Source organism: Margalitia sp. FSL K6-0131 (assembly GCF_038008735.1).
GTDB classification, from domain to species: domain Bacteria; phylum Bacillota; class Bacilli; order Bacillales; family Bacillaceae_C; genus Margalitia; species Margalitia shackletonii.
Genome location: NZ_JBBOZS010000001.1, coordinates 575784 through 633454, shown reverse-complemented (window position 1 = coordinate 633454; position 57671 = coordinate 575784). Strand labels below are relative to the sequence as shown.

Sequence of the window (57671 nt, the reverse complement as noted above, 5' to 3'; positions counted from 1 at the left end):
TCAATAGCTCTTCTAGCCTCCAGTACTTTCAGAGTACCGTCTAGGCCCTTATATCCCCGTTCTTTCCCATAGCCTTGATTTGTGTAGTAGTCAATGAATCCAGATGACCATTCTTGTGGTCTTTCCTCGATTGCTTTCTTAAATGAAAACTGTAGGTCATCTTGTTCTACATAAATTAATAGCGGATCTAAACGGTCTATTATTTTTGCTAATTTCATCACATAATCCATAACTTTTTCTTTCTGCTCACCGTATTTTACCATAGCAACGGTTATGGGGTTTTGTATGAAGCAGCATTCGAAAATATATGTATTATTATCCGACATGGCTTTTTCCGTGAATTCGGCCCATTTTTGCGTAATTAATTCCATATTACGTTCTAGTGGTAATTCATATATATCAAAGGTAAAAATAATATTTAATAATTCATCAGAAAACATGGAACCATATTCGTTTTGTATTTTTCTATATGGTAAAAAATAATTGTTTCCCTTTTTCTTCACTCCATTTATAAACACTTCTTTTAAATCTCCACAATTCGCTAACAATCCATCGAATTCTTTTTCATCGAAACAGGAAACTCCATCATAATCAGCCGGATGATCCAGATTCCCTTCTAAAAATAACTCAGCTGGGATGTTTCTTTCCGTAAGAATCTCATGAATTAATTTAGCGGTAGTTGATTTCCCGAATCCGGGCAGTCCTTCTACCAATATAAGTTTTGTATTCATACGGTTTCCCCCTTCCATAACTTTCAAGAATGAGTAAAATCCTTCATTAACTTAAAGAAATCAGCATAGTTCGATAAATAATAATCTGCGTTAACATGTTGATTTTGAAAAATGCATGTGGCTATTCCTAATTCTTTTGCGGGAATAAGGTCAATTTCTCTGTCTCCAATAGCCAAATCAATATGGTGTTTTTCGTGCAAATATTTGTAGGCCGCTGAATTTGGTTTCCGAGGAAAACCATCATCAATCGTGACGATATCTGCAAAATATTTATCCCATCCATAGTACTCTAATATAGATAAAACACCTTTTCTATCCTTGTGAGTCATAATGACATTTTTGTTTGCAAACTTTAAGATTTCTTCTGCGTTTTCAAAAGGCTTTATGTCTTTGGGAGCTAATTGACTTTCCAAGGTATCTATTTCTTTTATTTGATTTTCTGTAATTCCATAATAATGAACAGCGTGAGAAAAGGAAATTTTTAATGTTTCATAGATCTCCTTTTTATCCACTGCTTCTCCTAAAACCTGAGAAAAAACGTTGGAATATGCAGGATATGTGTCGAATAAGGTTCCATCAAAGTCCCATAATATGTTCAATTGTAAACACCCTAACTAATTTTTGATTTTTGTTACGGTTGTTGATTTTTACTTTTTACTTTTTACTTCCCATTTTTCATAGACCTCTACATGTAATCCTAAATTACTTTCTCTAATCCATTCAAACGCTTTAAGAACTAACGGCGAAGAATTATCTATTGAGACATCTGGTTCCGAAATCCACAATGCCCCAAGGGAATCCTGCCCATCAAATGGAATAGGCTTCGTTAACTCCCCGCCTATAATCTTAACTGAATAAAAAACAGCTATGTGATGTACATCCGTATACTCCTTCCAATCCCAGGGGAGCATAAAGTCTATTACACCTATGTTTTGCTTGATTTCGATTTCGAATCCCGTTTCTTCTAGGAACTCTCTTTTCATTGCAGATGTTAAGCTTTCTGCCTCTTCTAAGCCCCCACCGGGAAGATCATAACGATTTTTATAGGGACCGCCATTCTTGTTAATTACGAATAGCTTCCCATTTTCATAGCATATTCCATATACACCGAATGCACGGTGATATTTTCTTACTTTCTGCATTGCTTATCTCCTTTTGGAAATATGATTTTTAAATCCTATTTCTCACTTAATGCAAAATCAACCGCCGCTGTTGCATGTATTCGGGTTGTATCAAATACAGGAACTTTACAATCCTTTTGAGAGATTAGTAGTGTAATTTCCGTACATCCTAAAATAATGCCTTCAGCACCTTCGGAAATAAGATTATTTATGATGTCTATGTAAGCTAATCGAGAGGAGTCTTCGATCTTCCCAAGACATAACTCATTGTAGATAATGTCATGCACTTTTTCGCGATCGCTCTTTTCAGGAACTAAAATATCCAAACCATATTCTTTTAAACGCCCTTTGTAAAACTCTTCTTCCATCGTAAAGGCGGTCGCAAGTAAACCAACCTTTTTTATACCTTGTTGAACGATTTGTTTGCCGGTTGCATCCGCAATATGTAATAACGGGAATTTCGTAGATTCCTGAACCTTCTCAGCTACTTTATGCATTGTATTGGTACAAATCACAACACAATCAGCACCTCCAAGTTCTAACTTTTTGGCAGCGTCCACTAAAATATTGGTCGCTTCCTCCCATTTCCCCGCATATTGGAATGCTTTTATTTGTTCAAAGTCCACAGAAAACATTAAGCTTTTTGCAGAATGATGACCTCCTAATCTCTCTTTAACTGCTTCATTAATCCATTGGTAGTAAAGAATAGAAGATTCCCAACTCATACCGCCAATCATTCCAATTGTTTTCATACATCGCACTCCTTACAAGTATTTATAAGCCAAATACAAAGTCTAAATATTTCCCAACAACTTTATCCAGAAGAAATGAATTGTTAAGCCTTGTTCTTCTCCATCGCCTGTTGGCTGAAAATCCCATTCATCTGAAACATCTGATACCGCTATTCTATAAAAAGAACGGTTATGTACCGCGCCGTCATCATTCACCCAAAAGTCCTCAGCTATTAAGTCTTGTACACTAAAATCTGTCAGTTCCGTTCCATTTCCCTCATTACCGCGTTATATGTATCTTCATTTTATTTGACAGTACCCTTAGTGCCTCTGTTATATAGGCTTTTTTAATAGGTTCTATTGGTATCTCCATCTTCACTACTCTCGAAATCCTGCACCGAGAACTTTTTGAGATTTTTCATCTACAAGTTTGCTGATATCACCTAATATTTTACTTTTTTTAGAGCGAAACGTTACCACGGTAAGTTCTTTCCCTTCATAGGAGCGGTCATCTAAATAAAACTTTTGTGGGTTTGCAATCACTTTAGTTATGCTGGCTTCTTTCCATGTCCCAATTACTTCTTTTTTCTCTGATGGTGAAAGTGAGCTCCATGCAGTTTCTCGTACATCCTTCATTTGTGTTTCTATTGTTTTACTTTCTGATTGTTTATTTGTCATATCGCAGCCAGTTATTAAGATTGAAAATGAGATACTTGCCAATATAAGCATAGTTTTCATCTGTTTCCACCCCACCATATATATTCTCTATTTGTCTCTTTTTTCCTTTTTCACGCTAACTTTTATGACAATACCACACTACTTTTTGGTAAAATATAGGCAATAACCATTACTGGAGGAGATATGATGGAATTAACTGTTTATCTGGCAGGGCAGATTCACGATAATTGGAGAGAGGAAGTAGAGAAGAAAGCAAAAGAAAGAAATCTTCCATTAGTATTTGTGGGACCCCAAACAGACCACGAACGATCTGATAATATTGGAGAAGACATTCTGGGGAAACAACCCGGAAATGTATACAAAGATGACGCGGCATCGGATATTAACAATTTCAGAACACAGGTGTTAATGCAAAAATCTGATATTGTAATAGCGTTATTCGGCGATAAGTATAAACAATGGAATACTGCGATGGACGCCAGCACAGCTATTGCATTGAACAAGCCTACCATTATTATCAGACATGAATCCTTAATCCATCCCCTAAAAGAGCTTTCCAATAAAGCAAATGTAACAGTTGAGACTATTGATCAAGCGTTGGATGTTGTAGGTTATATTTTTGAATAAGGATTTTGGGGGCGGATGTCCCCTTTCCATTCCTATTTCATTATAGAAAGGATGAACCAAAATAATGCCTTTTAAATCTCGAACGAAATCTACTGAACTATTGGTTTTAGAAATTTTAAACTCGCGTATGAATTTGTCTGAGAAAGATAAAAACCACTATCTCTATTTAAAAAAGGGTTTTGAAGGAGAAGTAATGTTTGATTTGCTGACAGAGAAACTTCAGTGCGATTGCTTAATCATTAATGATTTATTGCTCCAAATGAATAGCACTACTTTCCAGAATGACTCGCTGATTTTAACACCTGAGATGTTGTACCTTTTTGAAATAAAAAACTTTGAAGGGGATTTTTATTACGAAAGAGATAAATTTTTTATGAAAAATAAATCAGAAGTCAATAATCCATTAATCCAATTGAAACGAAATGAATCCTTATTACGCCAGCTCCTTCAAAGCATAGGATTTACCGTTCCCATTGTTGCTTCGGTCGTTTTTATCAACCCCGAGTTTACCTTATACCAAGCACCTCTTAACTTGCCATTTATCTTCCCAACTCAAGTGAATCGCTATTTGAATCAACTAGATAGAAACTCCTCTAAGTTAAATAAAAAACATACTATGCTTGCTGAAAAATTAATTTCACTGCATATTGAAGATTCTCCTTATACACAGCTTCCTTCTTATGATTATGATCAATTGCAAAAAGGAATAACTTGTGAAAAATGCCACTCCTTCGCCTTATCGATAGATAGAGTCTATATTGTATGTGAAAAATGCGGGCATAAAGAAGTATTTTCCGAAGGGGTATTGCGCAGTGTGAATGAATATAAGCTTCTTTTTCCAGATCGAAAAATTACTACAAATGCCATTCATGATTGGTGTCAAATCATTGATTCTAAGAAGAGAGTTAGGAGGGTTTTGGGGGAGAATTATAATATTGTCGGAGTTCATCAATGGTCCTATTACCAATAATATTTTAATAATTTCTTATTAAAGGTGATGACTTTTCTGTATTTCCAAGCATTTTGTCCTTCATACTTCCAATGAAGGACAAGATCCCCTTCGATTTCCTACACTTTGTCCCTCATATCAACGATGAAGGACTTTTTCCTTGATTCTTTCCTTCAACCTGTCCTTCATGCTTCCAATGAAGGACAGATTCCCCTTCGATTTCCTACTCATTGTCCTTCATATCAACGATGAAGGACTTTTTCCTTGATTCTTTCCTTCAACCTGTCCTTCATACTTCCAATGAAGGACAGATCTCCCTTCAATTTCCTACCTATTGTCCTTCATACCAACGATGAAAGACTTGTTCCTTGATTCTTTCCTTTAATCTGTCCTTCATACTTCCAATGAAGGACAAGATCCCCCTTCGATTTCCTACGCATTGTCCTTCATACTAACGATGAAGGACTTTTTCCTTGATTCTTTCCATCAACCTGTCCTTCATACTTCCAATGAAGGACAGATCCCCCTTCGATTTCCTACGCATTGTCCTTCATACTAACGATGAAAGACTTGTTCCTTGATTCTTTCCTTCAATCTGTCCTTCATACTTCCAATGGAGGACAAGATCCCCTTGCTCTTATCTAGGAGTCTGTCCTTTACACACATTCTATTGAACTTTCCGAGCTACCACCAAAATCTAAACCATTCGCAAATCATCCGGACCCCAAAAAGCTTGCATCGTGGATATCTTCCCGTCATTGTTAAAGGTCATTACGTCTGTAACCTCGATACGAGCAGAACGCCCCTCCATTTTGGTGTGAACCGCAAAGGTAATGGAAGCGGCGTTACTGAACGAACCGCGCGGAGGTGCTAATAGTTCAAGTTTACTTTCACCTGACATGCTTTCTCGATAAAACTTCTCAATCTCTTGACGACCTTTCTTGAGAGGTTTTCCGACGGGATCCTCCACGCTCGCATCATCCGCAAAGAGTGATATTAATCGTTCCAGATCTTTTTGATTGAACGCATCTACATATTCTTGCAATGCTTTTTTCATTACTGAGCTTTCCATTTCAACTCTCTCTCCTTCATCCGAAATATTTATAATTCCATTTCTATCGTTGTACCCCGACCAACCTCACTGCTAATCGTAATCGCCCCATCATGGGCCTGAATAATATCCTTCGCTATTGCCATTCCCAATCCAGATCCTTTATGTGCAGCACCAGTATTGGTTCCACGGTAATAACGATCAAATATTCTCTCCAGTTCTTCCTTATTAATTCCTTTCCCATCGTCTTTTATGACTATATGGATGTGTTCATTCCTTTCGATGCTTACGATTATTTTCACATCTTTATTATTATGAACAACCGCATTATAAATCAAATTATTGATAGCTCTCCGAAAAAGAATTTCATCTACTTCCAGCATAATCTTCTCTTCGTTTACAAGAAATTGAATATCCCGATCGGCGTATTTAGGATCGTTTAATATATCAATGACAACGCTGCGTAAAAGCGCCACAATATTCATTTCTGTTTTCTTTAAAGCAAGTTCTTTGTTTTTTAATCTTGTCGTTAAATTTAGATCCTCCATCACTTCTTTTATATAGAGGGACTTTGTTTCAATAATTTCCGCATATTCTCTTATTTCGTCTAAAGTAAAATCATATTCCGGATCCTTTATCATTTCTGCATAGCCTTGAATCGAGGATAAAGGAGTTTTTATATCATGCGAAATATTTGCTATCCACTCTTCCTTCATCAGATCTAATTTCCTTCGTTCCTTTTCCGTTGCTTGTAGTTGATTGGATAAATGATTTAAATTATAAAATACATTTTTATAAATGCCTCTTGCTTCCCAACGATGATAGAACTCGCGATTTGCCAACTTTTTAATGCCCTCGATTAATTTATGCAATGGGATAGTAAGTCTTTTGCTAAAAAAGTAACCGACTAATAAAGCAATAAGAATATCAACCATAAAAATAGCGGTTCCAACCTTTAGTACTCGAATGATGGTGTTATTATCATAAGAGATAAAATATCTATTTAAATTTGGATTTTCAATTCCTATAAAATAACTTAAATTTTTCTTAGCACCAACATAGACAACTGTATGTACAAATTCTTGATATTTGTACATTTGTACAATTTCTGAAGGATTGTATTTTCGCTTGACCTTCGGTGGAACTTTGAATCCAAATACCTCTTTGCCATTTTCATCTAAAATTTGAATCCATGCGTTCCTCTTCGTTAACTCTTTTTTCCCTTTTTCCGTAATGGTCACATGATTATCGGTGATTTTTACTTGGCTAGCGAACTGCCTTGTAAATTGTTCTGGAGAAGTTTCCTTTTCCTGAAAGATTGGTACATTAAAAGCTGACTGTGCTACGAGCAATGCTAAAGCAAGAAAAATATTAATAAAAACAACTAAAATAACAACCAATACAACAGATAATAAATACCTTCCTGTCAACTTCCATTTCATACATTATTCATCCTCAATAGAGAGCTTATATCCTAAGCCTTTTAGTGTAACTAAATGCTGGGGATGGGATGGATTCTCTTCAATTTTTTCACGTAACCTTCTAATATGCACCATCACCGTATTATCATCACCAAAGAATTCGTCACCCCAGACAGTATCATAAAGTTGTTCCTTACTGAGTACCCTATTTTTATTTCGCAGAAAATACTTCATTAATCCAAGTTCCTTCGGATTTAATTGAACTATCTCCCCGTTTTTTGTTAATTGCGCTTTTTCTTCATGTAACTCAAATGGTCCGGCTTTCAGTATGGAATCTTTCTCCTTTTCCGGTTGCATATATTCTGCTCTCCGTAATTGTGCTTTTACACGATAAGCTACCTCTTTCGGGCTAAAAGGCTTTGAAATATAATCATCCCCGCCTATAGCGAAACCTAAAATCTTATCAATTTCCTCCGTTTTTGCCGATAAAAATAAAATAGGTACCATCGACACGCTTCTAATTTGCCGACAAACGTCATAGCCTTCTCCATCCGGCAACATAATATCCAGTAAAACGATATCTGGATTGCTTTTTTGAAATTGATCAAATCCGTCTTTTGCAGTAGTGGCCGTAATGACATTCTCCACTCCTTCTTTTTTTAATACGGTTTTTATTAGTTTTAAAATATCTTCTTCATCGTCTATAATTAACACCTTTTTATTAATGGACATTTTTCTTCCCTCCAAGTTTGTACCCTTATTATAATAAAAAGGAACCCATTTTAATAAGGATTCCTTTACAGTTAAAATTATTTCAACTTTTCCCTTACCTTTTGAGGAAGCTCCTCTTTTTTCACTTCCTGAAAGGATGTGACTCCTTTTTTATCTTTCACGTATAAACGGAGATAGGCATTTTCGCGAAGCTGCTTTTGAGCAGAGAAACTAAATGTTTTTTGTTTCCCGTCTTTATCAAAGGCTAGCAGGGTATACTCATATTGTACATATTTCTCTCCATTATCCGCTTTACTTTCCACCTTTTTTCCTTGATCGTTTATTTGTACATAATATTCGTCCGCACCTAATCTATTGAAATTTACTTTTTGCAGAAAAATAAGTCCGCCAAAGATGATGACGACTATAACAACTAATGATGTGATTATTTTTTTCATTACACTCTACCCTTTCTATTACTATCTATTTGATTTCGTCACGATTTTATAGTACGTATTCACGGTTAAAAAATAATAAGCAATGTATATACAAACGTAAACGGCTATACATATCAACACGGGGATGACCAAATTTGTTTGCATTAATCTTGATAAAGCAGTTAAGGCAACCACACTGTGAGCAATTCCTACAATTAATGGCAATGCAAAAATAAACAAGACTTGTTTCGCAATAGATCTTTTTACTTCCTTTTTCTTCACACCGATTTTGTGTAATATATCATATCTCTCTACATCTAAGTTTGCTTCTGTTAGCTGTTTGAAATAAATAATGCTTCCAGTTGCTGCAAGGAACACTAAACCAAGGAACCCACCGATAAAAATAATTAGCCCTGTTGATTCCATTCCCCGTGCATAATCGTTATAGAAGCTGGAGAAATTTGCATCCTCTGGTAAAATGGACTGAATATCCTTCGTTAATTTATTTGCGTGATCAGCATTAGTCATTCCGTAAGCTTCCATGTTTACTAGATTTGCTTTATTCGCTAATTTAGAAAACAACTCATCACTAACAACAACGGTTGTGTTAGCTGTATGAAGATTGAGGACATTATATTTTTTCAACTTTTTAAAGGTTACGTTTTCACTAAGGTCTTTCACCTTCAATGAAATAGTTGACCCTACATACTTTGGTGATAAACCTTCAAAATAAGATGCATCTAATGCCGCTGCATCCTTTCCTTTCAGTGAAAGAGAATCATTCTTTTTCTGATCTTTTACTAATTTGTTATAAGTCTTATTTGCAATAATAGTATATTCCACCTGATCACCAGAGATTTTACTATGCAAATTCGTAATATCAACATCCAATTGAAGTGTTGGGATTATCTCGTGATATTCAATGCTGTGACTTTTATCGTGAGAAATTAGGTCATGTATTTTATTGGAAATGTTTGTATCTTTGGCGACAAACATCATACTATTTGGATTCGCAGTTTCTGCATTACTTCTATTGTTAAAATAAAAACTATAAGCTGCCCCTACAGCCGTTAGTGTTGTTGCACTTAGGACTGCGATAATGGTCAACGTACGCGCATTTCCTTTTATTCGATAGAGAAGTTGCGAAGTACTGATAATGTTAATCCCATTCCAAAAATGGCCTTTATTTTTTCTTAAAATCTTTAATAGATAAACAGTTAATGTACTCAATAATAAATAAGTACCGAGAATAACCGTTATTAGTATGACTAGAGGGGTGATCATGAAGCCCATTTTTCTCCAAATTTCAGACTCCAATAAATTTTGAAGTGCGAGCCAGTAACCAATTCCAACTAATAGCACGGAAAAAATCGCGATAATAAAAGATGCTTTTGACTGTTTTTCTCCTTCTTTTTCAGCTTTGAATAGTTCAATTAATTTAAATCGGTAGATTAATCGATATCCATGAATCGAAGTAATAGCCGTAATAAGGATAAACACAATAACTGTATTCATCACCGCAGCAAAAGAAATAGCAAAATTACTGATGGCATCATATCCCATAACCTTCATTAAAAGTACTACAAAGAACTTAGATAATATGGAACCTAAAATTATCCCGATGATAAGGGCTAAAATCCCCATGATAAAATTTTCATAAAATAACATCTGGCCAATTTGTTTTTTCCGGACACCTAATAAAGAATATAGACCAATTTCTTTTTTGCGCTTCTTTGTAAAGAATGAATTGGAATACCAAATAAAAATAGCCACAAAAATAATCAAAACAACTGAAGCTGCATTAAAAGCGGAACTTATTTTTGTAGAAGAATCAGTAGTAGCTTGAATCGTTTGATCATATTTTAATGAAACAAATGTAAAATAAATTACAATACTGAATACCATGGAAGCTATATATAGAAAATAATTCTTAAAATTTTTTCTAATATTTTTTTTGGCAATGCTAAATAGTGTCATTTAACGCCCACCCCCAAGAGAGGCGAGGACATCCAATATTTTTTGAAAGAATTCCTGGCGAGATTGCTGCAGTTTATGGATTTCCGCAAAAATCCTGCCATCCTTAATAAATAAAATTCGTTTACAAAAGCTTGCCGCAAACGCATCATGTGTAACCATCATAATGGTTGACTGATTCTGTTCGTTCAGTGCTGTTAAGCTTTCCAGTAAACTTTCGGCGGATTTTGAATCCAAAGCACCTGTTGGCTCGTCCGCTAGAATTAAGCTTGGGTTTGTAACAATTGCGCGAGATGCAGCGGTTCTCTGCTTTTGGCCCCCGGAGATATGATAAGGATATTTATTCAGAATCTCCCGAATACCAAAGGTATCAGCGATTTCCTCGACTCGTTTTTTAATCTCATTTGCAGGTACTTTTGATAATGCCAATGGGAGTAAGATATTTTCCTTAACCGTTAATGTATCGAGCAGATTATAATCTTGAAAAATAAATCCAAGTTTATTCCGGCGAAAATCGGATAATGATTCCTCGTTCATGGTGACGATATTTTGGTCTGCAATGATAATTTCTCCCGATGTAGGAGTATCAATCGTCGATAAAATATTCAGCAAGGTCGATTTTCCTGCTCCCGAAGGACCCATAATTCCAATAAATTCGCCTTCCGTAATTTCCAAATTTATATCTTCCAATGCTTTATATTGATTTCCTTTAGACCCATATATTTTTTGAACATTTTTTGCATGTAAAATTGTTTTCATTGTGTAAGCCTCCTTGATTGACTACAAATACGATTATAGTCACCGGACCTTACATGATTTTAATGTCAACCTTACACGAACCTTAAAAAAGCAGCAAACCCTTTATTTGCAGGATTTGCTGTTTTTGGTGTTGTATAGTATATAAAAGAATATTAAATATCAAGTTTACGATTACCGATTGATTTCACTATTTCTGGGTCGTTATGGGAAAAGAACAAGCTTATATGTAAGCCGGATAGTATAAATGCATGCCCCCACGCTAAGCTCGTGGTTTTCTCATATCACAAAGTATTTTATAATAAAAGATTATAGGTAATATCTGGGTTTGCATATAATTGATGAAGTAATTGAGAAATACCAAATTTAGTGAATAGAGGTAGACTAGTATGAAGTTAGCCTATTTGCAACTCGCTTTATCAATGGCTTTTGTTGGCGCAAATGTTGCTGTAGGAAAATTAATTGTTGAACATGTCCCAATCTTTCTTTTTTCAGAAATGAGATTCTTCATTGCTCTACTATTTTTAATACCAATGTTAGTAATTAGCCGACCAAAGAAGGTACAACAACTTCAAAAACGCCACTGGGGATTTTTATTTTTGCAATCATTTTTTGGCGTTTTTTTGTTTAGTGTATTGATGTTGTATGGGGTTCGCTATACTTCCGCTACTGCAGCGGGAATTATCAAAAGTACCGTCCCTGCCATCATTGCGATTTTATCATTTTTCATTTTAAAGGAAAGGCTATCCATCTCCCAAGCATTCTCTATCTGCCTCTCTATATTTGGAATAGCTGTTATTACTTTTCAAGCACCCTCATTAAATTCAGAAAGCAATTCATTATTACTCGGAAATTTCCTTGTATTTGGAGCTGTTATTTCGGAAGCCTTGTTTACGATTTTTGCAAAAAAACTCTCTGCTATACTCTCACCAATTCAACTGTCTACAGGGGTTAATATCATTGGTTTTTTATTATTTCTGCCTTTTGCAATAAAGGAGGCTGTCACCTTTAACTTTATGAATCTATCATTGTCAGTGTGGTTCCTGATCATATATTACGCATTAACTGCGAGCATCCTATCATTTGTTCTATGGTATCGCGGCGTCGCCAATATAAAGGCAAATATTGCTGGGATTTTTACAGGATTCATCCCAATTACTGCAGCATTGGTAGGAATAGTGTTCCTTAAAGAGCCATTTGGTTGGAATCAATCTATTGGAATTTTGAGCGTTTTAGGTGCTATATACATAGGGACCAGGGAAAAACTTATAGATGGCGGACAAATTGATTCAGCTTAAAAGTTGAATGAAAAGAAATCGACTTGCTGTCGATTTCTTTCACTATTATGTGAACCTTATATTTTTACTCGTCTGGCCAAATTTTTGCGTTTGGCTCAAGCAACCATTTATGATCTTCTTCCATAATTCGATCTGTCCACGGGTTGTTATTAAGATGTCTAATCATCCAACAGAAGTACATCGCGTATCCAGGAGCTGTTGCCTGAGGATGATCGAGTTTACCAGGGATTGTAATAAAGCTATTGTTCTCGATACGATATGCCTCAGGTCCAACCATCGCACATCCAAAGCCTTGTGGTTTATCAAAGCGATAATAATATACTTCTGGCTGATCATGATGATGCGGCGGATAACTGGACCAACGTCCTGGATAGGAGATTACTTCACCTATAACAAGATTGGAATAAGGAGCATTGTTATAATCAAATATGGTTCGAATCACCCGCTCTGCCGTTCCATTCCATAGACCTTCCCCTGCATTAGTGCTTTCACAGTCCTCAGGTGTATATAACTTAGCATCAAACGAGCGTTCATTATCCGTTTTTTGAACAAGCACTTCACTGGCAGCAAGTGCAAAGATTTTTACATTAGTACCTTTTGGAACATGCAGGCACCATGGATCCTCTTCAAAGACATTATTGCGTTTTATTTCTTTTGATATGCCATTCCATTCTAGGCGTATTTCCCCTTCAAGAAGGAGAATGGCTGTTTCTTTGCTTTTATCAATAAGTGCTTCTGTTTTGCCCTTTTGGATTGCATAAATACCGATATCCTGCAGCATATCACTATGCTTCCCGCCCATTTCTGTTATCGTCGTATAGCCTTCCTTTAAATCTTGAAGTTTTTCATACATACATTTTTCCTCCTTAAACTCGTCCTACACTTTCAAACATATGCATGTGGCGTTTTATATTTTCTGTTGCAGCTTCTATGACACTTTCATGATAAGAAAAATATTGATTAAAAGGAGCCTGTCCGTTTACCATTTGAACAACATGATTGAAAGTCGCCGTCGCCACATTAATTTTGCGTATTCCATATTTGATACAAGCTCTAAAGTCTTCCTCCGAAATTCCCGATCCTCCATGTAGGACAAGTGGAATACTTACTACGTCATTAATTTCAGATAAACGATCCATCCGCAATTGTGGCTTTCCTTTATACATGCCATGTGCGTTACCGATTGCAATAGCTAACGCATCAATTTCTGTCTCAAGGGCAAAACGCTTTGCTTCTTCAGTAGACGTAAGTAAAATTTCCATATCAACGGAACCGTCTTCACTGCCTCCAACTTGACCGATTTCTGCCTCTACCGTTGCACCATATCCACAGGCAAGTTTTACCATTTTTTTTGTCTCGGCAATATTTTTTTCTAGTGGGTGATGTGAGCTATCATACATAATAGAAGAAAAGCCGATTTCAAGCGCTTCACGGATTTTCCCTGCTGTTAATCCATGATCAAAATGGACCGCCACAGGTACATTTGCCTTCTTTGCTGCAGCTACCATCAATGGACCAATTAAATGGAGCGGGGAGTGCTTTAGCCTCACTTCTGCGATTTGTAAAATAAGTGGTGATCGAAGCTCCTCAGCTGCCCTTACAGCACCTATGACCATTTCCATGTTAGCGACACTAAATGCTCCCACACCGTAATTATTCTCTTCCGCATGAGCAAGAATTTCTTTCATTTTTACTAATGTCATATTCGTTCTCCTTTAGTAGGCACGCGCTTTCTTCAAATTTTCATGTTTGTTTTCAAATGCAGATTTTATACTTTCTTTAACCGCTTCTTCTGCAACACCGACATGCCACCATGCATCATAGCCATGTGTCATTGTTTTTGGAAGCACCCTAATGTCAATTAGGGTACTTATTGTTTGGTGTTTTGCATCTAAAATAGCCGATTCAAGTTCCGCCATTGTATGAACGGTATATGTCTTTACACCATAGCCTGCTGCTACTTTGGCATAATTAATAGTCATAATTGGTCCGTCCAGCTTGCCCGTTCTCGGGTTCCTCTTACGGAATTCAGTCCCAAAACTCCCCATACCATTTTCCATCTGCAAATTGTTAATGCATCCGAACCCAGCGTTATCAAATAGGATGACATTAATCTTTTTTCCTTCCTGTAAGCTTGTAACAAGTTCGGAATGCAACATCAAGAAGCTTCCATCTCCCGTCATCGCGTATACTTCTTTATTTGGTTCCGCAAGCTTTGCGCCTAATGCTGCAGCAATTTCATATCCCATGCACGAATATCCGTACTCTACATGATACGTGTTACGTGATTTAGATAGCCACATTCGCTGCAAGTCGCCTGGCAGACTTCCTGCTGCACCAACTATAATTGCCTGATCATCCAGCCATTCATTCAGCTTTCCGAGTACACTTGTTTGTGTTAATTCAGTTTGAAGGACCTCGTTATATTCAGCTATTTGGTCATCTAGATGCCCGGCGATTTCAGGAATGAAGCTGTCACTGTAAGTGATACTATATAAACGATCCAGTTCTTTTTTCCATTCTTGCTTTGCTTTCTTTATTTCATCTTTATACTCTGATACGTAGCCCTCTAAAGCTGATGAAATCTCCTCAATCCCCTTTTTCGCATCGGCAACTACTTTCATCGCATCTAGTTTGGATGCATGGAATTCAGAAATGTTAATGGAAAGAATACTTGCTTGCCCAAATAATTGTTTAGAGGCAGTAGTAAAATCGGTAAACCGAGTGCCGACACCAATAATCAAATCCGCTTCTTTTGCAATTTTATTAACTGCCAAATTACCTGTTACTCCAATTCCACCAAGGTTCAAAGGATGATTACTTTCCACACCGCTTTTTCCCGCTTGTGTTTCTCCAAATGGAATATTAAATGTTTCGGCAAATTTTACAAATACATCTGCCGCTTCGGAATAACGAACTCCTCCACCTAGAACTAATAATGGCTTTTTCTTCGAACGAATGAGTTTAACAGCGTCCTCTACACTTTCAACAGAAGGAAGACGACGTTCAATACGATGAACACGCTTTTCGAAAAAGCTTTGCGGGTAATCCCAAGCCTCTCCTTGGACATCCTGTGGAAGTGCAATCGTGACTGCACCAGTATCAGCAGGATTTGTTAATACGCGCATCGCATTTAACATGGCAGACATAAGTTGCTCTGGACGGTTGATACGATCCCAATATTTACTTACCGGTCGAAATGCATCATTTGTAGAAAGAGATAAGTCATGAGTCTGCTCAATTTGCTGTAACACAGGATCAGGCTGCCTGGTCGCAAATACATCTCCAGGAAGTAAAAGCACAGGGATATTATTCGCAGTTGCAGTTGCTGCAGATGTAATCATATTAGCTGCTCCAGGACCGACGGATGAGGTACAGGCCATAATCTGTTTACGATGTTTCTGCTTAGCAAATGCCATTGCTGCATGTGCCATTCCCTGCTCATTACGTCCCTGATATACTTCTAATTCTCCTGCGTCTTCTTCAAGAGCTTGACCAAGACCAACTACATTTCCATGACCAAATATCGTAAAGATTCCTTTTATAAATCGCCTTTGTTTACCATCAAACTCTACATACTGTGCATTTAAAAACTTTACTAGTGCTTGTGCGGTTGTTAAACGAATAGAACTCATAATGTAAACTCCTCTCTATAAAAATCGTAAGAAAGGGAAGCGGCATGGAAATTAACCTTCCCTCCTCTTCCCCTTTTTGGACATTGCGTTCCTTTACTTCACATAACGAGCTGTAACCATTTTCTTTCTTGTGTAAAATTCCACTCCATCTGTGCCATTTGCATGCAAATCACCATAGAAGGAATCTTTCCATCCTGAAAATGGGAAGAACGCCATCGGAGCTGGAACACCGAGATTAATGCCGAGCATTCCCGCATCAATTGTTTCACGAAATTGACGAACAGAGGACGAACTATCTGTAAAAAGACATGCCCCATTTGCAAATGGTGATGCATTTGCTACATTAATTGCCTCTGATAAATCTTTTACACGGACGATAGAAAGTACTGGAGCAAATATTTCTTCCTTCCAGATTTTCATTTCTTGTGTGACATGATCAAAAATAGTCGGTCCTATAAAGTAACCCTCGCCATTTACTGCTTCATCTTTACGTCCATCACGGACAAGTGTTGCGCCTTCCTTAACCCCAGATTCAATATAACCAAGTGTACGCTCTTTATGAGAATCACGAATAACCGGTCCAAGAAAAACATTTTCTTCAAGGCCATTTCCAATTTTGATTTCATCTGCAGCTTTTTTTAGTTTTTCAATCAGTTCATCAGCAACAGATTCTTCCACTGCAACGACTGCTGCTGCCATACAGCGCTCACCTGCGGATCCGAAAGCTGCACTTGTAATTTGTGTAGCTGCCAAGTCAAGATTTGCATCTCCTAGTACAATAGAGTGATTCTTCGCACCAGAAAGTGCTTGTACACGTTTCAAGTTTGCAGTACCTGTTTTATATACATATTCCGCTACTGGCTGAGACCCTACAAATGAAATGGCTTTAACAAGTTTATGCTCCAAAAGTCCATTTACCACATCATGTGCACCATGAACGATATTTAATACTCCTTTTGGAAGTCCAGCCTCTTCAAATAATTCGGCAAGACGTGTTGCAAGAATTGGTGTCCTCTCTGATGGCTTTAATACAAATGTATTTCCACAGGCAATCGCAAGCGGGAACATCCAACAAGGTACCATCATTGGGAAATTGAATGGCGTAATTCCTCCGACTACTCCGATTGGATAGCGATACATACCCGACTCGATGCCTGTCGCTATATCCGGAAGCTGTTTTCCCATCATTAATGTCGGTGCTCCTGCAGCAAATTCCACACATTCAATGCCTCGAAGCACTTCACCGTATGCTTCTGAATAACTTTTACCGTTTTCTATCGTTACAAGCTTAGCAAGCTCATCCCAATGATCCACAAGAAGCTGTTGATATTTAAAAAGTATACGGGCACGTTTAGGAACAGGTGTCTGAGACCATGTATGAAATGCTTTTTGTGCAGCTTGAACTGCGAAATCTACATCTTGTTTAGTTGAAAGAGGTACCTCCGCAATCGTTGCACCTGTTGCTGGGTTCTTAACGATTTCCGTTTCATCGGAAGCTGAGGCTACCCACTCTCCGCCGATATAGTTTTTTAATCGTTCTACTGATGTTAGTATCATTCTGTTCTCTCCCTTTCTGTATTGAAGGCTGTTTATTCAACGATTGTTTTCTTCAATATTTTTATAATTCCCCATACAAAATGAACAAATATTAAGATGGTTTATACTCTGCTGTATCTATATGGTTGAGCAATTCTTCCTCCGTTGGCATTGCTTCGGAGCAGCTATGGCGTGAAATAACAATGGATGCCGACGCACTCCCCAACTTCATTGCTTCCTCCACTGTTTTCCCATTCATTAGTCCGTAGATGAATGCAGATGCATAAGAGTCCCCGGCACCAAACGTTTTTAGGACGTTTGTTTGGAAAATGCCCCCTTTGTGAGAACTACCGTCTTTTGTATATGCGATTGAACCTGCTCCGCCATGCTTGATTACAACAAGCTCGGCTCGGTATGAAAACCAACGTGATGCAGTATAGCGATCGTCGGACTCTGTTATATTTAAGAGCTTTTCCATCATATCGAATTCTTCACGTGTACCTATTAAACAATCGCATTTTTCAGCAGCTAAATTGTAATAAACTGCTGTTTCTGCTTCATCAATCCAGGTATATGGACGGTAGTCTAGGTCAAAAAATACAGTAACATCATGTTTCACGGCATATTCAAGTGCAACAAATACAGCTTCCCTTGATGGACTTTTGGCCAGTGCTGTTCCTGATATTAAAAGTGCTTTTGCTTGTTTAATATATTCTTCATCTACTTCGGAAGGATGCAGCTTCAAATCCGCTACATTGTCACGATACATTAAAATACTGCAATCCTCGGGACTCTTAATCTCTGTAAATGCCAGTCCGGTAACAGCACCAGTACGATCTGTTGTTACACTATTAGTATCAATATTATTTTTTTTCAAATAATCTATGATAAAACGACCCATTTGATCATCTGCTACTTTTCCTATAAACCCTGTTTTTTGTCCAAGTCTTGCTGTGCCAATCGCAATATTGGCTGGCGACCCCCCTACGTATTTCGTAAACGTCATCGTTTCTTCCATCGGTCTATTAATCTCGTTTGCATTTAAATCGATACAAAGCCGTCCCATTGCAATCAGATCAAGTCTTCTATTATTTTTCCAGGTTAGCATTTTAACTGTTCCTTCTTTCAAATCAAAGTGGAAATGTGAATCTATTCGATTTACAATTGTTCCTGAAGTTTTAGTAAATTATTAAAACTAATTTGATAGCTTTCCATCATACCGCCTGTTAAAAAACTACGATCCTGCTCCACCACGTACCATTCCGTTCCATTTGCTTCACCCCATTTTAAAATCGGGAGAAAGTCTATGCTGCCCGTTCCTATTTCTGCAAGAGATTCAGGATATGTTAGTTTCTTATCTGCCTTCATATCTTTCAAGTGTAAAATAGGCATTTTGTCCGGAAAGCGTTGAATCACAGATAATGGATTGATTTCAGCATATTGAACCCAATAAGTATCTACTTCTGGATAAAGAAAACGATTCCCCTCTGGCAACATTAAATAATCATATGCCGTTCGGTTATCAACCTTTGATAAAAACTCAAATTCATGGTTATGGTAACCTACTCTAAAGCCTAATCCATTGAGGCGATCAGCTAAGTCAAGCATTGAACGTTTCACATAGCGATACCCCTCTTCATTCTGTAATTCTTCCGGTAACGAGTTGCAAAAAATATCCTTTGTTCCAAATAACAATCCCTCGTATACTACGTTGTCCGTATCATTAAGCATCCGATCAAGTGAGACATGCATACCTGCTACCTTCATTCCTGTTTCTCGAAGGACCGCAGCGATATCCTCCGCACTATTGCCACGAAGTCCGTCCATCTGAACAGCCTCCCAGCCCATTTTTCGCAGCTCTCGTATTGTTCCAGCGAAGTCTGCTTCAAGTTCACGCCTAAATGAATATAATTCCACGGCAAACTTATGACGAATGTCTTTCATCTTTGCACCTCCATTTTTTCTATATTTTTGTTTCACTTAAAATCCCCTTCTTTAAATCGAAACGATTACGAATTAAACCAAACCATTTTTCCCTTTTTCAGCACTAATCCAATTATTCCTTTAAATCTAGCCAACGAACTTCATCATCTGTTAATAAAATCTTCGTTGCATCGTAAGAAGATAATAATTCGTTACTATTTTCCGGACCAATTACCGCTGCTGTCGGGAAAGTCTGACGTAATACATAAGCAAGAGAAATCTGAATAGGTGTTACCCCTTTTTTAGCTGCCAGCTCTTTTGCACGGCGATATCTCTCCCAGTTATTTTCACTATAATAAACCTCTACCATTTCCACATTCTCTTTCATATGTGGCGCAAATTTACCAGAGAAGAACCCTCCTGCTTGTGAGGACCATGACAACAGAGGTGTCTTTGTATTTTGATGCCAAGCAATCATCTCATCATTTGCTGATACGCAATTTTCCCAACGAGGTCGATTCACTTTAGCGAGACTTAAATTTGGACTATTAAAGGTAAACGGTGTTAACCCATGTTCGGCTGCATATTTATTTGCTTCTATTATTCTTGTTGTTTCCCAATTAGAAGCACCGATTGCGTAAACTAATCCTTTTTCCACCTGTTTATGAAGACTTTCCATAATTGGTCCAACTTCCTTTGTAGGATCATCTCGGTGCAAAGCAAATAATTCCACATGATCCGTACCGAGCATTTCTAAGCTAGTATGGAGATCCTCTTCAATTGCTTCGGGGTTAACCCTTGCAACATCAGGATTTTCACGGGTTGGATGACATGCCTTCGTATGAATAACTAAGCGGTCTCTATTTCCTCGTGCTTCCATCCAAGCTGCTAAAGCCTTTTCACTATGGCGATATTGTCTAGCTGTATCAAATGTATTTCCACCTATTTCAAGAAATTTATCCAATACTGGAGCAGCAAAATCCATATTATCCGCTCGAAGGAAATCTCCTGAACCCATCAGTAAATTAGAAACTCTAATGGTAATATCTTGTCCATCTTTTTTTCCTTGAATATCTATATATTTCATCTGCCTAAGTCCTTCTTTCCTTAGTTTAGTTGGCTTCCAGCTGCTTCATCGATAAACATAACCGCATTTTTCGAGTTCTTAGCAAGAGTGGAAGGAACATCTGAAGTTGGTTCTGTATCGATTGTACGCTTCACAATGTCTGCTTTCTTTTCTCCATATGCCATTAACATCACTTCAGTCGCTTCCATAATATGTTTTATTCCAAGAGAGATTCCCTTTGATACATTAACTTCTTCATCAAAATATTTCACTGAAACCTTCTTTGTTACTGAATCAAGATCTACTACATGACAATACTTATCTGTCGGTACACCTGGTTCATTGAAACCAAGATGTCCATTCATGCCAATACCTAGCAGCATAAAGTCTATTACTCCATGTTTGGCTATAAATTCATCTACTCTTTTACATTCAGCATCCAAATCATTTGCCAAACCATCAAAAAAACAAATTTGCGAATCCGTTAATTCCGGAACACGGTCAAAGAAATAATCAAACAATGTTTGCCTGCAACTGCCCTTTGTCTCACGGCCAAGACCGACCCACTCATCCAGACCGACAAAGGAGCATTTTCCAAAGTCCACTTTCCCTTTTAAAGCAGCTTCTACTAAATAGTTTAAAGTCAAAAGTGGAGTTTCTCCCCCAGCAAAGCATAGTAAACTTTCAGGCTTCTTTTTTACTAATTCAATAATATGTTCACCAGCTGCTTCAGCCATTGATACTGCTGTAGAAAACTTTTTTATGTTCATTTTGTTGTTTCCTTTCTATTTTAAAAATCAAGGTCAAGCTCTTGATGTGCTCTTTCCCTGTCATTAAGAACTCTTTCTTCTTTCATTGCACTGCGCTCATACATTTTGAAAAACGGATAATACATACAAACGGCTGCAGCCAACACAGCGAATCCAAGAATAACCGCTTTCCAGTCCATCGTGGACAAATATTGCGCAAAAGGTATAGGTGTTCCTCCAACATTAACAACTGGTGGCCGTACTAAACCCCAGTGGAATATAAACCATTGAACAGCTGCCAAAATAGGTGTCCCGATTACAAATGGGATAAATAAATACGGATTAAAGCATATTGGTAATCCGAAAACAACTGGCTCCGAAATAGTAAAGATCGCTGGAACAACGGAGGCTTTACCGACAGCTTTAATTTTCTGAGATCTACTAAATAATGCTAATACCACTAATGCCCCAGTAATTCCGGATCCTGAAAATCCCATAAAATAATCCCAAAAATTTGGTGCAAACACATGTGGAATTGGTTCCCCAGCTGCAAATGCTGCAGCATTTTGACCAAGGTACTGGGTCATAAATGGTAAGACAAAGCCAATTAAAATCGCATAACCATTCAATCCAATGAACCAAAATAACATTTCTAAAAACGAAATAACAAAAACGGCATATGGTGTATCAATACTATTGATTGCAGGTGCAAGCATCGTTGTGAATGCTTCCGGAATGATTTTTCCATTCGTCATACTTTGTACACCAACACTTAGTAATACAGCTCCAAATAAAACCACTACCATCGGTATGATCGATTCAAATGTAGCGGAAATCCCCTCTGGCAAGCCTTTTAATCGAATGGTAATATTATTTTTCATAAATACATTTAGTACTTCAATCGTTATTAATGATGCAAAGATCGCAATAAATAACCCGCGTGAATCAAGAAACTGTGTATTTAAGCTTCCATCCACTATCTTTGTATTTAATATTAATGTCACTAATACCCCAGCTATTACACCATGTAAAACAGGAACCTTCATCTGTTTCGCATGATTATAGGAAATCGTGATGGCACAATAAACCGATAGTAAGCCAAATGTAAACTGGAAAGGTAATTGCAATATATCATTGTAATGAACAAAGAAGGTCTTTACTGCTGTTCCATTAGGAAACATATTGCCGATGGATGAAATGATTAAAGAAAAAGAGCCGATTATCAATACCGAAATAAGTGCGATCATACCATTCTTAATGGATGCTACATGTCGTTGTTTCTCTATCCTTGCTGCTATCGGCTCAAAGTGCTTTTCCATAAAGGATATAAAACCATCCATTTTCGATTTTTTACCGTTTCTCGACATATAGACATCCTCCTATTTTGCAGTAGACTGCATTTTCATGATAATAGCATCTTTCAAAATATTCCCACCGTTCACCATTCCATAATCTTGAGTATCGATAATTTGAATTGGTTTACCAGCTTCATCTGCTAGCTTTTTCAGCTCCGCAAATTTATGTTTAATTTGCGGCCCCACCATAATGACATCAAAGTCTTCAATATATTCTCTTAATTCTCCCGCAGGATGTGCTTCAATTCGGATATCTACTTTTTTTAATTTCTCGCTTTTCGATGCGACCTCTTTCATTTTTGTAACCATAACTCCAGTCGAAGCACCTAAATTACAAACCAACAAAATATACAATTTATCAAAATTCATGTTTTATTCCCCCTTATTTTCTATTTGTTTTTTTAAATCCATATACATGCCAATCATTTCTTCTACTAATGTCATCGTTAAAATCGTATTCATTAAAGTATCTTGAGCATGAATAAGTAAAACAGAGAACTCTGCTTTCTCTCCTTGAGCCTCTTTTACAATTAAGTCAGTCTGTACATTATGAGCCTCATTTACTTGTTCTTTTGCCTCGTTAATTAATGTTTCTACTTGTTGAAGCTCACCTTTTTTCGCCATTCGTAAAGCTTCAATCAGCTTCGCGAAAGCATCTCCGGCTAATGAAATAATTTTGAAAGAAATTTGCTCTGTGTTCATCCTTGTTCTCCTTTTATATAATGGTTGCTTTAACAAGCTGATAGATTTCCTCTTTTGAACTTGCTTCTGTAAGTAATCGAACCTTGTCCGAATTTAGTGCTAATTGAGCCAGCCGTTCCACTAAGAGATGCGTTCCCTTTGAATGAAATGCCATTGTAAAGATTACCTGTACTGGAATATTGTATCGATCATAAAAAGAAACCCCTTTGTTCAAAACCGTTACTGCTAAACTGTCTTTTAATACGCCATCATCAGGACCTGCGTGTGCCAAAACTACTCCAGGAGCAACAGTCATATAGGGACCATACTTCGTGATGCTCTTAATGATATTTTCATAATATCTTGATTCTATACAATTCATCGAAAGCAGGTTGTTTGTCCCAAGCGCAATAGCCTGACGCCAGGTATTTGCCTTTTCTCCATAAACAATGGTTTCTGAAGAAAAAATAAAATCCGGCACCTCTTCCTTCCGATTTTCATATGAATCATTAGTAAGAACTTCTAGCAAATCAGATTCCAGCTTGCTCAAATTTGTAATATGACCATTATCCATCATTATCTGTATTATTTTGCTAAATTTATTTAACGGCTGAGTTGGCTGTACAATCATCTTCATTTGTATATGCTTCTGAAGTAATTCAATGTCGTCCATATGAAGATAACTATTGATGCGCAAGATCTTCTCTGAACTAATATCTGGGATATTCACTGTGCTCAGCACATAATCATATTTTTCTATCATTTCCTTATTTAAACGCCTTAGTGGGGTAGTCTCGATTCTTTCAAATTCAAACATTCTTTTAATCTGCGCACCTATCATGCTTGCTACAGCGGTTCCTTCCACACAAACAATCAGAATGGAAGGTTTTTTCTTTTGCTTTGTTTTATACCGTTGTAGTTCGGACGAAAAATAGATGGCTAGAAAAGAGACTTCTTGATTTGTAACGGTAACTTTAATTAACGGTTCCAATTCTTGGCAAAATTTTGATGTTACAAGAAATATTTCATGATCAGCCTTCATAAATTGGTCAAAAATCGGGTTTTCAATCATTACATTTTCCTGCAACCGCTTTACCATAAATGCAACATGCTTTTTAATTTGTTCAAAAAATTTACTATGCCCCTGCAGAAAATCCACTTGGTATGCTTCCCCCATTTTTCTGCAAAGTTCTTTTGTAAATACTTCAATTTCTTCTGCTTGTTTCTGGCTATCTAGTTGTTTAACACTATTTAGAAGAGTCCTTAAGCTGTCTTTGTATTTAGGATCAATATGGGATAACGTACCTAAAGTACTCTCAAATTCTCCTTGTTCTTCTGTAAGAATTTTAAATAGTAAGGTTAATAGCGTCAGATATGATTGATCATCCAGACCGTGATTTAAATTAGTTTCCATCCGATGACTGATTTCTACAGCCTTTTGCAAATGCTCATATTCAAAAAGATTATAAAAAAACAGTTCTCCGCGTTTTGAAACGATTCTGTCATCTTCAATAAAATTATAAAATTCCCTAATATTAATACTCCGGATCAGGGTTTTAGCAAAAATAATGCATTTTGAAAGGATCTCTCCGGAAATATAGTGCCCCTTTCGCTTCTTATGTGCTAAATATAAGTTTTCTAGAAAAATATCCCCCTCAATAGCCCTTAGATGATTTAATACTGACGTTCGTGAAATAAAAAGGACCTCTTCAAAATAGGAAGTTGGAATGGGCACATCTGAAATTAACAATTTCAGCTTTAAAAAATTTTGGACTTCGTCTGGTGAATACTGATATTTTTTTGGTGTCATTCGTTGTTTAAAAGTTGCTAAGATTGGTCGGATTCGATTCTTTTCAACAAGAAATATTCCTTTGCGCGGATGCCTTGTTAATGGGGCTAGTTGATTTTCTTCCATAAATAAATCAATCTTGCTCAAACTATAACGAACGTTACGTTCACTCGTTTCCACATGTTCCGCAATTTTTGCGATATTCATAAAACCATCCTGCAAAAGCAAAATATCTATAATTTCAATACATCGCTGATCCAATTTCACCTGTATTCACCTGCCCTTCCTAAACTCTGATTCTAGTATAGAAATTCAAAAAAGCGCTTTCAACTAAGGTTATAACACTTTTTGTCACGAAACTAGCGTCAAAAAATGACTATGCATAAAGATATCTCCAATCAAATAAAAAAGGTCAGTCCTCTTTCTTCATAAGAAATTGGACTGACACTACTAGTCTTTAAATATATTTTAAAACAGATACTTTTCCACTCTAAAAAGGTTAGTTAGAAAGATAAGTGATTTATTTAGGCTAAAGGGATATTTTTCATTTTAAGGAATAGATATTTTAGGGAGATCAACAATTACAAAAGGAATGGATTAAACACTATAACTATAATGTCCAGAGGAGGAAAATTATTTGCAACATGAAATGGGTCATATGATGATGAGTACTTCAAGCATATCATGGATCTTTGCTATAAGCATTTTAGTTATTACCATCCTATTAGTCTTACATATATTAAATACACTATGGGAACATCAAAATCTGTTAAGTCAATTAATAGAACAGCACAGCAGTCTTATACATTCTATAACGATGTCTTTGGGGATGAGTTCTACTATTACTATTTGTACCATTTTGGGTGCTATGTTTAACACTCAACAAAATGCAGCTTATATTATCGGTTTTATTGTGGGAGTTTTAATTAGTGTAATAATTTGTTCTCCATTTAAAGATGGAATTGCAGTATTAGATGGTGTTGTTTCAGGTACAATGGGTGGATTGATGGGTGTGATGATTGGCACAATGGTACCTGAAGCAGGTCTGTACACAGTAGCTATATTACTGACTATATTATTTGCAATCACGTGGATTGTCATTTATCGCCGTATTAACACCATCTCATTAAAATAATTAGTTTAAGTGAAAATTTTCAACATCTTTAGTATAGGAGTATATAAAAAAGACGCCTTCTTATTAAAGAAAAGCGCCCATTTACTTAAGATTCGTTTTACAACGTCTGTTGCAGCGATATTGTAAATCGTCCCTAGAGTTCTTATAAACGGCCTATTTACTCATTTGCTTGGTAACGTTGGGTAACCGAATGAACCATTCTTCAAGCGTACCTTTGTGTAGATGCAATCATCTCTGAGGTCACCAGCTGGATCTTTGAAATTGTTTATAAGTATTGCTTCCAAGTGATACCCACAACGCTCTGCAACCCTACGACTGGCACTATTTCTAGAGTCACACCGTATTTCGATGCGATTGGCTTGAAGATTTTCAAAAGCAAATTGTGTCAATCCGTCCACGGCTTCACTCATATACCCGTGTCTAGAAGCAGATTGCCTAATCCAGTAACTGATTTCAAAGCGGCCTACATGCCAATCTATCCTTACTAGACTGCAAGAACCAATGAACTCTCCGGAAACTTTATCTAGTATGTAAAAAGGAAATGCGTCACGCAAAAAGAAATTCGCTCGATGTTTACGAGCACCTACTTCAGTCTCTTCGATATCTGGAATATGGTCAGACCATATCCACTCATTCAGAAACTCATAAGACTCTCTTATTGCCTCGTTAACCATGGCTCCATCGCCAACCTGAGGCACCCGCAATAAAAGTCGTTCGGTTTCAAACTGTTCCGGTATATCAAGAAGAATTGGATTCATGATCACACCCCCGTAAATTCCTGCCTTTTAACTAGTAATTATTATGTCAAATCCCCATCATTAGCGCAATGCGTTATTTCGAATCTGGCCCGATTGTTGTAAAAAAGCTATGACGATTGTTCAACTAAAATGCCACGTTAGCTTAATTAGAACATCGTGAAAGGATAAACAATCCACCAATAATAATAACGACTGTGATAATCTTTGTTAGACAGCCACCTCTGGCTAAAGCCCCTATGTCACCAACCTTTGAACGGTTTATAGAATCCCCTAAATTACCCATTGGATTTTTTTTATTCTCTTGGTTTTGTCGTTTCTCTTGTTCGTCTCCTTTATACACCAATTTACCCCCTAAATTATCCCTTAAGGAATTTTATTCTCCAAAATTCAAAATTAATCCTTCTTTTACTAAGTTGCCATTGTAGCTCATGAAGCAAATTCCCCTTAATCTACCACAGACTGTACTTCATCCCAAAATGTAAATTTCATACACTTGATCTAAGTAAGGTTAAACTACATAAACGTTTCTAGCCACTCCTTTGTCGAGAGCGGCTTGTGTTTATAAATTAATATATTTATGATGTAATATTCTTATTGTATTAAACAGAACCTGAGTTCTTGAGTCTCCATTACAATTTTGGTTTCAAAGGAGGTAGACAATGAATAAGACAGACCGTTTGTTAGCTATTGTATTAGAGTTGCAAGGCAAAGAAATAGTACGGGCGCAAGATTTGGCAAACCAATTTGAAACCAGCGTGCGTACCATTTACCGTGACATTCAGGCACTCAGTGAAGCGGGCGTACCAATCGTAGGATCTACCGGGATAGGTTATTCCTTGATGGAAGGTTATTTCCTGCCACCCATTAGTTTCACAGTAGAAGAAGCCGTGACCTTACTCATTGGAACTGACTTTATCGAAGAACGATTTGATGATCATTATCGCATTAGGGCTCAAGATGCTCATAGGAAAATCGAAGCCATTCTACCTGAGAGCGTTCGCAATGAAACAACTCGTGTGCGCAAGGCTATGCGCTTGCTCGCTTCTGATAAACGGGTCACGGTATCAAAAGAAAGGGAATATCTCGAAAAGATCCGTCGAGCGATATTAGACAAGCGAAAGATCAACTTTCATTATGTAAAAAGATTTGCAGATGCTGAAAAAAATCGCCATAGTGTTCGTACAGTTGCTCCCTATGGACTGGTTCTCATTCAAGGATCATGGATGCTTGTAGCCCACTGTGATTTGCGCCAAGACATTCGCCATTTTCACTTATCCCGTATGACAGAGCTTACTGTTCTGGAAAGCCAATTTGAACTGCCAGTCCATTTTAGCTTAAGAGAGTACACACCTCCGGACGATCGGAGCTTGCAAGTTCGCCTTCTATTTAACTATGACATAGCAGATAAGGTGAAGGAATCGAACAATGCATACGTGGAAGAAATGGAAGAACATCAAGATGGCTTACTAGTGGTCTTACGTGTTCATCAGCTGGAGGAAGTGCTGCAATGGGTGCTTGGATGGGGAGCAGAAGTGATTGTTTTAGAGCCTGAATCATTCCGAAATCGAATTCGTGAGGAAGCAGAAAAAACATTAAAACGCTACTGACATATCGTTGTCAGTAGCGTTTTTGTATAGTCAGAGTTAAGAGTGGCTTAACGAATGGCAAGGTTTCTGCCATCCACTCAATAAAAATTGGAGTGGGAATATCACACCGCATTAGATAGGGTGATCTCTCTCTCAAATTTAATTAAAGGAGCGATATCTAATTATGAGTACAGTAAATTGGGCAGTTGATCCGGATCACAGCTCCATCGAATTTTCGGTGACACATTTAATGATTAATAGAATCAAAGGATTCTTCGGAGACTTTCAAGCAAACATAAGTTTTGACCCCGATAACTTAACATCAACAGTTGTTCAAGCATCCATCGATTCAAACAGCATCACAACTCGTCAACCACAGCGCGATGAACATCTGAAAAGCGTTGATTTCTTTGATGTTGCAAAGTATCCTAGTATTACATTTCAAAGCACCGGTTGCTCTTTAGTTAGTGAACAACAATATGAAATGACGGGAAATCTAACTGTACATGGAGTTACAAAGCCCGTCACATTTCAAACTACTTTTAGAGGAGTAAACAAAGATCCTCGCGGCCGAAACCGTGCCGGATTTCATTCAATAGCCTATATCGATCGCAATGAATTTGGCCTGGCATTTAACTCACCCTTGGAATCTGGTGGATTAATTGTTGGAAATGAAGTAAAGATTGAGCTGAATATTGAAGCATTAAGGATTGACTAATTTGTAGATGGTTAACCTATTATGATAAATTCAATTGTTGAATTTTGAGTCTAAATTTTTTATGTCAATTGTACAGCACTACTTTAAATAGGAACTAGCTTCGTATTAAGATTACTACAATCACAATTAGGGTAAGAGGTAAGTATCCGCCTGTAATAAGGCGGTTTTACTTACACCCTAAAAATTATTAACACACCTTTTTGAAAGGACTCTAAAAAAGACCGTCATTGACTATCTTCCACTCTACTTTTTAAATAATACCCAATAAAAAATCATCTTACCTCTAAAAAATCTAGAAGTAAGATGATTTTTATCAAACTATATTACATATTATCGATCTTTATATATATATGTCTCTTTTTTCCTCTGAACGCCTATTAGCAAAGTAGAAATTACCAAGAAAAATGTCTGCATCCATTGTGTTTGCAAGCTAGTGAAAGCTATTTTTTACCAAGCGAGAAAATAGCTTTCACTAATTTCAATGATGAAAAAGGATAATCTGATACAAAAAATGCTTGATTCCTTCACTTAGGCTTTAATACTCTCCTTTAATTACGAAAAACGATCCCCGAATGGTTCCAGCTAGTTTTGACTTCTGTCTAGCGAACTTAAACTTCCCTTCTAACTCCTTTGGTACCTCCATCCCCTCAGAAAGCTTAAAACCTACGGCCCGCTTCTTAGGGTCATCAACCGTATACATGACGTTGAGCACAAGGCCATCCTCATAAATAACGTAGGAAAATTGGATATTTTCTACTTGAAAACGCGACGTTTCTAAAGGTTTGGCCGCAAACTCAATATCACGTTCTTCTTTCAAAATTCGGTTCACATAATCAAGGGTCTCGCTCGACTCGCTAGCTGGTACAATCGTAAATTCATGCTTGTATTTGTTCATAAAGTAACGGGCTTCATTAGCTCGTAAACCAGCAAGCGCTTCTGCTACAGGTGAAGACTCTAAACCAACCGTAGACACATTTTTAAAATCAACAATATAGGACAATTCCGTCTCTCCTTTTATCATATTATTTCCTCACAACAGGAATCCACATTTCACCAAATACTACACCGTTTCTCTGACCCATCTCCACCGTTGTATTTGGCCCGCCAACATAGGCAAAATCCTTTGCTTCCGGCAAGACTTGACCAAAGGCAATGCCAGCAAGCTTATTACTCAACTCATCCGCCGTGTTCCCTTCCCCTTTCACAACTAGGTATTCCCCCTTAGGAAATTCGATAATTCTTGATGCTTCTGGTAATGTTTCCTCTGTCATGACACCAGCATAATGCATCATCTTGTTATTCACCGCTTCGTTCACGGCAAAAATGTAGTCATTTGTTGCTACGGCCTTTAAAGTGTCAAGCGTTCCATCTTGGCTGACAGTCTGCCAGAAATCTGCCTTTTCCTTGTTTATGCCTGCAAAGTCTGTGTAATGGCTCTTAATCTCCGTACCAATACCTAAAACGGTAAAACTGTCTTTTTCTTCAAGAGTATAATTTGTCATATTCAAAACCTTCCTCTTCTTTTTAATTTATCAAATGAACTTTTCTTCTTCACTTGATAGTTATATAATAACCTTAAATCATGTCAAAAAGTGATACTGTTTAGGAGTCCTAATGAAAAAAGTTGAACGAATTAATGTCATCATGCGTTATATCAATAACCGCTCCCACTTTACAATATCTGAAATCATGCGAGAATTTAACATCTCTCGTTCGACAGCTATTAGAGATATCAGAGAAGTTGAAGCCATGGGAATGCCACTTGTCGCTGAAGTTGGTAGGGATGGTGGTTATTTTGTCATGCACAACTCTGTCTTGCCCGAAGTTCGCTTTACTGATAATGAGGTCAAAGCTCTTTTTATTGCCTTTATGGCAACAAGAAATCAACAACTTCCTTATCTAAAGAGTCGTCATTCTTTGGCTGAAAAATTACTGGGTCTCATCTCAGAGAACCAGCAAGATGACCTTGTACTTTTAAATCAAACCTTGCTTTTTGAAGGGACTAACCCCAATAATCCCGACCTCCTTGATCTGTCAGACCTCCCCCATCCCATGTTAGAAAAACTGATCCAAATCCTTCTTTTGGACCGCTATTTATTGATTACCATCGAAGAAGAGGGGGTAATAAAGTCTTATCCAATTTATCTCTTGCACCTTTATCGTGAAAAAAGCGTGTGGCTGATTGAAGGCTTTGACTTAAAGGAAGAAAAGCAGCAAATTTTTTCTGTCGATAATCTCACAGAGGTCAAACCCTACCCGACGAAAAAAAGATTAAGTAAGAAAAAGATTTTAGAAAAGATGAGTAAACAGGAGGAAGTAAGCAACCTTGTCCTTGAACTTGGTCCGAAAGCAATTGCCCAGTTCAAAAAATACCATCCTTTAAAAGTTTCCATTTCCTATACGAATCCTTTCCAAACGACAGCCATTTTAAAGACTTTTATCAATGTTTATAAGCCCGAAGAATTGACAGAAATGACAAATTGGCTACTTTTCTTAGGTGGGGATATCAAGGTTAGGGAAGTGCCAAAAGAAGTTTTAGAAGGTTTACAAGAGAGATTATGCTTATTCTTCCCATAAGTATAATCTTTTCAAACCCGGCAATCTTTAGACCACATCTAAAAATCTGGCAGTCAACAGTCGCTAAAATAGGTTAAGTTTCCTTAAAACTTAACCTTTAAAAACGGAATCAGGTAAAATAACGTAAAATAGTTCTTACTAAAAGTCAAAGCATAAATAATGAATGTGGTTATTCCCGGAGAATATCTTAAATAAAATAATGATGACTTTTATTGAATTACCCTGCCCTTTATTCAAAAAAGAAGATCCTGCCTACTAACACCTCTAATTCAGCTCACAAAGCGTCCTTAACGTTTCAAAAAAAGTTGGATAGGACACCTTAATGGCTTCACTATTTTCTATAAGTGTTTCTCCATCTGCAAGACAACCTGCAATGGCGAGCATCATCCCGATACGGTGATCTCCATGGCTGTTTACGTGCGCTCCTTTTAATGGGGTTTTACCATGAATAATTAACCCATCTGCAGTTGTTTCAATATGCGCACCCATTTTATTTAATTCCTTGGCTACAGTATCGATGCGATTGGTTTCTTTCACCTTTAATTCTCCAGCATCCTTAATAATGGTCGTTCCTTCCGCCTGGGTAGCGGCCAGAGCGATAATCGGAATTTCATCGATTAATCTTGGAATCAATTCACCTGCGATTTCCGTTGCTTTTAAAGGGGCAGAGATAACTTTTAAATCGGCAAATGGCTCGAAGGATTGTTCATCCTCCCCTGTTACTGTTATGGATGCCCCCATCCTCTCTAATACATCGATGATCCCCGTTCTAGTTTGATTTACCCCAACTCCTTGAATAGTAATATTACTATTAGGAATGATAGAACCTGCTGCTAAGAAAAATGCTGCAGATGAAATATCTCCTGGTACATTGATGGTTGTAGCAGTTAGACTCTGTTTCCCAGCAATAGATACTTTTTTTCCATTTCGATGTACCGTTACACCAAATGCCTCGAGCATACGTTCAGTATGATCTCTTGAGACTTGAAGCTCCGTAACAGATGTCGTTCCTGTGGCATGAAGCCCCGCAAGTAGAATCGCCGATTTAACTTGTGCACTGGCAATTGGCATTGCATAATCAATAGAATGTAAGCCTCCTCCATTAATGGTGAGCGGAGTATACTTGCCATCTTGACGTCCATCCATTTTTGTACCCATTAACCGTAATGGTTCAACAATTCGATTCATCGGTCTTTTCGCAATGGAAGAATCCCCTTGCAGGCAAGCATATAAGGGCAGACCTGCCAACAAACCCGATAAAAGTCGGATGGTTGTTCCTGAATTTCCAACCTCAAGCACAGCTTCAGGTTCTCGTAATTGCTCCACACCTTTCCCATCAATTTCTACGTAATCCCCTTCCTGCAAAATGTTTACCCCAAGCTGTCTTAGACATGCAATCGTACTCAAGCAATCTTCACCTGGCAAAAATCCTTTCACCACCGTTTTTCCTTTCGCAATTCCACCTAGCATTATAGCTCGATGGGAAATCGATTTATCCCCAGGTACAGCTATCGTTCCATTAAAACCATTTTCTGTTTTCCTCACTGCTTGTAATGTCACTAGTTTCACTCCTTCTATCACTTTCACTGAATTCATTCAGCAACCATTAAACATGGCTTGGTAAAGAATCACGGTATTCTTTTGCCCCTTCAAAAAAATGATGGATCGCCCGTTCATCACCAGCCTGTAAAACAGTCGTTAAATGACGAATTTCGTTCATCCAATCCTCCATTAACTCTAGTAAATTACGGCGATTATCCATAACAATATCGCTCCAAATGCCTGGATTACTGGAGGCAATTCTTGTTATATCACGAAATCCTCCAGCTGCCATTTGACGAATAAGGGGTTCTTTGGCAGCATGTTTTTTTGCTTGGTTCACCAATACTCCTGCAATTAAATGAGGTAGATGACTAATCATTCCTACAATGTAATCATGCTCATCTTTGTCGAGAATATGGAGATGTGCATTGGTGCCACTTAACCAACTCTTTAATTCACTTATTCTCTTATTACTGATTTCAGGGGCAGGAGTAAGAATATAATAAGCACCATCAAATAAATGTAAGTTGGCATTTTCTACTCCGGTTTTATGTGAGCCTGCTACAGGGTGCCCGCCAATAAAGGTTGCTTTTCCATTAAACACTTCATTAGCAGCCTCCATTATCTCCCCTTTTGTACTGCCTGTATCTGTAATAATGACATTGTCTTTTAATGTCATGCTTGATAGTTGTTTCATTATTTTCCTCAGTTCTAATACAGGTGTCGACAAAATGATTAAGTCGGCGAGTTCTGCTCCCTGCTGTAAAGAATCGACTTTTTCGTCAATAATATTTAGGTCCATTGCTTTTTCCATCTCATGTTGATTTATATCCAAACCATAAATTTTTGCATTTGGATGCTGTTTTTTTATTGTAAGGGCAAGTGATCCACCGATTAATCCTAACCCTACAATCAGTACATTTCCTTTCATGATTAGACCTCCATCATTGCTTACCATTCAATGAGCGTTCTTTTATAAATTCCTTTATTGCATCTCTGACTCTTTCATTTTGTTCCGCTAAACCAATCGTAACGCGCACACATGTCGGAAACCCTAGTTGTTTACCTGAACGTACGATTAGCCCCTGTTCCAATAAAAACTGTGAAACCTCGTCTCCATCCCATTTAAAATCTATTAATACAAAGTTCCCCTCTGAGGGATAAACTTTTAGCCCATTGTCTAAGCAAAAAGCATAATATTTCTCCCTCTCATCAGCATTTTTTCGAAAGCATTCCTTTACAAATTCTTGATCGCTTATTGCCGCTGCAGCAGCCATTTGGCCAAGGACATTTGTATTAAAAGGAGGACGGGCCGCTTCTAATTTTTGAATAATGTTGACTGATGAGATCCCATATCCCACTCGCAAACTGGCGAGTCCATAAATTTTCGAAAAGGTTCTCGTAATCATTACGTTAGAGAAATCCTTAAGCAATTCAATCGTGTTACCTGGCTGTTCGACATATTCAAAATAAGCCTCATCTAGTACTACAAACACGTCATTTGGAACTTTCCTCAAAAATGTCGAAAGTTCATCGCTAGCGATATACGTCCCTGTTGGATTATTAGGGTTACATACCCAGACCACCGTTGTATTCCTATCGATGGCTAAAAGCATTCTGTCTAAATCATGCAGCCCATCTACTAATGGAATTTCCCGAACCTCCCCACCTTCGAGCACTGCATTATGCTTATACTGAGAAAAAGTAGGGGCGGCCATTACCGTATTTTTCCCAGGTTGTATTAAAGCCCTCGAAATAATTTGGATTAATTCATCCGTTCCGTTTGTAAAAATTAATTGATTTGGGTCGACCTCTAAAAGGGAAGCGGTCTCCGCTCTTAGTTTGCTAGCTTTTCCATCTGGGTAAATATTTAATGAGCCCCCAAATTCTTTTAACGCCTTATCTACTTTCAATGAATGGCCATATGGATTCTCATTTGAAGCTAATTTGATAATTGGGTTTTGCGTATTATGAGTCTTCACCTCAGCAACTGATTTACCGGGTTGATATGCATGCAGTTGATGCATTTGTTCTTTCCATTTCATTTTGAATTCACTCCTTCTTCTTATCTTGTAAATCTAATAAAGTCTTTCGGAGTAACTCCTGATTAACTTTTTGCCTAATGGGTCTTCCTATATCCTGCAGCAAAACAAATACAGGTTCATTTCCAACAGATTTTTTATCTCGAACCATCCATTCCAGAATGGACTCAAATGTACAATTTGCAGGAATTTTCCACCTATACCCCAATCCCTCTAGCCAACTGATAAAGCTTTCATAAGGGAAAGCAAATGGATAGATTTGCTTACTTAGGTTCAAAGCATAAACGATTCCCATCATAACAGCTTCACCATGAGTTAATTCTCCAAATCCCGCTGCCGCTTCCAAGGCATGGCCAAGTGTATGACCGAAATTTAAATAGGCGCGAATATCGTTTTCCGTTTCATCCTGTTTCACGATATTTGCCTTGGTTTCAATGCCTTTTTTCAAAAATTTTTGTAAAGGAATTGCGGCTAGATCTTCGAGAGATTTTGTTTCGTTCATCAATTCTTGTAAAAATTGTGGATCTGAAATGAAGGCATGCTTAATGATTTCCGCAAACCCACTTCTTTTCTCTCGAATTGATAATGTTGCTAAAAATTGAGTATCATAGATAACTAGTTCAGGCTGCTTAAAGGCGCCAACCATATTTTTTCCCAGTGGATGATTAATCCCTACCTTGCCTCCGACCGCACTGTCATGGGCTAAAATGGTGGTAGGAATCTGTATAAAGGCAATTCCCCTCATATAAGAGGCGGCTACAAACCCTGCTAAATCGCCAATGGCCCCGCCGCCAAAAGCTAAAACAACCGAATGACGGTCCATCCCATGATTCATTCCAAATGAAATACAATCTTGATAAATCTCAAATGTTTTCGCCTTTTCACCATTGGGTGCTATATAAATATGGGTTTCAATATTAGGAAGATGGTTCGTAATTGTGTCTAAATGCCGTTCCTTCAAATCCGTATTGGTGACGATCCATAGCTTTGAATATCCGGTTAAATGATCCTTTAAATTCTCGAGGATGTCACTGCCTAAATAAACAGGATAGTTTTTCGATGAGGTCAAAACATGAATGACGTCCATGTTAAAATCCCCTAGTATATACTCTGTGCTCTTCAATGGATTGCTTCAATAGCTCAAAACGATCACTGCTAAATTGCTCGGTTATAGCGGCTGCCAGCTCCCATGCGACAACTGCTTCTGCCACGACACTTGCAGCTGGAACGGCACAGCTATCGGAGCGTTCGATACTTGCTGTAAAAGGCTCTTTTGTATCAATATCAACGCTTTTCAACGGTTTATATAAGGTAGGAATTGGCTTCATTACCCCTCTCACAACGATCGGCATACCTGTCGTCATTCCGCCTTCAAAACCTCCTAATCTATTAGTTGAACGAACATATCCTTCATCCTCATTCCAGATAATTTCATCATGCACTTCACTGCCCGGCATTCTCGCCATCTCAAAGCCTAAGCCAAACTCTACACCCTTAAAAGCATTTATACTTAACATTGCTTGAGCAATTTTTGCATCCAGCTTCCGATCATAGTGAACATAACTCCCTACGCCAATCGGCATGCCTTCCACAATCACTTCGACAATACCGCCAATCGAATCTCCTTTTGCTTTTGCCTGATCAATGGCCTCCATCATCTGTTTTTCCACTTTTTCATCAAAACAGCGAACAGGAGAATCTTCGGTTTTATGCTGTAATTCTTGAATACTCTCGTATTTTGGTGGGTTTGCTCTCACTCCGCCAATTTCTAAAACATGTCCGGCAACTTCAATCCCAAGCATTGAAAGGAGCTTTTTAGCAACTGCCCCAGCTGCAACCCTTACCGTTGTCTCACGGGCTGAGGATCTCTCTAGAACATTTCTCATATCGCGATGCCCGTACTTCATTCCACCAACTAAATCAGCGTGACCTGGCCTTGGCCTCGTTACCTTTCGTTTCACTTCTTCTTGATTTTCCAGATCCAATGGTTCAATCCCCATAATTTTAGTCCAATGCTTCCAATCATTATTTTCAACGACAAGGGATAACGGTGATCCTAATGTAAGGCCATGGCGAACACCTCCAGTGATATTTACCATATCGGTTTCAATTTGCATTCTTCTTCCGCGTCCATAGCCTTTTTGACGGCTGGCAAGTTCCTTATTAATATCCTCTGCAGTTAAAGGCATCCCCGCGGGTAACCCCTCGATAATCGTTGTCAGCTGCGGACCATGTGATTCACCTGCTGTAATATGTCTCATTGTTGACATCCTCCTTTGACCCCTGCTGAACCACAGGGATCTATTATTCTATTTTTTATAAAAATGCTCTTACGCTAACTTTTCTTGCAACGTTTTTAATTGCTGAATAAACTTATGAAACTGCGGAATATCCATTTGCTGTGCAGAATCTGATAGTGCAACTGCTGGGTCCGGATGTACTTCCGCCATAATTGCATCAGCACCAATGGCCATCGCTGCTTTCGCTGTTGGTAGCAGTAAATCTCGTCTTCCTGTCGAATGTGTCACATCAACTACCACTGGGAGATGAGTTTCTTTTTTCAAAATCGGCACGGCCGAAATATCCAACGTATTTCTTGTCGCTTTTTCATAAGTGCGAATCCCGCGCTCACATAAAATGATTTGATTATTACCTTGTGAAATGATGTACTCCGCTGCATGGATGAACTCTTCAATCGTGGCAGAAAGTCCCCGTTTTAAAAGAATTGGTTTATTTACTTTCCCGACTGTTTTCAGTAAATCGAAGTTTTGCATATTGCGAGCCCCAACTTGAATAACATCTACGTAGTCTAGTGCAAGCTCTACATCATTAGGGGAAACAATTTCACTAACAATCGACATCCCCAATTCATTTCCGACTTCTCTTAAAATCTTCAGGCCTTCTACCCCTAAGCCTTGGAAGTCATAAGGTGATGTCCGTGGCTTAAATGCGCCGCCGCGCATGATGCTTAAGCCTTGCTCTTTCATAGCAACGGCAACCTCTCTTACTTGTTCATAGCTTTCAACCGCACATGGTCCCATAATAAATCTTTGTTTTCCATCACCGAACGTTTCCCCATTAATGTCGACAATGGTATTTTCAGGATGCGCCTTCCGCGACACTAGCAATACTTTCCGACTATCGTCTTCTTGAAGCTCTAAGCTTGCTTTAAATATTTCTTTAAAAATATGTTGAATAGTTGATGTTTTAAAATGTCCGTGGTGATGTTTAATAATTAAATCAAGTGATTCTCGTTCACGAACAGGATCAAAACGATTAACTCCTTGTTTTTTCTTCTCTTCTCCAATTTCGTGGACGACTTCAGCTCTTTCGTTCAATAAATGTAACATCTCTAAGTTAATCTCATCAATTTTGTTTCGTAATTGCGTTAATTTATTGGTTGTCATCTTTATTCCTCCTGAATATTTATGATTAAATTCGTGAATTTTTTTGTGAAGTTTCCCCTAAGCATTATTTCTAAACAAAGCATCAACTCCTTTAAATTTGTTTGGACGGTTAAAAAAAAGCCCCTACTGGTTTTCCAGTAGGGACGAAACTTCTCGCGGTACCACCCTAGTTGTGAACAACTAACTTGTTCACCTCTCGATTTTGTTAACGATCATATGACCGTCTTTCCCTTCACAAAGATTTCTCCTTGCTACGAAAAAGAAGCTCCAGGATTGTAATTCATGTTGATCTTTGTACTGATTTGCACCGCCATCAGCTCTCTGAATACAGGGAGATCATCCACTACTTGTTTCCTTTCATTGCCTTGCATCTTATTAAATTTTGATAATAAAAAAGTCCCTACTGGTTTTCCAGTAGGGACGAACTTGTCGCGGTACCACCCTAGTTGTGAACAACTAACTTGTTCACCTCTCGATTTTGTTAACGATCATATGACCGTCTTTCCCTTCACAAAGATTTCTCCTTGCTACGAAAAAGAAGCTCCAGGATTGTAATTCATGTTGATCTTTGTACTGATTTGCACCGCCATCAGCTCTCTGAATACAGGGAGATCATCCACTACTTGTTTCCTTTCATTGCCTTGCATCTTATTAAATTTTGATAATAAAAAAGTCCCTACTGGTTTTCCAGTAGGGACGAACTTGTCGCGGTACCACCCTAGTTGTGAACAGTCTTGTTCACCTCTCGATTTTGTTAACGATCATATGACCGTCTTTCCCTTCACAAAGACGACTCTTTGCTACGAAAAAGAAGCTCCAGGACTGTAATTCATGTTGATCTTTGTACTGATTTGCACCGCCATCAGCTCTCTTGAACAGGGAGATCACACACTACTCATGTTCCTTTCAATGCCGAACGAATAATTATTATTTTTCACATTATATATTTGTTCAAGATGATAAGTCAACAATCTTTTATTAATGAACAAAACTTCCTTCCAAAATATAGCTTAGAGACTACACGATCAATGGGTTTTATTTTGTCATGTGTATTTTATGCGAGAGCAATTTTTGTTGAATAAAATGAAGGTATACGAATAAGAGACAAGAATAGCCCCTTAACTCTAAAATAAGTCGACAAGGTTATTTTTAAGGGCATATTTCATAAATTCATGCTTGTCTTTTAAACTGAGTTTTTGCATGATATTTGATTTATGATTTTCTACCGTTTTCGGACTAATGCCTAGCTGTTGTCCAGTCTGGACATTGGTAAATCCTAAAGATGTTAATCGAACAACCTCCTGCTCCCGCTGTGTTAAAACAGACTGAGGTACTTCTGCCATCATTAACCGTTTCAGCTGTTCATCTGGAATTTTTGTTTTATAGAATCGTTTCCCATTGAGCACAGCTTGGATTGCATCATGTAATTCATTCGCCTCACTGTTCTTCAATAAATATCCATGAATCTGATATTGGATTGCCTTTCTAACATATATTTCTTCATCATGCATCGTTAATAAAATAATTTTTGTATCCTTTACTTCTGATAAAATGGTTTTTGATGCCGTAAAACCGTCTAACCCATCCGGCATGGATAGATCCATCAAAATAATATCGGGCTGATGCTTGATAGCCAGACTGATTGCTTCAGATCCGTTTCCGGCTTCAATAATTTCTTTTATATCGATGTAATATTCAAGAAGAAGTTTAATCCCTTTTCTGATTAAAATATGGTCATCCACGATTAAAACTCTCATCCTCTACCTCCATATTCATCGGTACATTCATTGTTATTGCTGTACCATGATTAAGATCTGAATGGATGACCATGGTGCCTTGAATTTGAGAGATGCGTTCTTGCATATGCTTTAAACCCAGCCCTTCTTTCTTCTCATCAAGCTGAAAGCCTACACCATTATCGATTATGGAAATAAAAATAGTGTCTGCTTTTTTCTCGACTTTAATATTCACTTCGGTCGCATGTGAATATTTCATAATATTATGAAGGGCTTCTTGGATTACTCGATATAAATTGATCTCTAACAAAGGATGCAGTCGCTCGTTGAAATTGTAGGAAAAATGAAAGGTTGAACCGGACATTTTTTTCTCTGAAGATTGTATGAGAGATATAATAGTAGGAATTAAACCTAATTCATCAAGACTTTTAGGCCTTAATTGTTGCGAGTATGATTTTACATCTTCCATTACTTTTCCTAATTCAGCACGAACTTCATTTATATATTCATGTAGTTTTATATCTTGAACTCTCGTAATAACGTTATCTAGTGCGATCGCAATACTAAACAGTGATTGTCCGACACCGTCATGTAATTCTTGCGCAAGACGTTTATGCTCCATTTCCTTAGCCTCAGTAAGCCTTTTCAGCATTAATTTAGATATACGTGCTTCTTCTTCTTTTTTCTTCAGTGCTTGGTCACGAAGGACGAGGAGATAATATTTTTCTTTCGACTCATCATCTTCAAAAATTAACGCTGTACTCATTTCAACGTCTATCATATTCCCATGATAGGTAGGCATTTCAGATAAGAAATAAGGAACCTCTTCTCGCGAGATTAAATAACATCTTTCCTCGCCATCACATAATTTTCTTTGCTGACAAAAAGAACAATAAGGAACTTTATCTCCTATTTTCCATCCAGAAAGTCTTTCCGCAGCTGGATTCATTTTTACAATTTCTCTGGATTGTGTCATGACAATAATCCCGTCTTGTATATAATAAAAAATATTCGTTAAGAAAAGTTTTTCGATATCTTGTTTCACCATAAATCTCTCCAAAATTAAATATCTGTTTCTACTATGCACAGAAGAAACTTAGAAAAACAATATGAGCAGAGACTTACTTTTTTTAGTAGATATGAGTCTTTGTACACATATATATCATTAAAAGGAATTAAAAACCCTAGCCATTCGATATGTTCAGCTAAGGTTTAACTATCGTTATTTTAATATAGGTAAATTTTCTTTCTTCCAAGCTATATAGCCACCTTTTAAATTATAGACATCATGCAATCCATTTGCTTGAAGAATACTGGCGGCAATAGCGGAGCGAGCACCGGACCGGCATTGAACAATATATTTTTTTCCAGCTGGAATTTCGTTTAAACGGTTCTTTAATGTTCCAAGCATTATATGTTGTGCTGACTCGATTCTTCCATCATCCCATTCTGATTGATTCCGAACATCAATAAGGTGATATTGGTCATCATGTAACAACTTTTGAAGCTGATGAACATCTATTTCACGATAGTTTTCAAGATTCGATGTATCTTCGAGAGCAATAGCTGGTTCTACTCTAGCAACAATTTTATCTAAACCTATCGATGCTAAGGCTTTTCGGATCGAATCTAGATCTTTCTCCGGTGTAATAAGCACGATGTTTTGATCATAACCTATTAGCCAACCAGCCCAATTAGTTATGGATTTATCGAAAGGGATATTTATTGCTCCCTTAAAATGAGATGCCGCAAAGTCTTTCGCTGAGCGTGTGTCTAAAATAACCGTTTCAGAACTGAATCGTTCTAATTCCTCGACGCTTGATAAAGTTTTAATTGGACCATCATTCAAATAATCTGGACCAAGTTTATTTACTTTTTTCATCATTGCAAAATAAGCAGGAGGCTCTGGTTGCCCGGTAAGTAAGGTAGTAACAAATTCCTCTTCATCTTCTATTTTCAACGCCCAGTTATTTAATTTTTCATACCCTACAGTAGAAACGGGAACGGCGCCTAATGCTTTCCCACAGGCACTGCCCGCTCCATGAGCCGGCCACACTTGCAAATAATCCGGAAGTGATTTGAACTTCTTCAAGGAATGGAACATTTGTCTAGCTCCTAAACTAGCCGTCCCTTTAACACCTGCCGCTTTTTCAAGTAAATCCGGACGGCCAATATCGCCTACAAAAACGAAATCTCCTGAGAAGATTCCCATTGGCTTGGTAGATCCGCTGCCTTTATCTGTCAGTACGAAAGAAATACTTTCTGGGGTATGCCCAGGTGTATGCATCACTTGAAATTCTACCAATCCAATCGTAAATGTACTGCCATCTTTGAGAAGAACATAATTGACTTCATCAAGATATTGATATTTCCAGTTTTCATCGCCTTCATCTGATAAATACAATGTTGCTCCGAGCTGTTTCGCCGCCTCCCTTGAGCCTGATACAAAGTCAGCATGAATATGGGTCTCTGTTGCAGCGATAATTTCAAGCCCTTCTTTTTCGGCTGTTTCTTTATACAATTGCAGATTACGAGCAGGATCAATAATAATCGCTTCTCCGGTGCGCTGACAGCCCACTAAGTAAGACATATGCGCTAAATTTTCATCGAAAAAAGAACGAAAGAACATTTTCAATTCCCCCTATTTACTTTTACAGAACTTGGTAAATAACAATATTGAATATTGATTTTTTTGGACCTCGAAAAAGGAAGCTCAAGTCCTCAGTAACTACTTTTTGTTAATAACCTCCAATAACGTTTCAAAATACTTAAATCCTTTTTGAATAGTAGGATCTTTTAGTAATCGATACATGCGCAGGATAGATATTTGACCTGTATCTTTATTTTCTCGATAACGGTTATTGGTTTCCTTCATAATTTCGATCCCTTTTTGTATTGGTATCACATCATCTATTCCACGAATTAAATAATCTACTGATTTAGAGTCTCCGAGTGTATTCGTGACAAAAAGTGTTAATTCTTCAAGTTTATTAATGAGCGGGACGAGCTTGGGTAAAAATTGAATAAGTGTCACCATAGCTTCCAAATGATCTTTATTTAAGTGTAGGCTTTCTACCTTTTCTTCAGCATCATTTACTAGACTATTTAGCGCATGCTTGTCGTTTAAGGTATTGGTCACAAATGATAATTTATCTTCCATCGATTGAATAGCAGCTGTAAACTCAGGAAGTTTCTTTACTAGATAAAAGAGAGACTCCATTTGTTCACTCTTCTCTAGCTCTTGTAAAACAACATCAAAGTCCGTATCTGTTTTCGTCATGTTCATTATGCTCCCCCTCTCCTTAAAAGTTGTCTTACATTACACCTTTAAGCATTCCATTAAAGTACATGATCGGTAATAAATTCTTCTTCATTAAATACATACTCGTTCTTTCTTTGGATTGGTCGAATGGAAAAGATTCTTGTGGATTTTTATCATAGTCAAATTCTGCTAATACTAGCTTGTTATAACCGGTTACTAATGGACAGGATGTATATCCATCGTACTTCGCTTTCATTTCTTTGCTATTCATAACCGCAAGCAGATTCTCTACCACAACAGGAGCTTGTTTACGAATCGCAGCGCCTGTTTTTGATGTTGGTAAACTGGAACAATCTCCCGCTGCAAAAATATTGCGGAAATGATTATGTCTTAATGTGAATTTATCTACATCAACAAACCCTTCCGCATCTGCAAGCGGACTTTGGGCAATAAATTGCGGGGCTCCCATTGGCGGAGTGACATGGATCATATCGTAATCCTTTGTCATGATTTCATTTGTATCGACATTTTTAAACGTAGCTTTTTTCTTTTGTCCGTCAATTTCAATGAGGTCGATTCGATACTGTGCCTCAATGTTTTTTCGCTCAACGACTTTCTCTAACGTATCTGCATAACGTTTCACTGCGAAAATCTTCGGTAAACCACAAGCAAACAAAATAGATGATTTATGACGTACACCTGAAATTCTGAAGTAATCATCTGCTAGATACATGATTTTTTGCGGTGCTCCACCACATTTTACTTGTGTGCTTGGTTGTGTAAAAATAGCTGTCCCACCATTGAAATTTTGTATAGCCTCCCATGTACTTTGAACATAGTCCACCGAGTAGTTACTGCACACACCATTTTTCCCGATTGCTTCTTTTAATCCTTTTACTTTATCCCAGTAAATTTGAAGACCTGCTGTAACAACAAGATACTCATACTGTATTTGAGTTCCATTACTAGTTACGATGATATTTTTATCAGGAAGAAACTCTTGTACTGCTTCTTTCACCCATTTTGCTCCATCAGGAATTAATGTTTCTTGCTCTCGAATAGAGTCTTCAATATTCGCAGCTCCCCCGCCGACTAGTGTCCACAATGGTTGGTAGTAATGCTTTTCAGAAGGATCAATGATCATTACTTTCCCCTTAAGATAAGGAGCACTCCTTAATAAACGGGAGGCAATAGAAATCCCGGCAGAACCGGCTCCTACAATAGCAATGTTTGTTCCCAGCATATTAGACATTCTGCTTCCTCCTTTTAAAGTGATGAAATAATAGTTGGCAAAACTGTAAGTAAATTATATTAAAACGTTTTCAGTGTATATATAGGGGAAATCCCTCAAATGGGAGGATTCTATGTTCCTCATCCATAAATTGCAAAAAATTCACCCCCCCTATAATTAAGTAGTAAATAGAAGCTTCATATAATTCATTACATTTTAAACCCTTTGAAGTACAAGACCTCTTTTTGATAGACAGTTCTATAAATGTAAAGTTTTTTAAGTTTCCATAACAATTTTTTCAAAACCAAAAGTGGATGAACTTTTACTCAAAATATGTTGTCTATTAGAAAGTATTAGCTAATACAACCCAACATTATAGGAAGTGATAACCGGACTAGAATGTTATGACACCGTGTTTCTAATGGGACGATTTATTATAGGATGAGGGATTGGATCGTTCTCCTATTTAACGAGAGAGAAAAATCAAATTGTAGGAAACACTACAAAGAAAGGACCAACTATATGCCAATAAATCAAAGTAAATCGAAAATTTTACTTAACAAGGTTCCGCAAGTTACTATTTTCTTTTGGATAATCAAAGTTCTATGCACTACTGTCGGTGAAACATTTGCTGATTTTCTAAATTTTAACCTTGGATTTGGTTTATCTTTCACTACCATAATTATGGGAATAGCGTTTTTCATCGCTTTGTTTTTTCAATTTAGAGCAACTAAATATGTTCCAAGCATTTATTGGATAACAGTCGTACTTATTAGTGTATTCGGAACATTAGTTACAGATAATTTGACAGATGGAATGGGAGTTCCTCTTGAGCTTAGTACAGCCGTATTCTCTGTGCTTCTAGGATTAACTTTTCTTTTTTGGTATCTTAGTGAAAAAACACTTTCTATACACTCGATTTATACAAGAAAAAGAGAAGCTTTCTATTGGTTGACTATCCTTTTCACATTTGCACTCGGAACAGCTGTCGGAGATTTATATTCCGAACAACTCGGCCTTGGTTATCTTAACACAGGAATTATCGTGGTAATTATAATAGCGATTATATATATTGCATATAAGTTTTTTAAACTTAATGGGATATTAGCGTTTTGGATTGCGTATATTCTTACTCGTCCACTCGGAGCATCATTAGGAGATTACCTATCTCAAACGAAAGTGAATGGCGGCTTAGGCTTGGGAACAACCATTACAAGCGTCATTTTTCTTATTGCTATATTAGGAATTATTGTTTTTCTTGCTGTTTCAAAAATTGATATATCTACTAAAAGGGAAACAACAAATACAGAACAGACAAATGGTAGCAAGAAGAATGTTTTTATACAAACGATTGTAGTATTATGTGTTTTCTTAATTGTGGGTATCGGAGGTTATACTTGGAGAAGTAATAATTTAGCATTGGAAACCAATGTTTCACAAGCAACATTGAGCGGACAATTATCAGATTTTGTAAAAATCGAAAATGATATGTTCAACGATGTAAGCTCAAATAACTTTATATCGGCAAAAAATAAAGCTAACGAATTGGAACATCAATGGGACACATCGGAACCTAAGCTTAGAAAAATAGATGGCACCACTTGGACTAAAATTGACGGAACTATTTATGTTGTATTAACTGCTGTTCGTACAGGAAATCCTGATGCTAGTAAGTGTAAATCAGCACTTAACAATTCGCTTCATGTACTAAAGGGAGCAAATAAGTAATAATCTTAGGAATCGCAAATTGCGGTTCTTTTTTAATTATAAACCTTTGTACCGTTCAATTTTTTTAAATACCTCGCATTAGACTTAGATAAATTCAAATAAATAGATAAGAGTAGTTTGACATGCATTGACACGGGATAATAGACTGCATTTTCTGTTAATTATTTGATACAATTTATAGAAAAAGAGAGGATATTCGCTCATATATTGAACGAACTATCCTCTTTATATGATAGTCTAATTAACATATGTTTTCCGAGTTTTTACAACGCTAAGCTCATTTTCCTGACATTACTCCAGGATATAATTTCTTAGTCTAATTTTAACCAGCCTTCAAAATCAGAATTATCTTTAAGATTAAAATAAGCTTTGGTAAACCTTACAAATTCTTGTGTATTTAATTCCTTAAATTTATATAACCGATAATAGGTCTTTAAGAATTCTTTAGCTTCATTGATTCCTCCTCTTTTTTCAAACAGTTTCCACAACATATTCATTGATTTCCCATATATAAATGAACTTTGATTATTTCTATACTCATCAATTGGTAAATTGACTACTAGTTCTTTCGATGGCCTTTTTATTAAATTGTAGGGTACCTTTTCTTTTGTAGAAGAAAAGTAATACAGTGATTCAGCGAAATTTGCAAATCCTTCATCTAACCATGCATCATTAAAAGGATCGTTACTAATAATTGCATAAAACCATTGGTGAGCTATTTCATGTACAACCATATTCTTAAGTGCTTCGGAACTAACTTGTTGGCTATTATATATTGAACCGGCTGTTATTATTCCGGGATACTCCATACCCATTTCTCCCAATACAATATCCAACTGTTTAAAAGGATACGGACCAATATTTTGTTGAAAAAAACTTAAAGCATCTTGAGCTACATCGCTTATTTCTTTATATAATTCAATATCATTTTCCATTCCGAATACTCTAATAGAAACATTGTTTTCCTTTTTTAATACGAATTTAGGCTTTTTAAGAATTGATATAAAAACCTCTTTAACGTTATTAATCTCAAATGAGCCTCTATTTTCACTTGGATATTCATCATTTTGGCTTGTAGATGTAATAGTAAATTCTTTAGGGATATCATATGTAATCTTAAAATCACTAAATCCAGTATGATAGGATTCTCCCCTAAATTGATATTTTTCTTTATTCCACTTATGGTTTCTGTAAGTAGCTAGCATAGGATAAAACTGGGCCAGGAAGTAGTTATCACCATTCTTTGTCAGTCTTATACCTTTTTCAGGAAGAGTGAAATCGTAAGAAAAATGTACCACAGTTTCTTTTTTTGGTTGAATCTTTGATGACAAAGATACTTTGAGAGTATCTTCATCTAATTTGAAACTAACATTTTTCTCGTTAATTTTGACCTTCTTAAAATTTATTGTGGATGGATATTCTAGTTGTGGAGCATTTTTTCTAGTAAACATATTTGGAATAAAATAAAACACCAGTTCATTCCATGCATCTGGAGAAGTGTTTTTGATTTTGATCGTAGATTCTATGTGGAAGACACCATTAGTATTCATTGTAAGATTAATTCTATATTTACTTTCGTTTCCCTGCTTTATAAAACTTGGTTTAAAACCAAGCATAGAATTAATTTTAGATGATTCTACCCTCTTAACATTATTAGTTTTGAAAATAGTATAAGAAAGACCAATCATAAGGAAAACAAAGCAAGCTAATAGAATCAGCTTATTCTTTATCTTCATCTCCTCCTTATTTTTTACTAATATATAATAAAAATTGAAGGTTTATTCGTTTTAATCTAAATCAAGTCCCTATAAAAATTTAATAGAATAAACTATTTGACTGATATAATAATTTACTGATACCAAGATGCTTGAAACTCATACATATTATAATATTCACCTTTCTTTTCATTAAATATTCATGAGAGCCTCCCTCAATAATTTCACCATTCTTCATCACAATAATGTGGTCGGTCCGCCATTCTTGCAGATGTCATTCTATGTGAAATAAATATAGCCGCTTTCACTTTAACAATTTCAATAAATTGATTAAAATTGATAATTCACTTTTTGGATCTAACGAAGCTGTAGGCTCATCCAAAATGTTTTTAAATAATGCTTGCATGTAAAATGACTTTTTCTTGTGTTTTTTGTTTACCTTCTAAAAAAGTAGACTTTTACAACAGCTACTTGAATTTACTTTTGTCTATTAAAAAACAATGGGATCTTAAGTATCCACCGGAAATATATCTAACTACATTTCCAATAAAAATTTCTATTGGACTTGAATTCCAAGATAAACTAATGGAATATAAGCTTTCCTCACTTCTTTTATCGTATCCTTGATTCATTCATAGTATGATAGACTAATTTAAAAAAATTTTTAATAATATGTGAGAAAAAAATGGTTCCTTCTCGTTATATAGGATGTAAAAGCTTTTACAAAAAAATAAGGGGATTTCTATATGAAGTCAAATGAAACAAATTTTATACAGCGATTACATCGTAAAAAGGAAGATGCATTAGAATATATAGTCGATAAATATTTACCATTAATTAAGGGTGTAACTTATAAAGTTCTATCTCCCCTTAATAATAACGGAATCATGGAAGAGTGTATGAATGATATTTTACTTTCAATATGGGAACATTCCCATAAGTTTAACGGAGACTCTAAGGATTTTAAAAAATGGATTTGTTCAATAGCAAAATTCAAATCTATTGATTATTACAGAAGAGCAAGTAAAAAAGTGGAATTTACATCCAACCATTTAGATTTACACTCAGAAAAATCAATTGAGGATGAATTAATATTTCTTGAAAAAAGAACGGAATTAATAAACTTAATCAATAAACTGGAACCTCTTGAACGGGAAATTTTTATTATGAAGTTTTTCCTTGGTTTAAAAACGGAAGAAATAGCAATGAAACTGGGGTTAACTAAAGCATCCATTGACAATCGAATTTATAGAGGAAAAAAGAAACTTAATAAAAGGGCATCAAACCTTAAGTTGGGAGAGAATGGGATTTGAAAGATATTTACGAATTATTAAATGAAATTGACTTAGACGAAAATGAATTTGTAGAAATGGAAGTCAATGAATTAGAAACGGCCAAAGTCAAGAATGCCCTAAAAAAATCAATCAATGAAAAGAAAAAATGGAAAAGTAAAAGTTGGAGAAAGAATATTATTGCTGCCTCCATTTTCGTATGCATCTCGGCTACAACCATTGGATTAACCTTTCCATCTTATGCTAAAAACATCCCTGTAATTGATAATATTTTTCGCTTTTTTGATCATAAAAAAACTGGTCCTTATGATAAAAGAAATGAGAAATCTGATATTTCAATAGTTAAAGGAAACGGACTATATTATGATTACAAGAAGTTTTCCAATACCATTAATTTAACGAAGGAAAGTAATGGTATAAAATTCACTATTAATGATGCAGTATTTGATGGAAAGACGGTTACCTTAACTTATTCTATTGAGAGCAATCAAAATTTAGGTAATATAGGTATTCCTTTGCCAAAAATAAAAGGGATGCAGGCTATAGGGGGAAGCGGTGAGACTAAAAAAATAGATTCGAACAAATATGTAGGAATTTTGACGGCTAGTAATATGGAAGACACAAAATTGGATGTTGCTGATATCCATTGGAATATTGAGGGTATGAAGAACCCAGAAAATGGGACTGTTATTAAAGGTAGTTGGAATTTTGCATTTAAAGTAGATGCCACTGATAGCAAGATACAAATAGCCGTAAGTTCTGCTGAGAAAAATGGCGTAAAGGTAAATATCAAAAAAATCACCTTTAATCCTATGTCCTTTACCGTTTATTATGATCAAGAAGTATCGGAAATGACTAAAAAGAAGTCGGACGGAGTGTATGTTGAATTAGAAATAAAAGACGATTTAGGAAATCTCTATTCTGGGAGAGATAATGGTGGTATGGGTAAAGAAGGGTCTTATAATATAAGTTGGAGTAAAACATTCGGAAAATTGGATTCGAATGCAAAAGAGCTTATTATTACACCTCATATCACCTTAAAAGATTATCATTCAAATGATTACGCTTTTGTATCAAATGAGATTCATATAAAATTAAAGAAATAAGGGATTATATCTAAAGGACTGCCTTTATAAATTGAGCAGTCTATTTTATTTAATTATTTTAAAAGTATAATTATAAGACTTACTAGAACTTCATTTTCAAGTTTTAAGCATCAAAAAACACCGTTTTTTAAAGGAAATGACACTGTCTCTACTGCATTGATTTCCTTAAAGTAATAAAAAAAGCTGCTAATTTTAATTGATCATCAGCTCAGCTCTATCTCCATTTAGTTGCATTATAATCTTTATAAAGATTCAAGTATATATACTAGCGTAAGCTTTCATTTTACGAAATCTTATGGTTTAAGTCCCTCATGTCCCTTCAATCATAAATTTTCCGATAGTCAACCATATGTTTTCACTAAGTCCTTATTTTCTTGGGATAAGAACTATCATTTACTTGTAAAGAAAATCATATATCAATGATATGGCTTCGTAAAGTATCGAAATCAAGTATAATGTTACATTAAGAATTTACGGGTATTCTAAAAAAAGAACTATGATTTAGTAACGGGTTCTGTTTTGAAGTACAAAATTCGGAAAAGCAATTTAAATAGCGTACCAAATAACATTAAAAACACAAAGTATTTCGCGGTGTGTTTTTAATGATCAAATAGAAAGGCTTATTTAACTACGGAACCCTTTAGCTGGATAATTAGGAAGATAAATCCAGTATCATTTGTATTCTATGCAACGAGAAAATTACAGTAGTTAATGGTATCAGAGCAGCAAAAAAATTACTTTCAAAGATTGCTTTCCATAATGTCAAGCCGTTACGAAGCTTATAAATTAACAAAAATGTTGAGATAGTAATTGATGAAAATAATAGCCATAAAAAAGTTTTTTGTTTTTTTACTTCAAAATCAATTTCATCAATATACCAAGTATCATCTCCAGAAAAGGATAGAGTTTTTACATTTTTTTCAATCCCTAACAAATTGAATGATTTTAGCGAAACATTATCTTTTTGCACTTTTTCAATATCATATCCATTTGGTAAAAATGAAACTTTGTACACAATAAGATATGAACCAAAGGTAAGGATACTTGCAATTAATAAAAAGGCTAAAAAATTTTTAACCTTTCTCATAAAATTGTTATTCATTATTGTTTTCACCTGTTTCTATCAAACTGCTTTTTAGTATATGAAGTCACATAAATTATCATGGCAATAAAGTAATTTACTGTATCATTTATATTCGAATTGTCAGAAAGGTCCCCTCTTAATTATACGGAATATTTCTAAAAGAGTTTCAGTATTCGATAATTCGTTAGCCTAGATGCAAAACTTCACATTATTTATGTTTATTAAAAAAAGATGCTTAAAATCATTTAATTATTTGTGTAAGTCCAAAAATTAACCAATAGGCGATTGTCCCAACCATCCTCCAAGGGGATTTTCTAACCATAATACCGATACATACACAAAGCAAAGTAAATAAAGAGAAACCTACCATTCGTAATTGCCCTTCAAATGGACCAAATTTATTTAAAGCGTGTAAAAAAGTAGAAAAGATAAGGATTGTAATTATAGCGATAGTTGTGCTATTCGATAATTTCATATTTAGCCCCTTCATCCCCAGATTTTTTTATAAATGAAAAGATATTCATTTTTTTATTATTATTCCACAAATATCCTAGACTTTCCTTTTTCAACAATCCTGCCCCTTTTGTTAAATAAGAAAGGTGTCCTATTATTTAATAAGTAGTTCCGATAACGTGGATAAAACACAAAATCGCTGGGAGAATAACACAAGCTTTCAGGTAAAAAAAGCAGGTGAAAATACCATATAATTTGCACAAAAAAAGCTCAGGATTTCCCTTGCTTTTCTTTATAGATATTATTAATTTAAAGTCCTCATTACTTCAATGGAGTTCATATCCATTTAAGATATTTTTCATTAATTCATTAGAAATCTGTATGGCTTTATTTCTACTTTTGGCAGGTCCTGAAACGAGCAATCCATTTTGAGCTTCCCAAGTTTGGCCCCTATCATTTACAGGAGGAAATTCTTCAATAGTCACTTTACTAAGGTCTTTGTTTATAAAAAGGACACCATAACTATGAACAACAGGTTTTCTATCTTTATAATAAGCATAAATAATATTCCCGGAACCATTCTTTTGAAACTTTATTTCTAATTGTTTATCTTTATCATCAGGGTTTGGATGGATAACTCCTATTAACTCTATTTTACCGATAAATGTTTTGCTACCTAATAAAGAATGTTGTAGCTTCCCATTAATACTAATTGTCACAGGTTTTGGATTGTTATTGCTACCCAGTTGAAATTCAACTCCGCTAATGGAGCGATTAATATTCTTAGGATGAGTGTAATAAAAGCCCCGGACTGTCACGAACACTATTATTAAAACTAAAAAAAAAGAAATCAACCATTTCTTCATTAAATCCCCCCACTATTCCCTTTAATAAAGAACCCTTCATATTTACCTCTTCCAAATCAATTATTAAGATATTCTGTGGAATGGTAACAAATTCCTTCTTAAATTAAACTGACCCGTTAGCCACCCATGCAGCGCATAAATAAGCGCTGCACCACAGAGGATGAAAATGGGGGTAATACACTATGGTGCCTTTGAGCCCATCCGTTTACCTTTACTTATATATGGTTTTGCACTCTTTTTTTTGTTTGTACTAGCTTGCCAACGATTCCACCCCTTCTTGTCTGTTCCTCTCCCTGTACCGCCTTTTCCTTTAGCTTTACTCATAAAATCACTCCAATATTATTCTAAGTTGATTTACCTATCGAGTTAGTTTTAGTCATTTTACTCGGTTATTAACCAATCATCTTGCAAAAAAACAATATCCTTCCACACTCCCCATACTAATGTGAACAAAAGAGTCCAATAATGGTTATTATCACTTAAATTCTGAAGTCATCCTTGTAAATAATATCCCAAATACTTTCAAACATTATTTTCACTCCCTAAAAAGGGTAAACCATTTTATCTATTACCACAAGTTTCTAGAAAGAGTATGGTTTCCAACCACAATTTTCGCTAACCTGCCCAAATTTCTCCTAAGCACAAGTACATAATGATTAAAAGAAATCAACGAAGCCGCAAGAGTTTGCAAGCTTTTTCATTTTCTGTTATGATAAGTAGGAATTATTTTTGTTCGGTGTAAAGGATAGTATAAGTGTCGACTTTTCGTCTTGATGATCACTTTGGGCAAGGATAGTAACACATTGTGTGGTTACACACTAGGAGGCAACAAAAATGGAACAAGGTACAGTTAAATGGTTTAATGCAGAAAAAGGTTTTGGTTTTATCGAGCGTGCTAATGGAGGCGACGTATTCGTACACTTCTCAGCTATCCAAAGTGAAGGTTTCAAATCTTTAGACGAAGGTCAAAAAGTTACATTTGATGTTGAGCAAGGACCTCGTGGAGATCAAGCAGCTAACGTTCAAAAAGCTTAATCTAAATAAAATTATTCAAACAGGCCCTAATAGAGCCTGTTTTTTTATGTATTTCTAGATTATTCTTATATAAAAAAAACCTACTCAACAGTGAGTAGGAATCTAAAACAGGTACAGTAAAATGATTTTGAGCTTTAAAGGTTCACTACAGTATAACATATTGATTAACAATATACAGAGCTTTCATCCACCATTTAAAAATTAATTTGAAAGTAAGTATATTCCTATTGAGCTATCCTGCCCCTTTTGTGGCATAAGAAAAGAGCTTCCTAACACTTTTGGAAAGTGACCTTTAGTTTAGTTTGTACAATAGAAAAAAAGCATCCCTTATTAAAGGAATGCCCCCGCATCTGTCTCATTAGCTGCTTCTCTTCTCTATCCGGGCTGTTTCTAACATTGTATCCTTCTTATATTGTTTTATAATGCCTCTTTTTTTCGAGAGGACATGGAAGTTTTTTTACGTTTACCCTTGCTCCCCTTCTTCGCTAATTCCCTATTCCCTTTATTGTTTCTACTAGATTTCTCTTTTACCTTCTTTTTAGGCTTACTGGAATATCGCGGAGTCTCGGAAGTTAATTGAACAGGAACATCCCTCTGTTCCTTGGACATCAATTTTAAGGCAACTGAAACTAATGTAATTGAATCGTACTGATCGAGCAATTCGCTTGCTGCACGATTAAACTGTGTGTACTGCTCCTCTTCAACCAATTGGATCATCTTTTCTACTGCGGCTTGCTGTATAGACTCCCTTGCCTCAGCTATGGTCGGTATTGATTTGCGTTGAATGTTTCCTTTGGAGGCTTTTTCAATACTGCGGATTTGTCCGGTCTCCCTTGGTGTAGCAAATGTAATGGCTAACCCTGTTTTACCTGCTCTCCCTGTTCTACCGATTCGGTGAACATAACTTTCAGGGTCTTGAGGAATATCAAAATTGTAGACGTGAGTAACCCCTGATACATCAATTCCTCTTGCAGCAACATCGGTTGCCACTAAAATATCAATTTTTCCCTCACGAAATTTTTTCATCACAGCATCTCTCTGTCGCTGATTTAAATCTCCATGTAATCCATCAGCAAGATAACCTCTTTTATTTAATGCATCACTTAATTCATCAACACGTCGTTTAGTTCTTCCAAAAATAACTGCTAATTCTGGGTTATCAACATCTAGCAGACGGCAAAGCACTTCAAACTTATCCCGTTCATTAACCTCATAATAAATTTGCTTAACAGTTGGAGAGGTAACTTCCTTTGCTTTCATCTTTACTAACTCAGGATTGTGCATAAACCTTTCTGCAAGATTTTGAATAGGTTTGGGCATGGTCGCGGAGAACAGCATAGTTTGTTTTTCTTCAGGGGTCTCTTTGAGGATTCGTTCGATATCCTCCAGAAAGCCCATATCTAACATTTCATCAGCTTCATCTAAAACAACAACTGAGATACGGTTTAATTTTAGCGTTTTACGTTTAATGTGGTCTAAAAGTCTTCCGGGTGTTCCCGTAATGATGTGAGGTCCCATTTTTAATGCCTTAATTTGACGTTCTATCGACTGCCCTCCATAAATAGGAAGCGCAGTGATACCCATATATTTTGACAAACGATTAATCTCTTCTGAAACCTGGATAGCTAACTCTCTGGTCGGTGCAATTGCAATAGCTAGCTTGTACAAATTTTTTGCTTGTATCTATTTTTTCTAAAATCGGTATTGAAAAGGCAGCCGTCTTTCCTGTCCCTGTTTGTGCTTGACCAATAATGTCCCTCCCAGTCAAAGCTATAGGAATGGCTTTCTCTTGAATAGGAGATGCTTCTTCAAATCCCATATCCGTAATTGCTCTTTTTATAGGATCACTAATTCCCATTTCTTGAAATGTTGTCATACTCAATGCCCCCCTTTATGTGTTTACTATTTTTTATCTTGGACAAATCTCCTATATTGAATGCACATCTTTATGCGATCTTTACAACTTTTCATCCTCCCTCATTCAAAATAGGAATTTTCGTTAATGTATTCTTACCATTTGTATTTGTTTTACCGCTATATGTAATCTCTAGTTAGTAATTTGGCCTTAGATTTAAAAATAAAAAACGGACTCTAAAATAAGAACTTAGTATTGAGAAATCGATTTATTTTATTAAAATGCTCTTCCGTTGTAAAACTTTCTCATTCAACCTGCCCTTTTACTTCAATCAGAAATATCATCCCATGTTGAACTATTATGCATTTATATTATAAAAAAACTGATGATCTTATTTTGATCATCAGCTTTTTCCATTGTTAATTTCATTATATCTTTCTAAAATATTCAAGCATATAATTTCGCAAAGTATATTCAAGCATTAGCCTTCATTTTTCGAAAACTTATGGTTAAAGTCACAAAAATACAGCACTAACATTCCTATGTATGGCGGAGAAGGTGGGATTTGAACCCACGCGGGCAGGTCTACTACCCCTAACGCATTTCGAGTGCGCCCCCTTAAGCCTCTTGGGTACTCCTCCAAAAAAATGTTCCTCTTCTATTATACTAAATTCCTTTCTTTTTTCAATGCAAAGGATCTCCAGGCACCTTGATGAACTGCTATCTGACACAGAATAGAAGTTCCGCAAAACGGTTACCTTAAAGGTAAATTATTGCGGGAGGAAGAAGGCTTTGGAAACAATTGATTTTTTAACCTTTAAAGAAGATTGGACATACATCAAGAGGATGGTCATTAGCGTTGCTGCCCAATTGGAGGATAATCAAAGCTATGTAAGAGAAATGGCGATTGAAGATTTAGTGGAAATTATTCAGGAAATGGATAAACGTGAACCGAAAAAGGAAAAAGGGGAAACGAAAATATCTATTGATTAGGTGTTATCTGCTACAAAGTCAAAGTGTTTTTGGATTCACTGCTAAAAAGGACATGGCATAGGAGGGAATTTTCATGCTAGCATTTCTGCAAAAAATCGGTAAATCCTTGATGCTGCCTATCGCAGTCCTGCCTGCAGCTGGTTTATTATTGCGGCTGGGTCAACCAGACTTGCTAAATATTAAATTTATTGCTGAGGCTGGAAATGCCTTTTTCGGAAGCATGGCGATTGGACAAGATGCCGTCTTTAGTAATCTTGCCCTTTTATTTGCGATTGGCGTCGCCATTGGCTTTGCAAAAGATAATAATGGAGCTGCCGCATTAGCAGGCGCC

General features: G+C 36.5%; 57 protein-coding genes, 1 tRNA gene, 1 pseudogene and 3 other annotated features (2 of these 62 cut by a window edge). Of the genes and pseudogenes, 13 read left to right on the top strand and 46 right to left on the bottom strand.

Going from position 1 to position 57671, the window contains the following annotated elements:
- The 6 genes from NSQ59_RS03235 to NSQ59_RS03210 all read right to left on the bottom strand — a co-directional run.
- A protein-coding gene (locus NSQ59_RS03235; RefSeq protein ID WP_340829170.1) for a hypothetical protein crosses the window boundary here: on the bottom strand, window positions 1-731 show its 5' portion. Its footprint begins 106 nt before the window's first position; only the first 731 of its 837 coding nucleotides appear in the window; its start codon is at window positions 729-731; its stop codon lies off the left edge, out of view.
- Window positions 732-754: 23 nt separating this feature from the next.
- A complete protein-coding gene (locus NSQ59_RS03230; protein ID WP_340829167.1) occupies window positions 755-1330 on the bottom strand; it encodes an HAD-IA family hydrolase in 576 nt (191 codons plus the stop codon).
- A 48-nt stretch (window positions 1331-1378) separates the two neighbouring features.
- The gene (locus tag NSQ59_RS03225; protein ID WP_340829164.1) at window positions 1379-1873 is read right to left on the bottom strand and encodes an NUDIX hydrolase; all 495 of its coding nucleotides are present in this window, start codon (window positions 1871-1873) and stop codon (window positions 1379-1381) included.
- Between the two features lie 35 nt (window positions 1874-1908).
- A complete protein-coding gene (locus NSQ59_RS03220; protein WP_340829161.1) occupies window positions 1909-2604 on the bottom strand; it encodes an aspartate/glutamate racemase family protein in 696 nt (231 codons plus the stop codon).
- A 42-nt stretch (window positions 2605-2646) separates the two neighbouring features.
- Window positions 2647-2799 (bottom strand): hypothetical protein, encoded by a 153-nt coding sequence (locus tag NSQ59_RS03215; RefSeq protein WP_183101966.1) that lies wholly within the window; start codon window positions 2797-2799, stop codon window positions 2647-2649.
- Between the two features lie 162 nt (window positions 2800-2961).
- The gene (locus NSQ59_RS03210) at window positions 2962-3321 is read right to left on the bottom strand and encodes a hypothetical protein (RefSeq protein ID WP_340829156.1); all 360 of its coding nucleotides are present in this window, start codon (window positions 3319-3321) and stop codon (window positions 2962-2964) included.
- A gap of 126 nt (window positions 3322-3447) precedes the next feature.
- On the opposite strand from NSQ59_RS03210, the gene NSQ59_RS03205 reads away from it, so the two are divergent.
- Window positions 3448-3888 (top strand): YtoQ family protein, encoded by a 441-nt coding sequence (locus tag NSQ59_RS03205; protein WP_126647548.1) that lies wholly within the window; start codon window positions 3448-3450, stop codon window positions 3886-3888.
- A 64-nt stretch (window positions 3889-3952) separates the two neighbouring features.
- A complete protein-coding gene (locus NSQ59_RS03200) occupies window positions 3953-4858 on the top strand; it encodes a nuclease-related domain-containing protein (protein ID WP_055738226.1) in 906 nt (301 codons plus the stop codon).
- A gap of 676 nt (window positions 4859-5534) precedes the next feature.
- Here NSQ59_RS03200 and NSQ59_RS03195 read toward each other — a convergent pair.
- From NSQ59_RS03195 to NSQ59_RS03170, 6 genes are all read right to left on the bottom strand, one after another.
- Window positions 5535-5909 (bottom strand): steroid Delta-isomerase, encoded by a 375-nt coding sequence (locus tag NSQ59_RS03195; RefSeq protein WP_340829147.1) that lies wholly within the window; start codon window positions 5907-5909, stop codon window positions 5535-5537.
- Window positions 5910-5938: 29 nt separating this feature from the next.
- Entirely contained in the window at window positions 5939-7330 is a 1392-nt protein-coding gene (locus tag NSQ59_RS03190) for a sensor histidine kinase (protein ID WP_055738225.1), read from the bottom strand.
- Between the two features lie 3 nt (window positions 7331-7333).
- On the bottom strand, window positions 7334-8041 hold the full coding sequence (locus NSQ59_RS03185; RefSeq protein WP_055738224.1) for a response regulator transcription factor: 708 nt from the start codon (window positions 8039-8041) through the stop codon (window positions 7334-7336).
- A 77-nt stretch (window positions 8042-8118) separates the two neighbouring features.
- Entirely contained in the window at window positions 8119-8478 is a 360-nt protein-coding gene (locus tag NSQ59_RS03180) for a YxeA family protein (protein WP_055738223.1), read from the bottom strand.
- A gap of 21 nt (window positions 8479-8499) precedes the next feature.
- A complete protein-coding gene (locus NSQ59_RS03175) occupies window positions 8500-10434 on the bottom strand; it encodes an ABC transporter permease (protein ID WP_055738222.1) in 1935 nt (644 codons plus the stop codon).
- Window positions 10435-11190, bottom strand: a complete 756-nt coding sequence (locus NSQ59_RS03170; protein WP_055738221.1) for an ABC transporter ATP-binding protein — start codon at window positions 11188-11190, stop codon at window positions 10435-10437. It abuts the gene before it with no gap.
- A 386-nt stretch (window positions 11191-11576) separates the two neighbouring features.
- Here NSQ59_RS03170 and NSQ59_RS03165 point away from each other — a divergent pair, with 386 nt between their 5' ends.
- The gene (locus tag NSQ59_RS03165) at window positions 11577-12485 is read left to right on the top strand and encodes a DMT family transporter (protein WP_340829141.1); all 909 of its coding nucleotides are present in this window, start codon (window positions 11577-11579) and stop codon (window positions 12483-12485) included.
- Between the two features lie 64 nt (window positions 12486-12549).
- Here NSQ59_RS03165 and NSQ59_RS03160 read toward each other — a convergent pair whose 3' ends face one another.
- The 12 genes from NSQ59_RS03160 to NSQ59_RS03105 all read right to left on the bottom strand — a co-directional run bounded on the left by NSQ59_RS03160 (window position 12550) and on the right by NSQ59_RS03105 (window position 25486).
- On the bottom strand, window positions 12550-13338 hold the full coding sequence (locus NSQ59_RS03160) for a 5-deoxy-glucuronate isomerase (protein WP_055738219.1): 789 nt from the start codon (window positions 13336-13338) through the stop codon (window positions 12550-12552).
- Window positions 13339-13351: 13 nt separating this feature from the next.
- Window positions 13352-14188, bottom strand: a complete 837-nt coding sequence (locus NSQ59_RS03155) for a class II fructose-bisphosphate aldolase (protein ID WP_055738218.1) — start codon at window positions 14186-14188, stop codon at window positions 13352-13354.
- A gap of 12 nt (window positions 14189-14200) precedes the next feature.
- Window positions 14201-16120 carry a 3D-(3,5/4)-trihydroxycyclohexane-1,2-dione acylhydrolase (decyclizing) gene (gene iolD / locus NSQ59_RS03150; RefSeq protein ID WP_055738217.1) on the bottom strand — a complete coding sequence of 640 codons (1920 nt, stop codon included), beginning with the start codon at window positions 16118-16120 and terminating at the stop codon, window positions 14201-14203.
- Window positions 16121-16213: 93 nt separating this feature from the next.
- Window positions 16214-17677, bottom strand: coding sequence for a CoA-acylating methylmalonate-semialdehyde dehydrogenase (locus tag NSQ59_RS03145; RefSeq protein ID WP_055738216.1), 1464 nt, complete (start codon window positions 17675-17677; stop codon window positions 16214-16216).
- 91 nt (window positions 17678-17768) lie between these two features.
- Window positions 17769-18764 (bottom strand): 5-dehydro-2-deoxygluconokinase, encoded by a 996-nt coding sequence (iolC, locus tag NSQ59_RS03140; RefSeq protein ID WP_055738215.1) that lies wholly within the window; start codon window positions 18762-18764, stop codon window positions 17769-17771.
- 50 nt (window positions 18765-18814) lie between these two features.
- Window positions 18815-19600: a sugar phosphate isomerase/epimerase family protein gene (locus tag NSQ59_RS03135; protein ID WP_205603451.1), complete on the bottom strand. Its 786-nt coding sequence runs from the start codon at window positions 19598-19600 to the stop codon at window positions 18815-18817.
- A gap of 112 nt (window positions 19601-19712) precedes the next feature.
- Complete coding sequence (locus tag NSQ59_RS03130; protein WP_055738214.1) at window positions 19713-20666, bottom strand: aldo/keto reductase; 954 nt, start codon at window positions 20664-20666, stop codon at window positions 19713-19715.
- A 20-nt stretch (window positions 20667-20686) separates the two neighbouring features.
- Window positions 20687-21415 (bottom strand): glucosamine-6-phosphate deaminase, encoded by a 729-nt coding sequence (locus tag NSQ59_RS03125; RefSeq protein ID WP_055738213.1) that lies wholly within the window; start codon window positions 21413-21415, stop codon window positions 20687-20689.
- A 20-nt stretch (window positions 21416-21435) separates the two neighbouring features.
- Entirely contained in the window at window positions 21436-22761 is a 1326-nt protein-coding gene (locus tag NSQ59_RS03120; RefSeq protein WP_055738212.1) for a PTS sugar transporter subunit IIC, read from the bottom strand.
- A gap of 12 nt (window positions 22762-22773) precedes the next feature.
- Window positions 22774-23118: a PTS sugar transporter subunit IIB gene (locus NSQ59_RS03115; protein WP_055738211.1), complete on the bottom strand. Its 345-nt coding sequence runs from the start codon at window positions 23116-23118 to the stop codon at window positions 22774-22776.
- A 3-nt stretch (window positions 23119-23121) separates the two neighbouring features.
- Window positions 23122-23451, bottom strand: coding sequence for a PTS lactose/cellobiose transporter subunit IIA (locus NSQ59_RS03110; RefSeq protein ID WP_055738210.1), 330 nt, complete (start codon window positions 23449-23451; stop codon window positions 23122-23124).
- Window positions 23452-23464: 13 nt separating this feature from the next.
- On the bottom strand, window positions 23465-25486 hold the full coding sequence (locus NSQ59_RS03105; protein ID WP_055738209.1) for a BglG family transcription antiterminator: 2022 nt from the start codon (window positions 25484-25486) through the stop codon (window positions 23465-23467).
- A 397-nt stretch (window positions 25487-25883) separates the two neighbouring features.
- Between NSQ59_RS03105 and NSQ59_RS03100 the strand changes: the two genes are divergently transcribed.
- Complete coding sequence (locus NSQ59_RS03100) at window positions 25884-26354, top strand: hypothetical protein (RefSeq protein ID WP_235950767.1); 471 nt, start codon at window positions 25884-25886, stop codon at window positions 26352-26354.
- A 161-nt stretch (window positions 26355-26515) separates the two neighbouring features.
- On the opposite strand, the gene NSQ59_RS03095 is transcribed toward NSQ59_RS03100, so the two are convergent.
- Both NSQ59_RS03095 and NSQ59_RS03090 read right to left on the bottom strand, forming a co-directional pair.
- Window positions 26516-27112, bottom strand: coding sequence for a GNAT family N-acetyltransferase (locus tag NSQ59_RS03095; protein ID WP_055738207.1), 597 nt, complete (start codon window positions 27110-27112; stop codon window positions 26516-26518).
- A gap of 142 nt (window positions 27113-27254) precedes the next feature.
- Window positions 27255-27452 (bottom strand): DUF6366 family protein, encoded by a 198-nt coding sequence (locus NSQ59_RS03090; RefSeq protein WP_055738206.1) that lies wholly within the window; start codon window positions 27450-27452, stop codon window positions 27255-27257.
- 319 nt (window positions 27453-27771) lie between these two features.
- Here NSQ59_RS03090 and NSQ59_RS03085 point away from each other — a divergent pair, with 319 nt between their 5' ends.
- The gene (locus NSQ59_RS03085; RefSeq protein ID WP_055738205.1) at window positions 27772-28719 is read left to right on the top strand and encodes a helix-turn-helix transcriptional regulator; all 948 of its coding nucleotides are present in this window, start codon (window positions 27772-27774) and stop codon (window positions 28717-28719) included.
- A gap of 163 nt (window positions 28720-28882) precedes the next feature.
- A complete protein-coding gene (locus NSQ59_RS03080) occupies window positions 28883-29416 on the top strand; it encodes a YceI family protein (RefSeq protein WP_340829112.1) in 534 nt (177 codons plus the stop codon).
- 535 nt (window positions 29417-29951) lie between these two features.
- Here NSQ59_RS03080 and NSQ59_RS03075 read toward each other — a convergent pair.
- Together NSQ59_RS03075 and NSQ59_RS03070 are read right to left on the bottom strand one after the other, a co-directional pair.
- Complete coding sequence (locus NSQ59_RS03075; RefSeq protein ID WP_055741105.1) at window positions 29952-30416, bottom strand: hypothetical protein; 465 nt, start codon at window positions 30414-30416, stop codon at window positions 29952-29954.
- Window positions 30417-30438: 22 nt separating this feature from the next.
- On the bottom strand, window positions 30439-30918 hold the full coding sequence (locus tag NSQ59_RS03070) for a GyrI-like domain-containing protein (RefSeq protein ID WP_055738203.1): 480 nt from the start codon (window positions 30916-30918) through the stop codon (window positions 30439-30441).
- A 112-nt stretch (window positions 30919-31030) separates the two neighbouring features.
- Between NSQ59_RS03070 and NSQ59_RS03065 the strand changes: the two genes are divergently transcribed.
- A complete protein-coding gene (locus NSQ59_RS03065; protein ID WP_055738202.1) occupies window positions 31031-31993 on the top strand; it encodes a helix-turn-helix transcriptional regulator in 963 nt (320 codons plus the stop codon).
- 264 nt (window positions 31994-32257) lie between these two features.
- Here NSQ59_RS03065 and aroA read toward each other — a convergent pair whose 3' ends face one another.
- The 11 genes from aroA to NSQ59_RS03010 all read right to left on the bottom strand — a co-directional run bounded on the left by aroA (window position 32258) and on the right by NSQ59_RS03010 (window position 45234).
- Complete coding sequence (aroA, locus tag NSQ59_RS03060; protein WP_437177096.1) at window positions 32258-33553, bottom strand: 3-phosphoshikimate 1-carboxyvinyltransferase; 1296 nt, start codon at window positions 33551-33553, stop codon at window positions 32258-32260.
- A gap of 46 nt (window positions 33554-33599) precedes the next feature.
- The gene (locus NSQ59_RS03055; protein ID WP_055738201.1) at window positions 33600-34466 is read right to left on the bottom strand and encodes a prephenate dehydrogenase; all 867 of its coding nucleotides are present in this window, start codon (window positions 34464-34466) and stop codon (window positions 33600-33602) included.
- A 13-nt stretch (window positions 34467-34479) separates the two neighbouring features.
- Window positions 34480-35580, bottom strand: coding sequence for a histidinol-phosphate transaminase (gene hisC, locus NSQ59_RS03050; RefSeq protein WP_055738200.1), 1101 nt, complete (start codon window positions 35578-35580; stop codon window positions 34480-34482).
- Window positions 35581-35587: 7 nt separating this feature from the next.
- Window positions 35588-36664: a 3-dehydroquinate synthase gene (gene aroB / locus NSQ59_RS03045; protein ID WP_055738199.1), complete on the bottom strand. Its 1077-nt coding sequence runs from the start codon at window positions 36662-36664 to the stop codon at window positions 35588-35590.
- 1 nt (window position 36665) lies between these two features.
- The gene (aroC, locus tag NSQ59_RS03040; RefSeq protein ID WP_055738198.1) at window positions 36666-37838 is read right to left on the bottom strand and encodes a chorismate synthase; all 1173 of its coding nucleotides are present in this window, start codon (window positions 37836-37838) and stop codon (window positions 36666-36668) included.
- A 69-nt stretch (window positions 37839-37907) separates the two neighbouring features.
- Window positions 37908-38984, bottom strand: coding sequence for a bifunctional 3-deoxy-7-phosphoheptulonate synthase/chorismate mutase (locus NSQ59_RS03035; protein ID WP_340829098.1), 1077 nt, complete (start codon window positions 38982-38984; stop codon window positions 37908-37910).
- 136 nt (window positions 38985-39120) lie between these two features.
- Window positions 39121-39354 (bottom strand) — a binding site (T-box leader).
- A 43-nt stretch (window positions 39355-39397) separates the two neighbouring features.
- Window positions 39398-39630: a binding site (T-box leader), on the bottom strand.
- 43 nt (window positions 39631-39673) lie between these two features.
- Window positions 39674-39903 (bottom strand) — a binding site (T-box leader).
- Between the two features lie 205 nt (window positions 39904-40108).
- Window positions 40109-40741, bottom strand: coding sequence for a response regulator transcription factor (locus NSQ59_RS03030; protein ID WP_055738196.1), 633 nt, complete (start codon window positions 40739-40741; stop codon window positions 40109-40111).
- Window positions 40719-41768 (bottom strand): PAS domain-containing sensor histidine kinase, encoded by a 1050-nt coding sequence (locus tag NSQ59_RS03025; RefSeq protein WP_340829095.1) that lies wholly within the window; start codon window positions 41766-41768, stop codon window positions 40719-40721. The genes NSQ59_RS03030 and NSQ59_RS03025 overlap by 23 nt, the downstream gene beginning before the upstream one ends.
- 174 nt (window positions 41769-41942) lie before the next feature.
- A complete protein-coding gene (locus NSQ59_RS03020; RefSeq protein WP_340829092.1) occupies window positions 41943-43349 on the bottom strand; it encodes an MBL fold metallo-hydrolase in 1407 nt (468 codons plus the stop codon).
- A gap of 99 nt (window positions 43350-43448) precedes the next feature.
- Window positions 43449-44006, bottom strand: coding sequence for a hypothetical protein (locus tag NSQ59_RS03015; protein WP_055738193.1), 558 nt, complete (start codon window positions 44004-44006; stop codon window positions 43449-43451).
- Between the two features lie 28 nt (window positions 44007-44034).
- Entirely contained in the window at window positions 44035-45234 is a 1200-nt protein-coding gene (locus NSQ59_RS03010) for an FAD/NAD(P)-binding oxidoreductase (RefSeq protein ID WP_055738192.1), read from the bottom strand.
- A gap of 501 nt (window positions 45235-45735) precedes the next feature.
- Between NSQ59_RS03010 and NSQ59_RS03005 the strand changes: the two genes are divergently transcribed.
- Complete coding sequence (locus tag NSQ59_RS03005) at window positions 45736-46941, top strand: COG4705 family protein (protein ID WP_340829089.1); 1206 nt, start codon at window positions 45736-45738, stop codon at window positions 46939-46941.
- A 311-nt stretch (window positions 46942-47252) separates the two neighbouring features.
- Here NSQ59_RS03005 and NSQ59_RS03000 read toward each other — a convergent pair whose 3' ends face one another.
- Window positions 47253-48677: a M1 family metallopeptidase gene (locus NSQ59_RS03000; RefSeq protein WP_055738191.1), complete on the bottom strand. Its 1425-nt coding sequence runs from the start codon at window positions 48675-48677 to the stop codon at window positions 47253-47255.
- 725 nt (window positions 48678-49402) lie between these two features.
- Between NSQ59_RS03000 and NSQ59_RS02995 the strand changes: the two genes are divergently transcribed.
- Both NSQ59_RS02995 and NSQ59_RS02990 read left to right on the top strand, forming a co-directional pair.
- Entirely contained in the window at window positions 49403-49969 is a 567-nt protein-coding gene (locus NSQ59_RS02995) for a sigma-70 family RNA polymerase sigma factor (protein WP_055738190.1), read from the top strand.
- Complete coding sequence (locus NSQ59_RS02990) at window positions 49966-51054, top strand: DUF4179 domain-containing protein (RefSeq protein ID WP_055738189.1); 1089 nt, start codon at window positions 49966-49968, stop codon at window positions 51052-51054. Before NSQ59_RS02995 ends, NSQ59_RS02990 begins: the two co-directional genes overlap by 4 nt.
- A gap of 652 nt (window positions 51055-51706) precedes the next feature.
- Here the strand turns inward: NSQ59_RS02990 and NSQ59_RS02985 are convergent.
- The 4 genes from NSQ59_RS02985 to NSQ59_RS02970 all read right to left on the bottom strand — a co-directional run bounded on the left by NSQ59_RS02985 (window position 51707) and on the right by NSQ59_RS02970 (window position 53781).
- The gene (locus tag NSQ59_RS02985) at window positions 51707-52156 is read right to left on the bottom strand and encodes a hypothetical protein (RefSeq protein ID WP_055738188.1); all 450 of its coding nucleotides are present in this window, start codon (window positions 52154-52156) and stop codon (window positions 51707-51709) included.
- 223 nt (window positions 52157-52379) lie between these two features.
- A complete protein-coding gene (locus NSQ59_RS02980) occupies window positions 52380-52613 on the bottom strand; it encodes a hypothetical protein (RefSeq protein WP_055738187.1) in 234 nt (77 codons plus the stop codon).
- A 304-nt stretch (window positions 52614-52917) separates the two neighbouring features.
- Entirely contained in the window at window positions 52918-53457 is a 540-nt protein-coding gene (locus tag NSQ59_RS02975) for a hypothetical protein (RefSeq protein ID WP_055738186.1), read from the bottom strand.
- 180 nt (window positions 53458-53637) lie between these two features.
- Window positions 53638-53781 carry a DUF3934 domain-containing protein gene (locus NSQ59_RS02970; RefSeq protein ID WP_083489192.1) on the bottom strand — a complete coding sequence of 48 codons (144 nt, stop codon included), beginning with the start codon at window positions 53779-53781 and terminating at the stop codon, window positions 53638-53640.
- Between the two features lie 510 nt (window positions 53782-54291).
- On the opposite strand from NSQ59_RS02970, the gene NSQ59_RS02965 reads away from it, so the two are divergent.
- Window positions 54292-54492, top strand: coding sequence for a cold-shock protein (locus NSQ59_RS02965; protein ID WP_055738185.1), 201 nt, complete (start codon window positions 54292-54294; stop codon window positions 54490-54492).
- A 417-nt stretch (window positions 54493-54909) separates the two neighbouring features.
- On the opposite strand, the pseudogene NSQ59_RS02960 reads toward NSQ59_RS02965, so the two are convergent.
- Window positions 54910-56368: pseudogene (locus tag NSQ59_RS02960) on the bottom strand (DEAD/DEAH box helicase).
- A 526-nt stretch (window positions 56369-56894) separates the two neighbouring features.
- Window positions 56895-56988, bottom strand: a tRNA-Ser gene (locus NSQ59_RS02955).
- A 151-nt stretch (window positions 56989-57139) separates the two neighbouring features.
- Between NSQ59_RS02955 and NSQ59_RS02950 the strand changes: the two genes are divergently transcribed.
- Window positions 57140-57340, top strand: coding sequence for a hypothetical protein (locus tag NSQ59_RS02950; RefSeq protein ID WP_055738183.1), 201 nt, complete (start codon window positions 57140-57142; stop codon window positions 57338-57340).
- 73 nt (window positions 57341-57413) lie between these two features.
- On the top strand, window positions 57414-57671 hold the start of the coding sequence (nagE, locus tag NSQ59_RS02945; RefSeq protein ID WP_340829078.1) for an N-acetylglucosamine-specific PTS transporter subunit IIBC. 1698 nt of this gene lie beyond the right edge of the window; only the first 258 of its 1956 coding nucleotides appear in the window; it begins with the start codon at window positions 57414-57416; the stop codon falls past the right edge of the window.

What these genes read in the sequence shown, in the direction of transcription:
- NSQ59_RS03225 (WP_340829164.1), bottom strand. Translation starts at nt 1,873, where the DNA reads ATGCAGAAAGTAAGAAAATATCACCGTGCATTCGGTGTATATGGAATA.
- NSQ59_RS03220 (WP_340829161.1), bottom strand. Translation starts at nt 2,604, where the DNA reads ATGAAAACAATTGGAATGATTGGCGGTATGAGTTGGGAATCTTCTATT.
- NSQ59_RS03210 (WP_340829156.1), bottom strand. Translation starts at nt 3,321, where the DNA reads ATGAAAACTATGCTTATATTGGCAAGTATCTCATTTTCAATCTTAATA.
- NSQ59_RS03205 (WP_126647548.1), top strand. Translation starts at nt 3,448, where the DNA reads ATGGAATTAACTGTTTATCTGGCAGGGCAGATTCACGATAATTGGAGA.
- NSQ59_RS03200 (WP_055738226.1), top strand. Translation starts at nt 3,953, where the DNA reads ATGCCTTTTAAATCTCGAACGAAATCTACTGAACTATTGGTTTTAGAA.
- NSQ59_RS03195 (WP_340829147.1), bottom strand. Translation starts at nt 5,909, where the DNA reads ATGGAAAGCTCAGTAATGAAAAAAGCATTGCAAGAATATGTAGATGCG.
- NSQ59_RS03190 (WP_055738225.1), bottom strand. Translation starts at nt 7,330, where the DNA reads ATGAAATGGAAGTTGACAGGAAGGTATTTATTATCTGTTGTATTGGTT.
- NSQ59_RS03185 (WP_055738224.1), bottom strand. Translation starts at nt 8,041, where the DNA reads ATGTCCATTAATAAAAAGGTGTTAATTATAGACGATGAAGAAGATATT.
- NSQ59_RS03180 (WP_055738223.1), bottom strand. Translation starts at nt 8,478, where the DNA reads ATGAAAAAAATAATCACATCATTAGTTGTTATAGTCGTCATCATCTTT.
- NSQ59_RS03175 (WP_055738222.1), bottom strand. Translation starts at nt 10,434, where the DNA reads ATGACACTATTTAGCATTGCCAAAAAAAATATTAGAAAAAATTTTAAG.
- NSQ59_RS03170 (WP_055738221.1), bottom strand. Translation starts at nt 11,190, where the DNA reads ATGAAAACAATTTTACATGCAAAAAATGTTCAAAAAATATATGGGTCT.
- NSQ59_RS03165 (WP_340829141.1), top strand. Translation starts at nt 11,577, where the DNA reads ATGAAGTTAGCCTATTTGCAACTCGCTTTATCAATGGCTTTTGTTGGC.
- NSQ59_RS03160 (WP_055738219.1), bottom strand. Translation starts at nt 13,338, where the DNA reads ATGTATGAAAAACTTCAAGATTTAAAGGAAGGCTATACGACGATAACA.
- NSQ59_RS03155 (WP_055738218.1), bottom strand. Translation starts at nt 14,188, where the DNA reads ATGACATTAGTAAAAATGAAAGAAATTCTTGCTCATGCGGAAGAGAAT.
- iolD (WP_055738217.1), bottom strand. Translation starts at nt 16,120, where the DNA reads ATGAGTTCTATTCGTTTAACAACCGCACAAGCACTAGTAAAGTTTTTA.
- NSQ59_RS03145 (WP_055738216.1), bottom strand. Translation starts at nt 17,677, where the DNA reads ATGATACTAACATCAGTAGAACGATTAAAAAACTATATCGGCGGAGAG.
- iolC (WP_055738215.1), bottom strand. Translation starts at nt 18,764, where the DNA reads ATGCTAACCTGGAAAAATAATAGAAGACTTGATCTGATTGCAATGGGA.
- NSQ59_RS03135 (WP_205603451.1), bottom strand. Translation starts at nt 19,600, where the DNA reads ATGAAAGACATTCGTCATAAGTTTGCCGTGGAATTATATTCATTTAGG.
- NSQ59_RS03130 (WP_055738214.1), bottom strand. Translation starts at nt 20,666, where the DNA reads ATGAAATATATAGATATTCAAGGAAAAAAAGATGGACAAGATATTACC.
- NSQ59_RS03125 (WP_055738213.1), bottom strand. Translation starts at nt 21,415, where the DNA reads ATGAACATAAAAAAGTTTTCTACAGCAGTATCAATGGCTGAAGCAGCT.
- NSQ59_RS03120 (WP_055738212.1), bottom strand. Translation starts at nt 22,761, where the DNA reads ATGTCGAGAAACGGTAAAAAATCGAAAATGGATGGTTTTATATCCTTT.
- NSQ59_RS03115 (WP_055738211.1), bottom strand. Translation starts at nt 23,118, where the DNA reads ATGAATTTTGATAAATTGTATATTTTGTTGGTTTGTAATTTAGGTGCT.
- NSQ59_RS03110 (WP_055738210.1), bottom strand. Translation starts at nt 23,451, where the DNA reads ATGAACACAGAGCAAATTTCTTTCAAAATTATTTCATTAGCCGGAGAT.
- NSQ59_RS03100 (WP_235950767.1), top strand. Translation starts at nt 25,884, where the DNA reads ATGAGTACTTCAAGCATATCATGGATCTTTGCTATAAGCATTTTAGTT.
- NSQ59_RS03095 (WP_055738207.1), bottom strand. Translation starts at nt 27,112, where the DNA reads ATGAATCCAATTCTTCTTGATATACCGGAACAGTTTGAAACCGAACGA.
- NSQ59_RS03085 (WP_055738205.1), top strand. Translation starts at nt 27,772, where the DNA reads ATGAATAAGACAGACCGTTTGTTAGCTATTGTATTAGAGTTGCAAGGC.
- NSQ59_RS03080 (WP_340829112.1), top strand. Translation starts at nt 28,883, where the DNA reads ATGAGTACAGTAAATTGGGCAGTTGATCCGGATCACAGCTCCATCGAA.
- NSQ59_RS03070 (WP_055738203.1), bottom strand. Translation starts at nt 30,918, where the DNA reads ATGACAAATTATACTCTTGAAGAAAAAGACAGTTTTACCGTTTTAGGT.
- NSQ59_RS03065 (WP_055738202.1), top strand. Translation starts at nt 31,031, where the DNA reads ATGAAAAAAGTTGAACGAATTAATGTCATCATGCGTTATATCAATAAC.
- NSQ59_RS03055 (WP_055738201.1), bottom strand. Translation starts at nt 34,466, where the DNA reads ATGAAAGGAAATGTACTGATTGTAGGGTTAGGATTAATCGGTGGATCA.
- hisC (WP_055738200.1), bottom strand. Translation starts at nt 35,580, where the DNA reads ATGAAATGGAAAGAACAAATGCATCAACTGCATGCATATCAACCCGGT.
- aroB (WP_055738199.1), bottom strand. Translation starts at nt 36,664, where the DNA reads ATGGACGTCATTCATGTTTTGACCTCATCGAAAAACTATCCTGTTTAT.
- aroC (WP_055738198.1), bottom strand. Translation starts at nt 37,838, where the DNA reads ATGAGACATATTACAGCAGGTGAATCACATGGTCCGCAGCTGACAACG.
- NSQ59_RS03035 (WP_340829098.1), bottom strand. Translation starts at nt 38,984, where the DNA reads ATGACAACCAATAAATTAACGCAATTACGAAACAAAATTGATGAGATT.
- NSQ59_RS03030 (WP_055738196.1), bottom strand. Translation starts at nt 40,741, where the DNA reads ATGAGAGTTTTAATCGTGGATGACCATATTTTAATCAGAAAAGGGATT.
- NSQ59_RS03025 (WP_340829095.1), bottom strand. Translation starts at nt 41,768, where the DNA reads ATGGTGAAACAAGATATCGAAAAACTTTTCTTAACGAATATTTTTTAT.
- NSQ59_RS03020 (WP_340829092.1), bottom strand. Translation starts at nt 43,349, where the DNA reads ATGTTCTTTCGTTCTTTTTTCGATGAAAATTTAGCGCATATGTCTTAC.
- NSQ59_RS03015 (WP_055738193.1), bottom strand. Translation starts at nt 44,006, where the DNA reads ATGAACATGACGAAAACAGATACGGACTTTGATGTTGTTTTACAAGAG.
- NSQ59_RS03010 (WP_055738192.1), bottom strand. Translation starts at nt 45,234, where the DNA reads ATGTCTAATATGCTGGGAACAAACATTGCTATTGTAGGAGCCGGTTCT.
- NSQ59_RS03005 (WP_340829089.1), top strand. Translation starts at nt 45,736, where the DNA reads ATGCCAATAAATCAAAGTAAATCGAAAATTTTACTTAACAAGGTTCCG.
- NSQ59_RS03000 (WP_055738191.1), bottom strand. Translation starts at nt 48,677, where the DNA reads ATGAAGATAAAGAATAAGCTGATTCTATTAGCTTGCTTTGTTTTCCTT.
- NSQ59_RS02995 (WP_055738190.1), top strand. Translation starts at nt 49,403, where the DNA reads ATGAAGTCAAATGAAACAAATTTTATACAGCGATTACATCGTAAAAAG.
- NSQ59_RS02985 (WP_055738188.1), bottom strand. Translation starts at nt 52,156, where the DNA reads ATGAATAACAATTTTATGAGAAAGGTTAAAAATTTTTTAGCCTTTTTA.
- NSQ59_RS02980 (WP_055738187.1), bottom strand. Translation starts at nt 52,613, where the DNA reads ATGAAATTATCGAATAGCACAACTATCGCTATAATTACAATCCTTATC.
- NSQ59_RS02975 (WP_055738186.1), bottom strand. Translation starts at nt 53,457, where the DNA reads ATGAAGAAATGGTTGATTTCTTTTTTTTTAGTTTTAATAATAGTGTTC.
- NSQ59_RS02970 (WP_083489192.1), bottom strand. Translation starts at nt 53,781, where the DNA reads ATGAGTAAAGCTAAAGGAAAAGGCGGTACAGGGAGAGGAACAGACAAG.
- NSQ59_RS02965 (WP_055738185.1), top strand. Translation starts at nt 54,292, where the DNA reads ATGGAACAAGGTACAGTTAAATGGTTTAATGCAGAAAAAGGTTTTGGT.